The organism is Actinomycetospora atypica (genome assembly GCF_042653685.1).
GTDB classification, from domain to species: domain Bacteria; phylum Actinomycetota; class Actinomycetes; order Mycobacteriales; family Pseudonocardiaceae; genus Actinomycetospora; species Actinomycetospora atypica.
The window spans coordinates 56,118-113,459 of the sequence record NZ_JBHSIV010000009.1; the positions used below are offsets into that span (position 1 = coordinate 56,118).

The window sequence follows — 57,342 nt, forward strand, 5'->3', positions numbered from 1 at the left end:
ACGGTGGTGGGGTCGGCCGGGCGGGGCAGGATGATCCGCTGGAGCAGCGAGGAGTCCACCTCGCGGGCCGGCCCGTCCACCGGAGCCTCCTGCGTGCTCGTCATACGCCCGACGGTAGCCGGACCCCCCGACACTCCCGTACGCGAGGGCCGGGAGGTCGCGTGTCCGCCGAGTCCGTTTCGTCCGGGGTGCCCGGTGGGAAGAACCGACTCTCGGCCTTCTCCACCGATCCGTGAGGTCCCCGATGACCCGCTCCCCCGCTCCCGTCCAGACGCCGTCGTCCTGGCGCCGGCTCACCGACCCCGCGATCGGCCTGGTCGGCGACCTCGTCGGGCCGGCCCTGCGCGTGCTGAACCCGACGCCGGGCCGCCGCACGAGCGGCCGGCCGGGGCGCACGCACGTCGAGATGCGCGGGATGGGGGCGCCGGAGCAGGCGGACGCCCGCCGGGCCGTCGTCGACGAGCTGCACCGGGTGGACGGGGTCCACGGGGCCGTGGTGAACGCCGTGCTCGGGCGGGTCGTGGTCGATCACGAGCCGCACGTCGGGGTCGCGCAGCTCGTCGACGTGGTCACGCGGATCGAGGCGGCGTACGACCTGCAGCGGGCGCAGCCCGACACCGACGGCTCCCACCCCGCCGAGGTGACGCCGTGGGTCCGCCAGGTGGTCGCCCTCAGCCTCGACCTGGCCGGGCTGGGCGTCGTCGGGGTCGAGCGCTTCCTGACGACCGTCCCCGTCACCAGTGCCGTCCCCACCCTGCTCACCGCCGGGCTCTCGCTCGCCGACGCGGTGCCGGCCTCCCGCACCGCGTTCGAGGAGGCGACCGGCAGCGCCACCACCGAGTCGTGGTTCTCCGTCGGCAGCGCCACCGTGCAGGCCATCGGCCGCGGCCCGCTCGGCCTCGTCGTCGACGCCTGCTACCGGGCGATCCGGGCCGACGAGGCCGCGGCGCGCAACGAGTCCTGGGCCGCGTGGGACGGCGACGCAGCGCTCGAGGCGCACGAGACCGAGCCGGTGGAGACCGGCGAGCGCCCGCAGCCGCTGCGCCGCGGGCCGGTCGAGCAGGTCGGGGACCTCTCGGGCGCCGCCGCCCTCGCCGCCTTCGGGGTCGCGAGAGCGCTGGTCCCCGAGAGGGCGGCCGCGGTCCTGCTCGCGGGGGTGCCGAAGGCGTCGCGCTGGGGCCGGGAGGCCTACGTGTCCTCGGCCCACCGCGCGCTCGCCGACGGCGGGGTCGTGATCGTCGACCCGACCGCCCTGCGCCGGGCCGACCGCGTCGACGTCGTCGTCCTCTCCGAGGACCTCGCGCAGGACCGGGTGCTGGCCGACGCGGCCTCGTCGGTGGGCCGGCTGGTGATCGTCGACGGCGGCACCGCCCAGGCCGTGACTCGCCTGCAGGAGGCGGGCCACGGCGTCGCCCTCGTGTCGGCCGGCGACGCCGAGGGGCTGGCGGCGGCCGACGTCGGCATCGGCGTGGGCGGGAAGATCCCGTGGACGGCCGCCCTGCGCTGCGTCGACCGCGACCAGGCGCGCGCGGCCCTGACGGTCGTCGCCGGGGCGCGGGCGGCGTCGTGGCGCGCGGCGGCGCTCGCCCTGGCCGGGTCGGCCGCGGGGGCGCCCATCGCGCTGACGAGCTCCCTGGTGGGCCTCGGCGGCCGGACGAACACCCCGGTCACGCTCGCGGCCCTGGTGTCGATCGGGGTGAACGCCTGGGCCGGGCGCGTCCTCGGCCGTGGCGCCTGACGGACACCGGACGTCAGCGAAGTGCCATCGCTGACACGCCCGGGCCGGTGACCCGCCACTGCACCGGCTCACGGTGCGCGACGAACGTGGCGGCCCGGCTCTCCTCGAACTCCTCGGGCAGCGCGTGCACCCCGCCCTCGGCCCCGATGTTGTCGCTGCGGCTCGCGAGGGGGGCGAGGAAGCGCTTCCCGGCGGCCGCGGCGATGCGCTCGACCCCGAAGTCCCAGCCCGCCTTCGCCCCGTCGTAGGGCGCCCGGGCGGCCTCGAACCAGCTCGGGTCGAGCAGGTCGTGCCAGCGGTCGGCCCACGTGCCCCACACCCAGGCGCAGAAGTCGCCGTCGGCCAGGACGTCCTCGGGCTGCGGGGCCGGCCTCGAGGAGAAGGCGCAGACCGCGAGGAGCGCGGGGTCGTCGGGCGCGGCGGCGAAGAGCTCGAGGACGTCGTCGGCCACGACGATGTCCTCCTCGCACAGCACGACGAACCCGGCGCCGCTGCCGAAGGCGGAGGACAGCGCGTGGTGCGGGTTGGCCCGCACGCCGCGGCGCTCGTCGTTCACCTCGATCTCGACCGACCGCGCGACCCCCCGCCGGACGAACTCCTCGATCACGTCCCGGCAGCGGGCGAGCTCGTCCCCGGGCTCCACGACGAGGTGGAACGGCCAGTCGGACAGGCCGCGGACCGCCGCCCAGGAGTCGAGGGTCTCGGCGAGGTAGCCCGGCCGGTCGCCGGACACGGTCATGGTGATCACCCCGGCTGGTACCCACCCGGGCCGCGGCTCACTGCTGCGGGCAGGACGCCCCGGGCGTTCCGATGCCGAGGCGGCCCGCCATCCAGGGCAGCGAGTCGGCGAACGCGGCGGAGAACACGTCGAAGGTGTGGCCGCCGCCGGGGACGACCACCGAGCAGACGGCGACCCCGGCCCGCCGGGCGACGGGGACGAGCGCCGCCTGCGCCGCGGCCGGTTCCGGGTCGGCGTCGCCCACCTCGAACCAGCCGCCGAGCTGGGGGAAGCGCTTCTCCGCGAGGATGGTCGCCGGCTCGTGCGCCGCGAACGCGCTCTGCGAGCCGCCGAAGAGCTGGGCGACGGCGGAGGCGGTGTCGGCGTTGGTGTCCCCGGCCCGGGGGCCGGCGAGCCCGGAGTAGTCGCCGAAGGTGTGGAACAGGGTCGGGTGGCGCAGGGCCAGCATGATCGCGCAGGAGCCGCCCTCCGACAGGCCCGCGACCGCCCAGGCCCCGCCGGTCGGGCGGGTGCGGAAGGTCGTCGTGACGTAGGCCGGGACGTCGGCGGTCAGGTAGGTCTCGACGCGCCCCGCCGGCCCGTCGACGCACTCGGAGTCGGCGGTCTCCGAGCCGTTGACGTCGGGCATGACGAGGATCGGCGCCCGGCCCCCGTGCTGCGCGGCGAACGCGTCGGCCGTCGCGGCGGCCTGACCCGCGACCGTCCAGTCCTGCGGGGTCCCGGGCGTGCCGTGCAGGAGCACGACGACGGGCAGCGACGGGTGCTCGCGGGCGAACCACGCCGGGGGCACGTAGACCATCCCCGGCCGGGCGACGAACCCCGACTGGGTCGCCGGCACGTCGATCGGGGCCACCACGCCGGGTCCGGGGTCGGAGTCCTGGCGCAGCAGTTCCGCGACGGTCTCCTCGTCGGACGGCGCGAGGCCGGCCGCGTCGGAGATCGTCCGGTAGTAGTCGAACCAGGTGTTGGTCGCGGCGGCCGCGTTCGCCAGCAGCAGCACGACGACCACCACCACCCCGAGCGCCCGGGTGGCCCCCCGTCCGGCCGAGGCGGTCCCGACGACCGCCAGGAGCAGCAGCGCGACGAGCAGCGCGTGGAACGGCCACTCGGTGATGGGCACCGCCGTCGGGTCGCCCCCGGCGGTCACCAGCACCGCGATCACCAGCACGACGACCGCCGCGCCCAGCACCCCGAGCACGGGCCGCAGGGGCGACCGGCCCGTCGTCGGGCCGGGCGGACGCGTCCGGGTGCTCACGCCGGTGCCGGAACGGCGCGACGGGCCCGGCGGCGGTCGAGCGCGGCCACGACGAACGGCGGGCACGACAGCACGGCCACCGCGAGGGCGAGCAGCAGCACGTAGACGAGCGTGTCGCCGGTCTCGAGCTGCGAGGGCGGCACGAACCCGAGGACGAACGAGAACACGCAGCCGGCGAGCCCGAGCCCGCCCGCGAGCCACACCCCGGGCAGCCCGCCCGGGATCCGGTACGGCCGGGCGACGTCGGGCCGGGTGTAGCGCAGACGGATCACGGCCGCGAACATCAGCCCGTACATCACGACGACGATCTGCGCGGTGACCGCGGAGAGCATCCAGTACGAGGTGCTCACGCTCGGGACCAGCAGGAACAGCAGCGCGAAGACGCTGCCCGCCACGCCCTGCCCGACGACGAGGGCCACCGGCACGTCGCGGGAGTTGGTGCGGGCGAGCCGGCGGGGCGCGGAGCCCTCGCGCGCCACCGCGGCGACGCCGTCGGCCGGCCCGAGGATCCACGGCGTGAGGTGGGCGACGCCCCCGAAGGCGATCAGCAGGGCGAGCGGGACGACGAGCCACCCGGCCCCGAGCAGGTCGAGCACCCGGGAGAACAGCTCCATCGTCCCGCTGACGAGGCTGATCTCGGAGGCCGGCACGACGAAGGCGAGGAAGAGCGACCCCACCACCGAGAACACCACGACGACGGCCACGCACAGCGCGATCGCCCGCGGCACCACGCGCCCGGGGTCCTCGGTGTGCCGGGCGTGGAAGCCCGCCATCTCCATCCCGGTGAACAGCAGGACGATGCCGCCGAGGAACGCGAGGTTGTCGATCTGCAGGTCGGGGACCAGCGCGCCGGCGGAGAACGGGATCGCCGAGGGCCGCCCGCCCGCGAGGAACGCGACGCCGAGCACGACGACGAGCACCGCGGGGACGATCGAGCCGGCGATCGTCCCGATGGCCCCCAGCCGCGCCGACGCGCCGACCCCGCGCAGGCTCAGCGCCGTGGTGGCCCAGAAGACGGTGAGCATGACGACGACGAGGAAGACGGTGTCCGTCGCGAGCGCCGGGTCGATCGCGTAGGCGAGGCTCGCGGCGATGAACGAGAGCACGGTGGGGAACCAGGCGACGTTCTCGGAGTAGTCGCACCACACCGCGAGGAACCCGGTGCGCTCGCCGAAGGCCTCCTTCACCCACGCGTAGACCCCGCCGTCGCGCGGCCAGGCGGTGCCGAGCTCGGCCGCGGCCATCGCGATCGGCACCAGGAACACGAGGATCGACAGGGCGAACAGCGCGAGCATCGACCAGCCGTACTCGGCCATCACCGGCAGGTTCCGGGCGCTGACGATCGCGGCCACGTTGATCATCGCGAGGGCGAGGATCCCCAGCCGCGGGCCCCGGGCGCTCACCGGCCGCCCGCCGCGCGCACGGCGTCGCCGACGCGGTCGGTCAGGTCGTCGTCGGCGAGGCCCGGGACGGTGACGAGCAGGTCGCCCCAGGTGTGCACCACGGCGCTCCCGCGGGGCCGGAGGCGGACCTCCTCGGCGCGCGCGGCGGCGTCGCGGGCCTCCGGGGTGGCGAAGCGGTCGACCCCCACCCGGGCGACCTCACCGGTCGCGCACCCGGCCGGGGCGGCCGCGACCAGGAAGGTGGCGGCCGCGGTGGCGGCGGGCGCCGACGCGTCGGGGCGGTCGACCCGGGAGCACACGGTGAGCCCGCCGGCGGCGAGGGCCGGCGGGACCGCGTCGAGGCCCCGCGGGGTGAACGCAGCCCGCTCGCCGCCGGCCCAGGCCGCGAGGAGCGCGAGCACCCCGACGAGGACGAGGGCCGCCACGCCACCGGCGATCACCAGCGGTCTCGTGGTGCTCACGAGGGCGCGGACGGGGAGGGCGCCCCGCCGACGGCGGCCGGGACGAACAGCGGCCCGAGCCCCGGCACGGCGAGGAAGCCCTCCGCGCCGGCGTAGAGCAGCCCGACCCGGGGCAGGTCGGCGGGGCTGCGGTAGGCGAGGACCCGGGGCAGCCACTGCGGGTCGAACTTGGCGTTGAAGTCGTGCAGCGAGCGCACCTGGAAGAACGGGTTGAGCACCCCGACGGCCCTGCGGGCCACGCGCTGCATCGGCGTGAAGGGCACGTCCTCGTCGAACAGCCGGCCCCAGAGCGCGAAGTTCATCGACAGCCGCGTGACGCCGCGGGCGCCGAGCGCCTCGGCGCTGCGGGAGATCAGGAACTCCGTCATGCCGTTCGGGGCGTCGGGGCGGTGGCGCATGAGGTCGAGCGTGTAGCCGAACGTCGTCCCGGTCCACGGCCCGCCGTAGGCCGGGACCAGGCGGAGGAACCCGCCCGGCACGCCCTGCTCGTCGAGGGCGACGCAGAGCAGGAAGTCGGGGTTCCGCCCCGCGCCGGCGACGTCCTGGGAGAGCGCCATGGTGAAGCCGCGCTCGGGCGCCTTGCCCCGCCACTGGTCGGAGATCGCGTTCAGCCCCGCCACCAGCGCCGGCGAGGCGTTGGCCTCGGTGACCAGCTGGAACCGGTACGTGCGCTCCACGCGGCGCACCGCGGCGCGCACGCTCTTGCGGGCACGGCCCTCGAGCGTGAACGTCGTGCAGTCGAGGATCGCCTCGTCGCCGAGGTAGAAGCTGCGGAAGCCCCGGGAGCCGAGCACCCCGTCGCGCCCGACGGTGTCCTCCCGGGCGGCCAGGAAGGCGGGCGTCCAGGCGCGCTCGGCGCACATGGCGAGGAACTCGTCGACCACGCGGGGCACCGACCCCGGGTCGCCCACCGGGTCGCCGGAGGCGAGCGCGTACCCGCCGAGATAGGTGTAGGCGATCATCGCGCGGCCGTCGGTGGAGAAGAAGAAGCTCTTGTCGTCGCGCAGCGAGAAGGCGGCCAGCGTGTCCCACCCGTAGGTGCGCACCAGCGCGTCGGCGCGGGCCCAGTCGTCGGGGGTGTGGGGCGAGCGCGCCACCAGCGGCCGGAAGACCAGGACGAGCAGGACGACGAGCCCCGCGATCCCGAGGGCGAGCAGCGACGGCCCGAAGAACGCCGCGAACAGGGGGCGGGAGAACGTGTAGGGCCCGTCGACGCCGACGAGGCCCCCGAAGATCGTCTCGAGCCCGCCGAGGAGGGTGAGCGACGGCGTCATGCGTCCCGACTGCAGCGCCAGCCCGGCGAAGCCGAAGGCGAGGACCGCGCCGAGGTAGATCGGCACCACGCGCAGCAGCCGGAACAACGAGGGCGGGTCGGCCGGGGCGCGGAAGCGGTCGCGGTAGGCGGTGAGCAGCCCGAGCATCACCAGGCAGATCAGCATGCCGATCTCGTGCGGCCCCTTGACGAGGTGGGCGACGAGCCCCAGCCCGAACATCCCCACCGCGACCCGCCACGCGGTGCGCTTGCGCTTGGCGAGCTGGTCGGCGAGCAGGAGCAGGACGAGGCCGATCACCGCCGAGAGCACGTGCCCGGACACCACGAACCAGGGCGGGACGACGTCGAGCTCGAGCCGCGCCGCGAGGCGGGTGTGCACGAACGGGAGGTGCACGAGCAGGTGCAGCATCCCGGCGAGCGCGGTGATCCCCGCGATCACCCGGGGCGCGAGGGCTCCCTGCGTGGCGGGCACCGGCACGGGCGCCGCCGTCGGCACGACGGGCGGGATGGCGGGTGGGAGCGCGACCGGCGGCATCCCGGTGGGCGGGAGGACCGGCCGGTGGGCGCCTCCCGGACCCGACCCGGGCGGCGGGGTGAACTCCGGGCGCAGCGTGGGGAAGAGCAGGACCTCGCGGATCGAGTCGACGCTGGCGAGCAGCATGACGAGGCGGTCGATCCCGATGCCGAGCCCGCCGGTGGGCGGCATCCCGTACTCGAGGGCCCGGACGTAGTCCTCGTCGATGTCGCCTGCTTCGGGGTCGCCGTTGCGCTTGGCCTCGGCCTCCTCGACGAAGGCGGCCATCTGCTCGGCCGGGTCGTTCTGCTCGGAGTAGGCGTTGCAGAGCTCGAAGCCCGCGACGATGAGCTCGAACCGCTCGCTGTAGGCCGGGTCGTCGCGGTGCGCGCGCGCCAGGGGCGACACCTCGCGGGGGTAGTCGAGGCAGAAGACCGGTCCGTCGACGTCGTGCTGCACCCGCTCGTCGTAGACCTCGGTCATCAGCCGGCCCGGGCCCCAGCCGAGCTCGTAGTCGATGCCGAGGCGGTCGAGCGCCGCGCGGGCCTCCTCCACGGGCATCGCCGGGTGCATCACCGCGCCGGTCTTCTCGGCGATCATGTCGGCGAACCGCTTCCGCGGCCACGGCGGCGTGAGGTCGACGGTGCGCCCCGCGTAGCGGACCTTCAGGTCCGAGTCTTCCCCGAGCGCGGCGCGGGCCGCCGCGACCACCAGCGACTCGGTCAGGTCCATCATGTCGTGGTAGTCGGCGAAGGCCTGGTAGGCCTCGAGCATCGTGAACTCGGGGTTGTGCCGGGTGTCGACGCCCTCGTTGCGGAACACGCGGCCGATCTCGAAGACCCGCTCCATCCCGCCCACGATCAGCCGCTTGAGGTGCAGCTCGAGGGCGATCCGCAGGTACATGTCGAGGTCGAGCGCGTTGTGGTGGGTGACGAACGGCCGGGCCGAGGCGCCGCCCTGGATGCTCTGCAGCACCGGGCCCTCGACCTCGGTGAACCCCACCGACGCGAGGTGCTCGCGGATCGCCCGGATCGTCCGGTGGCGGATGCGGAAGATCTCGCGGGTACGGGCGTTCACGGCGAGGTCGACGTAGCGGCGCCGGTAGCGGGTCTGCACGTCGGTGAGCCCGCCGCGCCCGAGCGGCAGCGACAGCAGGGCCTTCGACAACAGGGTGCACTCCTCCACCCGCACCGACAGCTCGCCGCGGCGGGTGGTCATCACCGTGCCGGAGACCCCGACCCAGTCGCCGAGGTCGAGGGCGTCGACGGCCCGGTGGGCGGCCTCGCCGAGCACCGAGGTGTCGAGGAAGAGCTGGATCGCACCCGTGCCGTCGCGCAGCTCGGCGAAGCCGAGGTACCCGTGGCGCCGGCGGCCCACGAGGCGGCCGGCCAGGCGCACCCGGCGCTCGGTGACGGTGTCGGGCGGCAGGTCGCCGTACTCGCCGCGGACCGCGGCGACGCCCGTGTCGACCTCGAAGCGGTAGGGGTACGGATCGACCCCGGCCTCCCGCGCCGCGTCGAGCTTCGCCGCACGGACCGACCGCGGCGCGTCCGCCGGAGGGGTGATCGCCTGCACAACTGGAACTTTGACACACCGTGACGACGTGGGGGAAGCAAACAGGACTCAGGTCCCCGTTCGTCCCAGCCGTTCGACGGTCCGTGACTAGACCGTCACCGTCTCGTCGGCGGGTGGGGCACCGGCCCGAGCCAGCACGACGGTCGCGAGCACCGCGATGGCGACCAGCAGACCGATGAGGACCCACTCGATGCCGTCGGCCTGCACCCGCTCCCCCAGCACCGTCAGCCCCACGAGCGCGGCCACGAGGGGCTCGCCGACGGTGATCGCGGGCAGGGTGGTCGCGAGGTCCCCGGCCTGGAACGCGGCCTGCTGCAGGTAGGTGCCCCCGACGGCGGCCACGACGAGGGCCCAGGTCTCCCAGCCGAGCAGCAGCGGCACGATGCCGTCGCCGAGCAGGTCGACCACCGACTTCGTCAGCGCCGCGAGCACCCCGTAGGCGATCCCGGTGGCCACCGCGAGGGCGGCGGCGCGGACCCCGCCGCGGCGGCGGGCGGCGAGGGCCAGGCAGCCGAACAGCACCACGACGAGCACCGCGCCGGTGGGCGCCCACGCCGCGAACGGCGCCCGGTCCTCTCCCGCCGTCGGCTCGCCGACCACCAGGAACAGGGCGAGGGCGGCGGCGAGCACGAGGGCCCACGCGGCGTCCCGGCCGGTGACCCGCCGTCCTCCGGTCCACGCCTCCAGAGGCAACGCGAACAGCAGGGTCGTCACCAGCAGCGGCTGCACCAGCAGCAGCGAGCCGACCCCCAGCGCCGCGGCCTGCACGACGAAGCCGCCCGCGTCGCCCACCGAGCCGGCCCACCACGTCGGGCTGCGCACGAGGCGACGCAGCAGCCCCAGGCCGCCCGCCTCGTCGTCGGGAACGAGGGAGGCCGCCCGGCGCTGCGCCACCGAGCCGACGGCGAGCAGCAGGGCGGCGAGCAGCGCGAGCGCGACCGCGAGACCGGTCACCGTCAGCCCTCGAGGGGATCCGCGCCGTCGAAGGAGACCCCGTCGGTGAACCAGGGGGCGATGCGGTTGTCGAACATCGTCAGCGCCGAGCCGATCGCCATGTGCATGTCGAGGTACTTGTAGGTGCCGAGCCGCCCGCCGAACAGGATGTTGCGGCTCGCCTCCTTGCGCGCGAGCTCGCGGTAGCGCTCCAGCTTGGTGCGGTCCTCAGGGGTGTTGATCGGGTAGTACGGCTCGTCGCCCGACTCGGCGAAGCGCGAGTACTCCCGCACGATCACCGTCCGGTCGGTCGGGTAGTTCTTCCGCTCCGGGTGGAAGTGCCGGAACTCGTGGATGCGCGTGTAGGGCACGTCGCGGTCGGCGTAGTTCATGACCGGGGTGCCCTGGAAGTCGCCGGTGGTGGTGACGACCTCGGGGACGAAGTCGAGCGTCCGCCAGCCGAGCTCGCCCTCGCAGAAGTCGAAGTAGCGGTCGAGCGCGCCGGTGTAGACCGTGGGGACGTCGTCGCGCAGCTGGTCGCGCAGGTCGAACCAGTCGGTGTCGAGGCGCACCTCGATGTTCGGGTGGTCGGCCATCCGCTCGAGCCAGGCCGTGTAGCCGTTCACCGGCAGGCCCTCGTACGTGTCGTTGAAGTACCGGTTGTCGAAGGTGTAGCGCACCGGCAGGCGGCTCACGATCGAGGCCGGCAGGTTCTTCGGGTCGGTCTGCCACTGCTTGGCGGTGTAGCCCTCGAAGAACGCCTCGTAGAGGGGGCGGCCGACGAGCGCGACGCCCTTCTCCTCGAAGTTCTGCGCGTCGTTCACGTCGATCTCGGCGGCGTGCTCCGCGACCCAGGCGCGGGCCTCGTCGGGCGTCATCGCCTTCCCGGCGAACTCGCAGATCGTCGCCAGGTTCACGGGCATCGGGTAGACGCGTCCGCGGAAGATCGTGAACACGCGGTGCTGGTAGCCGGTGAACTCGGTGAACCGGTTGACGTAGGACCACACCCGCTCGTTCGAGGTGTGGAACAGGTGCGCGCCGTAGCGGTGCACCTCGATCCCGGTCTCGGGGTCGGGCTCGGAGTACGCGTTGCCGCCCAGGTGCGAGCGGCGCTCGACGACGAGCACACGCTTGTCCAGTTCGGTGGCGGCTCGTTCGGCGATCGTGAGGCCGAAGAAACCGGAGCCGACGACGACCAGGTCAGGCTCGTTCATGCACCTCACGGTAGTCGTCGATCCCGTGGGGTAACCGTGCGGCATGCCGACCGTGACCCGGACCGTCTCCACCCCCGCCCCCTTGGACGTCGTCCGGGCGTACCTGCGCGACTTCGGCAACGCCCCGGAGTGGGACGCCGGCACCGTCGCCTGCGAGCCGGTCGACGCCACGACGCCGGTGGCCATCGGCAAGCAGTGGACGAACGTCTCGGAGTTCCGCGGGAAGCAGACCACGCTGACCTACACGCTCGAGGCCGACGAGCCCACCCGCATCCGCATCGTCGGGCGGAACAAGACGGTGACCAGCGAGGACGAGATGACGTTCACCGGGGCCGACGGCGGCGGTACCACGGTGAGCTACACCGCGACCTTCACCTTCCACGGCGCCGCGAAGCTCGCCACCCCGCTCCTCGTGCCCTCGCTCAACGGGCTGGCCGACGACGCGGAGCGCTCGCTCGGCGAGGCGCTGCAGAAGCTGCCGGCCTCCTGAGCGGCCCCTGCCGGGGCTACTGCACCTGCGTCCGGGTGTTCCCGACCTTCGCGCCCTCGATCGTGTAGGTCGCGGGCAGCGTGATCGCCGAGTCGCGGTAGATGCCCATCTTCCAGTACGACGAGACCGAGGCCGTCGCCTTCTTGTCGGTGGGGTAGAGCGTCCCGCCGGCCGGCTTGTAGCCCGCGAGCACCTGGCTGCCGTTGCGCCAGATGTCCACCACGCCCTTGTTCGGGTCGCGTGAGAACAGCACGTGGACGATCAGGTCGATCCGCTGGCCCGTGGTCGCCGGGCCGAGCGCCTGACCGAAGAGCTTCGACCCGGCCGGGTGGCCGTAGCCGCCCGAGAGGTTGAGGTTGCCGTCGCGGACGGTGATCTCCAGGGGCGGCGAGCCGGTGCCGTCGTTCTTCCACTGGGTGATCACCTGCCAGGTGTTCACCTGCGTCGGGAAGCCGGCCGGCAGGTAGAAGGAGAACCGGAACCAGCGGTCCTGCCCCTCGGTGAACGACGCGGTGGTCGGCACGATCTCGGACCTGGTGCCGCCACCGGGCATCGTGAACCTCGCGGCCTTCGCCCCCGAGGTCACCGGGGAATCGACGATCACCGGGGCGCTCGCGCCCACGTTGTTCCAGGGGGTGTCGTCGAAGCGGCCAAAGCCCGAGGACGTGAAGTTCGCGTCCCAGGACTGCGTGGTCTGCGGCGGCGTGGGCACCGGGACCGTCGTGGTGGTCGGCGGCGCGGTGGTCGTGGTGACCGGCGGGACCGTCGTCGTCACGGGCGGGACGGTCGTCGTCGTGACGGGCGGGTCGGTGGTGGTCACCGGAGGCACGGTCGTGGTCTCGGGCGGCACCGTGGTGGTCACCGGAGGCACCGTCGTCGTGACCGGCGGGACCGTCGTCGTCGTGACCGGGGGAACGGTGGTCGTGGCCGGCGGGACGGTCGTCGTCACGGGCGGGACGGTCGTCGTCGTGACCGGCGGCGTGGTCGTGTCCGGCGTGGAGAGCGCTGGCAGCGTCCACTTCTGCGCGTTGACGTTGGCACACACGGCGATGGTGATGACGACCTTGGCGGCGATCTTGTTGTTCTGCGGCGCCAGGCAGGTCTTCGACTTCTGGTTCTGCACGAAGCCGGTGGTGTAGGCCGACCACTTCTGCGACACCGAGGTGGTGGAGCAGACCACCAGGACGACGCGCGTGCCGGCGGTCGTCGCGCCGCCCAGGGTGTCGAGACAACGGCCCTGCACCCGGAGCGTCCCGTCGGCCCAGCGCGAGAACTGCTGCCCGACGTTGGTGCCGCAGGCGTTGAGCCACTGCGGGTTGTTCACCGTGGTCGCGTTGTTCGAGTTCTCGAGGCAGCCGCCGCCGAGGTTGGAGATCCGGCCCGTGACGGTCGCCGCGGACGCCTCCCCCGCCCCCGCCCCCGCCCCGAACACGCCGGCGAGCACCGCCAGGGCGGCGAGCACCGCCCCTATCCTCCGCACGACCGACCGATCCACAGCTCCCCCTCGAACGATGACCACGAGTGAGGGGTCGTGTGGATCACGACGGTCGTTACCGATTCGTACTGCCCCGAACGGTGGCAGCAGTGACGGAGGATGCGAGGCGGCCGGTCGGGACGGTCACCCGACCGGCCGCAGCACCTCAGTTCGCGACCTGCGCGTAGGTGTTGCCGATCTTTGCGCTCTCGATCGTGTACTGGGCGGCCTGGGTGATCGCCGAGTCGCGGTAGAGCCCCATCTTCCAGTAGGAGCTCGTCGTCGCGGTGCCCGACGCGGACGTCGGGTAGAGCGTCCCGCCGGCCGGCTTGTAGCCCGCGAGCACCTGGGTGCCGTTGCGCCAGATGTCCACGACGCCCTTATTCGGGTCACGCGAGAAGAGCACGTGGATGACCAGGTCGACGCGCTGCCCGGTGGTCGCCGGGGCGAAGGCCTTGGAGAAGGTCCGCGGGCCCGCCGGGTGGCCGTAGCCGCCCGAGAGGTTGAGGTTGCCGTTGCCGACGGTGAGCTCCAGCGGCGGCGACCCGGTGCCGTCGTTCTTCCACTGGGTGAGCAGCTGCCAGCTCGTCACCTGGGTGGGGAAGTTCGTCGGCAGGTAGAAGGAGAAGCGGAAGTAGCGGTCCTGGCCCTCGGTGAACGACGCGGTCGTCGGGACGATCTCGGTGCGCGTGCCGCCGCCGGGCATGGTGAACCGCGCGGCCTTCGCGCCGGCGGTGACGGGCGAGCTGACGAGCACCGGGGCGCTCGCGCCCACGTTGTTCCAGGGCGTGTCGTCGAAGCGGCCGAAGCCCGAGGACGTGAAGTTCGAGTCCCACACCTGGGTGGTCTGGCCCGGCAGGCTCGGCGTGGTGGTGGTCGGCGGCTTCGTCGTGGTGGTCGGCGGGACCGTGGTGGTGGTCGGCGGCTTCGTCGTGGTCGTCGGCGGCGTGGTGGTCGTGGTGGGCACCGGCGGCGTGGTGGTGGTCGGCGGGGTGGAGAGCGCCGGGACGCCCCACTTGTGGGCGGCGACGTTCGCGCAGGCGACGATCGTCATGACGCCCTTCGCGACGATGCGGTTGTTCAGCGGCGCGAGGCAGAGGCTCGACTTCTGGTTCTGCACGTAGCCGGCGACGTAGAAGTTCCACTTCTGCGAGGTCGACGTCGTGCACGCGGCGAGCACCACGCGGGTGCCGGAGGCGGTCGCCCCGCCCGCGGTGTCGGCGCACAGGCCCTGCACCCGCAGGGTGCCGTCGGCGTAGCGCGACCACTGCTGCCCGGCGGCGGTCCCGCAGTTGTTCAGCCACAGCGGGTTGTTGGCGGCCGCGACGTTGTTGGCGTTCTCCAGGCAGCCGCCGGCGGTGTTGGTGACGCGGCCCGTGACGACCGCCGCCTCCGCCGAGCCGGCCGAGAGGCCCGCGCCGAGCACGCCGAACAGCAGCGCGAGCGCACCCACCGCGGCTACGAACGCCGCTCTGGGACGATGGCCCGCCCGACCGATCTTCCTGTCACTGCCCGTCATTACGTCCCCTCACTGCGTGACCGTCACTCCCCCCTTCGCTCGCAGCGGCCCCGGTATTAGTCCATATGGAGTACACGACCGGGTGATCACGGCGCGGTCACGGCGAGAAAGGTTCCAAGACGATGCCTCGTCCGGCCGCCCTGGCCGCCGCCGCGCTGCCCCCGCTGCTGCTCGCGGCGGTCGGGCTCACGCACCCGCTGGTGCTCACTCCCGAGTCGGCGCCCTGGTGGCGCGACCTGCACGTGATCGGGCTGGTCGCCTTCCCGCTGCTCGCGCTCGGCCCGTGGGTGGTGGTGCGCGGGCGGGGGCTGCTGCTCGAGGGGCTGGTGATCGTCCTCGGCCTCGTCTACGCGTGCTTCTACACCGCGCTCGACGTCCTGGCCGGCATCGGCGGCGGGCACCAGACGATGACCATGGGCCCCGGTCCGTGGGTGGCCTCGCTGTTCGGCATCGCGGACCAGCTGGTGGTGCCGGGGGTCTACGCCTACCTCGCGACCGCCGTCATCGGCGGCGTCACCGCGATCCTGGTGACGCCCGGGCCGGGGCGGGCCGCGGCCGTCGTCGGGACGGTGCTCGTGGTGGGCGGGGCGTACTCGTTCCTGACGAGCCACATCTACTACCCCGTCGGGGTCCTGACGATGGTGGTGCTCGCGGTGGGGTGGACCGCGATGGCGGCGGTGGTGCCGCGCCCGGTCAGGTCGCCGCGGCGGCGGCGGCAGCCTGTTCCCACATGAGCAGGACGACGGCGAGGGTGAACACGGCGACCGGGGTCGGCATCCCGGGGAGGTCGGCCTCGGCGTCGCCGCGCCAGGTCCCGGTGCGGCGGATGGTGCCCCGCGGCTCGCTGCTCCCGGGCTCGGCGATCCACTCCTGGTCGGCCTTGAAGATCGAGCGGCGGCGGAAGTGCAGCTCCTCGTCGCCGGTCGTGATGCTCCAGTGCTTGCGGCCGATCCGCTCGGCCCGCGCGATCTCGGAGCCGTCGCCGCCGAGCAGCGTGTACGTGGTGCCCGTCCACGTGGACTGCACCTCGTAGGCCACGCCGTCGAGCGTGTAGCGCACCGACGAGCGCCAGCCCTTCGCCTCGAGGACGAGCAGGGGCGCGCCGTCCTCGCGGACCTCCCAGCGGGACCTCAACGACGAGACCCGGTGCGCCTCCAGCATGGGCCGCATCCCATCAGGGGAGATCGTCGGGTTCAAGTGAACGGCAGGTCGACCGGGGGTGGCGCGGCCGGCACCGCGCGTGACGGTCATGATGCTCGGGAGACAGGACCGGCGACGGCGGCGTTTCTCCGACACTCTGCGTCGCGTCCACCGACCGGCGGGAGGCGGTGTCCGTGATCGCTCCCGCCACGGCTCCGCTGACGCGGACCGCCGCGCCCGCGACCACGAGCCGGCAGGACCCGACGCGCTTCCGGCCCGAGCTCCAGGGTCTCCGGGCCCTGGCCTGCGGGCTCGTCGTGATCTACCACGTGTGGTCGGACCGGGTGTCCGGCGGCGTGGACGTCTTCTTCGTGATCACCGGCTTCCTGTTCGCGGGCCAGCTCGTCCGCGCGGCCGAGCGCGGCGCGGTCGACGTGCTGGGGACCTGGGGCCGGATGCTGCGGCGCCTCGTCCCGACGACGGCCGTGGTGCTGCTGGGCTGCATCGTCGGCGGCTGGCTGATCGTGCCCGAGAGCCGCTGGCCCCAGACGATCCGCGAGGTCACGGCCTCCGCGTTCTTCGTCGAGAACTGGCGGCTGGCCGCCGACTCGGTCGACTACTACGCCGCCCACAACACGGCGAGCATCGTGCAGCACCTGTGGTCGCTGTCGATCCAGGGCCAGTTCTACCTCGTCTTCCCGCTGTTCGTCGGGGGTCTCGCACTCCTCGCGCGCCGGCTGCGGGTCGGCCCCCGGCGCGTCGTCCTGGTGGCCCTGGCCGTCGTCTCCGCCGCCTCCCTCGCCTACTCGGTCCACCTCACCGCGGTCGACCAGACGCTGGCCTACTTCCACTCCCTGACGAGGGTCTGGGAGTTCGCCCTGGGCGGCCTGCTCGGACTGCTCATGACGCGGGTCGCCCTGCCGACCGGAGTCCGGGTCGCCGCCGGCTGGACGGGGGTGGTGGCGCTCGCGGTCTGCGGGATCGTCCTCGACGTCGAGGGCGGCTTCCCCGGCTACTACGCCCTCTGGCCCGTGCTCGCCGCCTGCCTCGTCCTCGCCGCCGAGCGCACGGGGACGGTCCTCGGGGCGGACCACTGGCTCTCCTCGCGCCCGATGCAGTACCTCGGCCGCATCAGCTTCCCGCTCTACCTGTGGCACTGGCCGGTGCTGCTGCTCGCACTGTTGGCCACGCACCGCGAGACGGCCGGGATGCTCGGCGGCCTGCTGGTGGTCGCCGTGTCCCTCGTCCTGGCGGCCCTCACCGACCGGCTCGTCGACCAGCCGATGGCCCGCGCCCGGCGCTGGCGCGGGGCCGGCTACCGGTCGGGCGCGATCGCGGTCTGCGGGGTCCTGCTGGTCACGCTGGGCTGGCACGCCGTGACGACCGTCCGCGCCGAGCCCTCCGGCGTACCCGGCGACCTCGACCACCCGGGTGCGGCCGCCCTCACCCCCGGGTTCGTCTACCACGGCGCCCCGTCGCCCGCGCCCATCCCACCCGCCGTCTCCGCCTACGAGGACTGGGTGCACTACGAGGACGACTGCGCCCGGCCGGCGGCGGCGCCGCGGCTCGAGCGGTGCACCTGGGTGGCGCCGACCCGGCCCGACGCCCCCACCGTGGTGGTCGTCGGCGACTCGCACATGCAGCAGTTCCTCCCCGCCCTCGCACCGGTCGCGCGGCAGCGGGGGTGGCGGGTCGACACGCTGATCCGTCCGGGCTGCCCGTTCTCCACGACCTCGGAGTCGAACGTCGGCGAGGTCGAGTGCATCGAGTGGAACCGCGCCGCCATCGACGAGATCATGCGTACGAGGCCGTCCGCCGTGGTTGTCCAGGCGAGTCACGGCGTGCGCCCCGGTCCCACCGAGGCCACCGGGCCGGGCATGGTCGAGGCCTGGCAGATCCTGGCCGGCGCCGACATCCCGATCCTCGCCGTGCGCGACAACCCGCGCTACGGCTATGCCCCGTCGAGCTGTGTGGACAACTACCGCCGCGGCGCCCCGGAGTGCGACGTGCCCCGGGCCGAGCTCTACGGGCCCGCTCCGCCGATCTCGCGGGTGGCCCTGCCGCCGACGGTGTCCTACCTCGATCTCGCCGACCGGATCTGCGGTCCTCGGACGTGCGACCCGGAGGTCGGGAACGTGACGGTGTACCTCGACGACAACCACCTCACGGCCACGTTCAGCTCGTCGCTCGCCCCCGTCGTCGGGCCTCGTCTGGCGGCCCTCGTCGATCGGTGAGCGCTCCGGCGCACGGTCCCGACCGGCCGTCGCAGCCCGCCTCGACGGGAACGGCCACGCGGGGTGTGATCCCGGGATGGAGCGTCTCTCGGGGTCCCGCCGGCTGCGCCACGCCCTCCGGGTGCGCCTCGCCGACCTGGTGCGGGACGCCGTGGAACCGGTGGTGGCCCGCCACACCGACGACCTGCGCCGCGAGTTCTCCGACCGGCTCGACGGGCTGGGCGGGCAGGTCGAGGGGCTCCGCGCGACGCTGCACGACCGCGAGGTCCGCGACCGTCGCGACATGCTCGCCGCCGGGGAGCGCGAGGCGGTAGCCACGAGCGCGAAGTTCGTCCGCGAGTCGATGCCCGGTGCCCGCACGTTCCCGACGCCCCCCGAGACGCTCGCGCACGCGCTGGCCCTCGCGCCGACCGGTGGCATGGCCCTCGAGTTCGGGGTCTACAGCGGGACCACCCTGCGCCAGATCGCGGCGGCCCGCGGCGGGACGGGCGTCTTCGGCTTCGACTCCTTCGAGGGCCTGCCGGAGGACTGGCGCGCAGGCTTCCGGGCCGGGACGTTCGCGGTGGAGGAGCTCCCGGAGGTCGTCGGGGCCGACCTCGTCGTCGGGTGGTTCTCCGACACGCTGCCGGGCTTCCTCGACGCGCACCCGAGCCCGGTCGACCTGCTCCACCTCGACGCCGACCTCTACTCCTCGACGGCGACCGTGCTCGAGCTCGTCGGACCGCGGCTGCGGCCGGGATCGGTGATCGTGTTCGACGAGTACCTCAACCACCCCGGCTGGCAGGACGGCGAGCACCGCGCGTGGCGCGAGCACGTGGCGGCGCACGACCTCGAGTTCGTCTACGAGGCCTTCACGCACGACAACGAGCAGGTGGTGGTGGTCGTGACCGGCACGGGTCCGACCGAGGTCCCGGCGGCCCGGGTCGGTCTCGAGGCAGCACGACACTCCTGACGCGCCGGTCCGCCTCGGGGCTCCGTCTCCTACCCTCGGAGCACCATCGGGGAAGGATCGTGCTTGTGACGGACGTGCAGTCAGCGGCGGGTGCGCCGGCGGGGACCTCCGCCGCGCCCGGTCGCTTCCTCGTGCAGCGGGGCCTCTTCACCGGGCCGAGCGCCGACATCCCCGACGAGATGTACGTCGAGGTGGTGGCCGGGCACGCCGAGCGCCGCCGTCGCCACGTCCGCGTGGGCGCCCACGGCCGGGTCAGCACGAACACGTACTTCGGCCGGTTCCCGGCGTCGTACTGGCAGCGCTGGACCACCGCGACCTCGGTCCGGTTCGAGGGCCGCATCAGCGGGACCGGACGGGTCATGCTGCGCGCGTCGGACACCAACGGGGTCCCGCGCACCGTCGCGGTGCACGACGCCCGGACCGAGGACGTGCGCCTCGAGGCCCGGCTCGACCGCTTCCTCGACGGCGGGGGCCTGTGGATCGAGATCGTCACCGACGACGCCGAGCTCCTGCTGCACGACGCTCGCTGGACCGTCGAGGCACCGACCACCCGGCGACGGACGAACATCGTCATGTGCACCCACAACCGCGCCGACGACTGCGCCGCGACGCTGGGCGCCCTCGCCGACGACCGGGAGGCGCTCCGCGTCGTCGACGAGGTGATCGTCGTCGACCAGGGCACCGACGCAGTCGAGACCCGCCCCGCGTTCGCCGACGTCTCAAAGGCGATGGGCGCGCAGCTGCGCTACCTGCGCCAACCGAACCTCGGCGGGTCGGGCGGGTTCACCCGCGGCCTGCACGAGGTCGTCACGAAGGCCGGCGGCGAGCCCACCGACGCGCTGTTCATGGACGACGACGTGCGCTGCGAGCCCGAAGTCGTCGTCCGGATGGCGGCCTTCGCGCAGTACACCGCCCACCCGACGATCGTCGGCGCGCAGATGCTCAACCTGCTCCACCCCACGCAGGTGCTCGCCGGCGCCGAGTACGCCGTGCTCGAGGACCTGACCAACGGCCATGTCGCCGCGGGTGCGGTCGGGGAGTCGGACGTGACGTCCTACCTCCCCGACGGCACGAAGAACGTCCAGGACCGCCGGGTCGACGCCGGCTACACGGGCTGGTGGTCGTGCCTCATCCCGATCGAGGTCACCCGGGTGATGGGCTACCCGCTGCCGCTGTTCTTCCAGTGGGACGACGTCGAGTACTCCTACCGCGGGCGGGCCCACGGGTTCCCGACCGTGACCCTGCCGGGGGCCGGGCTGTGGCACGCCGACTTCCCGTGGAAGGACTGGGACGACTGGCACCGCTACTTCAACCTGCGCAACGCCATGATCACCTCGGCGCTGCACAGCGGCTTCCCCGTCCGCCATATCGCCGGGACGCTCGGGAACCTGCTCGCCCGCTACCTGCTGTCGATGAACTACGGCCTCGCCGCGACCCTGATTCGGGCCGTGGAGGACTTCCTCACCGGTCCCGAGGTCCTCGACGACGGCGGGGTGGGCGCCACCGCGCGCATCCGGGCCGAGCGGTCGTCGTACCCCGAGACCGTCATGCACCCGGTCTCGGCGGCCCCCGAGCTCGGGACCGCGCAGATGCCCGTGGTCCGCGCCGGCGGGAAGCCGACCCGGATGAAGGCCGTCTGGGCGAAGCGCGTCGTGCAGCAGGTGACCGGGCGGGTGCCGTTCCACGAGGGGCTCGTCGGCGCCGGCGAGGCGCACTGGTGGCACGTGGCGCTCTTCGACCGCGTGGCCGTCACCGACGCCGGTCAGGCCGGTGTGCGGGTCCGGCAGCGCAACCCCGAGCGGCTGAAGTGCCTGGGCCGCGACGGCGCGAAGGTGCTGCTCCGTCTGGTCCGCGAGGGGGAGGACGCCGCCGGTCGGTGGCGCGCGGCGGCCCCGGGCCTGACGAGCGCCGAGAACTGGCGTCGCCTCTTCGGGGTCGACCGCTGACGGGACGTGGCCCCTAGCGGCGGACCGCCACCAGGTACGGCCCGACGTCGCGGACCGCGAAGGCCGGGGAGGCGAAGAGCCTCGCCGGGAAGGTCGCGTCGCTGAACGCGACGTTCGGGGTCACGGGGAAGGCGTCCTCGACGATCCGCGTGGTCCCCGACCCGTTCGGCTGCCGCAGGAGCACGAACACCTCCGGCGCGGGCCACGGCGACGAGTCGAGCCGTCGCACGAGGTCGCCCGCGTCGCGCGCAGCGGCCCAGGACCGGATCGCGTCGTTGCGGGCCTCGTACTGCGCGAGCGGGTTCGAGTAGTGCGGCGTCGACTGCTGGAACCCGTGGAACGGCTCGTTGACGAAGAACTGCGTCGGCCCCCCGAGGACGACCAGCCGGTCCGGCGGCTGCGGGGTCAGGTCGCGGACCGTCCCCACGAGCTCCGGGGTCCAGGCGTCGATGCGGCTGCGGTCGAGACCTGCCGCGGCCGGTCCGGTCGGGTACGGGTCGCTGTACGCCTCGGCGACGGGCCCGGAGTCGGGTGAGATCGCCCCCTGGGTGTTCGCCAGGAACACGAGGGCCGCGAGCACCCCGCCCAGGGCCCGGACCGCCGGCCATCGCGGCCGCACAGCCTGCACGACCTCCACCGCCGTGAGCACCCCGGCGCACACCAGCACGAGCTCGATCACCGGGGCGAGCCGGAACGCGAGGCTCGTCTGGCCGACCAGGAGCAGCGGGACGGTGAGCGCGTACCAGCCGAGGACGAGCAGGGTGAGCATCCCGAGGGGCCGGGCGAGGCGGGCGTGGGTGGTCCAGCCGAGGACGATCCCGATCAGCCCGACGAGGCAGAGGGCCCCGAGCGACGTCGGCTGCAGCATCGGCAGGGACCAGAAGGCCCCGTCGGAGGGCAGGTAGCGCTGGGCGTAGCTCCGCGTCGGCGCGCCGCCGAGCACCGCGAGCACGTAGGGCGTCCAGACGACGAGGGCCAGGACCAGTCCGATCCCGACGACGACGCCCGCCCGCCCGGAGCGGGGCAGCAGGACGCCGAGCCGGTGGCCGCGCGTGGGTACGAGCGCCGCCAGCACGACGAACACGCCGAAGAAGCCCGCGTGCAGCGAGTACGTCATCGCGGCGACCCCGAGGAACACCCCGGTCCCCACGAGGGCCGCGAGCCGTCGTCGGGACTCCTCGGCGCGGACCGCACGCCAGACGATCACCGCCACCGCGGGCATCGGGGCGGCCAGCAACCAGGCGTAGGGCTCTGCCGAGGACACCCCGAGACCGACCACCACGGTGGCCGTCGCGACGAGGACCGCCCGGGCCGGGGAGACCACGAGACGCCAGGCGACGAGCGCGACCCAGCCGGCGACGGCCAGTGTCAGGATCGACCAGGGCTTGTAGAACGCCCAGGCCGGGATGCCCGCCAGGTCGGCCCCTCGTCCGCCGAGCCAGAACCAGGCGGCCGGGTAGTACGAGGGCAGATCGAGGTAGTTCATGTCCACCAGCGCAGGAGTGGACGCGAAGCGGGCGAGGGCCTGGACGCGGAAGCTCTGGTCGATCGAGATGCCGCCGAGGTAGTACCGCGTGCCCTGCAGGAGCAGCCCGAGCCAGAGGGTGGGGAGGGCGGCGAGCAGGCCGGGGACGGCCAGGGTCCCGAGCGTGCCCGCGGCCCTCCCGGAGGCCGCCAACCACACGAGCGCGGCCACGACCACCGCACCGAGGGTCGCCGCGACGGCGGACGCGGCGTACGTGGGGAACGGGATGCGCAGACGGCCGACGGCCGCGAGGAGCACGACGCAGGTGGCGACGGCGACGACCAGGCCACCCAGGGCCGACCCCGGGGCGGTCGACCGCCGGCTCACCGCTGCTCCGCTGATGGCGCACGCTCCCTTCGCGACGACGCGCACCCTACGAACCCGCGCACCGTCGGACGACGTCACCCACACGAGCGGGCGCGCCGTGTGACGACGACCTCCTCCCAGCCGATCGCCCCCGCATTGCTACCTTCGCCCGGCGCCCTACCCAGGACCGATGGAGCTCGCCGGGTGACCTCGACCTCGCAGGACACAGCCGGAGGGACGGCCCGGTCCGACCTGACGCACGCGGGGGGCGAGCACTCCCCGGGACGCTCGGGGCCGGTCGTCCTCACCGCGCTGTCGGGTCTGGTCGCGATCGTGTGCGCGGTCCTGCTCCCGCTCCTCCCGGTGTCGGTCGACCGCCCGGTGGTGTCCTGGCCGCAGGTCCCCGGGGCACCCGAGTCGACGACGCTGGCGCTGACGGCGCAGCGGCCCCTCGAGCTCGACGTGCGCTTCGGCTGCGCCGACGTCCGGGCCGCCGCCGCCACTCCGGACGGCGTCGTCGTCGCGACGGTGCGCCCGGACTTCCCCGACGCGCAGCGCGCCGGACTCGTCGCGGCGGTCCGGGGGGACCGGCTGCAGGTGACCACGCGCGGAGAGACCCTCTCCGACGGTCCCGTCTCTCGCTGCGACATCGCGATCCGCGGTGACCTGTCCGGCATCGCGATGACCGCCGACGGCGCCGAGGTCGGGCGGCTGCCCGGGCCCTCGCTGCCCGACGTCGACGCCCTGGTGAGCTCCCTGACCTCGGCGCCGGGCCTGCAGGTGCGGGTCGTCCCCGACGACGAGTTCGCGACCTCGCCGACCCCGCTCAAGGTGGTCGTCCTCGTCGTCCTGGTGCTGGCCGTGATCGGCGCGCTCGTCGGGCTGGGGCTCCTGGACCGGGGAGCGGCCGGGCCGCGGGCCGGCCCGCGGGGCCCGTGGCCCCGCCCGGCCGTGGTGGACGCGGTCGTGCCGCTGGTGATGATCGTGTGGCTGTTCATCGCGCCGACCACCGACGACGACGGCTACTACTCGGCCATGGCGGCCAACGTGCCGTACTCGGGCTTCGTCGGGAACTACTACCAGCTCTACGACCAGTCCTTCACGCCGTACACCTGGATCTACTACGCCCTCTCCTGGTGGCAGGGGGTCGCCGGGACGAGCCCCGTGGTCCTGCGGCTGCCGGCGCTCGCCCTCGGGCTCCTGACCTGGGTGCTGGTCCGGGCGTTCACGCGGCCGCTGACGACCGGCCCGGGCGTGTCGCGGGCGCTGCTCGTCGGTCTCGCCGTGGCGTTCCTCGGCTGGTGGCTCCCCTACGACATGGGGGTCCGCCCGGAGGCCGTGGTCGCCGCCGGCGTGATGGCGAGCGCCCTCGCCCTCACCGTCGCCGTGGAACGCGACCGGGTGCTCCCGATGGGCCTGGCCGTCCTCGCCGCCGGCGTCGGCTTCACCGCCGGGACCACGGGCTTCGTGGCGCTCGCCCCGCTGCTCGCCTCGGCGCCCGCCTGCTGGCGCGTGCTGCGCGGCCGGGGGCGGCGCGTCGCCCTGGTCGCCCTCGTGGGCGTCGTCGCCGCCGGCGGCGTGGTCGCCCTGCTGGCCTTCGCCGACGGCTCGCTGCGCGACTTCGCGCGGGCCCAGCAGATCTTCCGGGGCCTGCAGTACCCGGAGACCTGGTCGACCGAGATCGTGCGGTGGAACTACCTGCTCAGCGACACCGCCCCCATGGGCAACTACGCCAAGCGGCTGCCGGTCCTGCTCACCCTCCTCGCGCTGGTCGGCTTCCTGCTGTTCCTGACGAGGGGTCGCGACGGATGGCCGTCCCGCCTGCGCCTCGCCGGCACGACGACCACGCTCGGGTTCCTCCTGCTCTGGATGACGCCGAGCAAGTGGACCCACCACTTCGGGGCGCTCGCCGGGATCAGCGCGGTGGTCCTGGCCGGCGTGCTCGTCCTCGGGCCCGGCCTGGTCCGGTCCGGCGCCGGTCGGCCGCCCCGCTGGCCGGTCGGGGTGGGCGCGCTCGTCGCCGTCGCGGTCGTCGTGGCCCTGGCGATGAACGGGGCCAACACCTGGGCCTACTCCTGGATGCTCGGCATGCCCCACCCCAGCGAGCCGCCCCAGGTCTCGCTGATCCGCTTCGGCCAGCCGCTGTGGTGGCTGCTCGGCGGCGCCGTGGTGACCGCCGTCGTCGTGGTTCTCGCCCGTCGGCGGCGGACTGAGCTCGGGGGCGCGGCGCCCCTGGTCGCCGTCCCCGTCGTCGCCGGCGTCGCGGTACTCGTCATGCTCACCTACCTGCTCGGGAGCTTCGGGCTCGCGGCGGTGCGCACCTCGGGGACCTACTCGCCCGGCGCCGATGCCCTCCGCGACCCCCTCGCCCGGGACTGCGGTGCCGCCCGGGCCGTCCAGGTGCTCGACCCCCGGACCGCCCGCACCCTGCCGCAGCTCGCCGGGACCACCGCGGCGACCGGGGACGCCTTCGGCGGCGGCGGCACCTGGTCGCCCTCGAGCCCCCCGCCCGTCGCAGGGGTCCCGGTCTGGGGCAGCCACCGGCCCGGCCCGGACGGCGCCGACCCGGCCGACGGAGCCGGCTCCGGAACCCTCACCACGCCCTCGTTCGCGCTGCCGCCCTCGGCCGCCGGGGAGACGGTCGCGCTCTACCTCGCCGGGCGCACCGGCGACGGCAACGACGTCCGGGCGGAGTACGCCGTCCCCTCGGGCACCGTCGAGGTCGCCGGCCTCGGTGCGGGCCGCGACGGCGACGTCGTGGACGCGCGGGAGTGGCGCTCGGTCACGCTGTCCCCGCCGTCCGACGCCTCCGCGGTGCGCATCGTCGTCGAGGACACCGCGGACGGGGTCGGGGCGTGGACGGCGGTCACCGCGCCGGTGGCGCAGCAGTGGGTGCCCCTGCGCGACGTCGTCCCCGCCGGCTCGGCCACGGCGGTCGGCTGGCCGATCGCCTTCCTGTTCCCGTGCCTGCGGGGCCCCGTCGCGGCCGACGGTCTGAACGAGCCAGTCTCCACCGTGGTCACCTGGGGCGGGGAGCCGCTGTCCGGGGTGCGCGACAGCGCCTTCCTCCCCGAGCGCGGCGGCCTGTTCGTCCAGAGCTACCGGAACTCCGCGGTCACCCAGCTCTCGGCCCGCTTCGCGGACTCGCCCGGCACCACCGGAATCCAGGTCTACATGCTGCGGAACCCGCTGCCGACCGGTCGGTTCACCGTCGAGCGCGGGTCGGCGATCGTGCCCGGGTGGCAGGTCCCACCCAACACGACCTTCTCCGAGCCGGTGGGGCCGGACGCGGTCGTCCGGCCCTGACCCGGTCGGGCCGGCCGGCGTCGGGTCAGGCCGAGGTCGTCACGTAGAGACGGCTGTCCCAGCGGGGGCCGGCACTGGTGTCGGGGTCGGCGGCCACGACGCGGGCACCCAGCGACTCGACGAGGCGGTGCACCTCGGCCTCGGGCGTCCCGTGCATCTCCATGCCGCGCCGGAGCATCCGGGCCACCGACACCGGCAGCGCCGCCAGGACGCGGCCGGCGAGGGACGCGGACGGCTGGGTCGGCATCTGGAAGACGACCACCGCGCCGGGCCGTGCGATGCGCCAGAACTCCCTGATGTAGCCGTGGGCGAGGGCCGGCGGCATGTGCTGCAGGACGCGGCAGGTGTAGACGAGGTCGACCGAGTCGGTCTCGACCGCGGCCAGGTCGGTGCCCGCGACCTGCAGAAAGCGGCACGCCGGGTCGGGCACGATCTCCCGGGCCTTCGCGAGCATCGTCGGGGAGATGTCGCAGCCGAGGACCTCGGCGAAGCCGGCCTGGGCGAGTCCGTGGCTCAGCCGGCCGGCGCCGCAGCCGAAGTCGACCGCACGCCCACGGCCGACGTCCAGGCCGAGCTCGCCGAGGCGCTTCGTCAGCGCGTCGATCTCGGTGACTCCCGTGGCGAGGAACTCCTCGGGGGTCCAGCGGTTCTTGTCCTTGCCCTTGTCCGTGAGCACCGCCCACATCGGGTCCTCGCTGCCCAGCTTGGTCCAGGTGCGGGAGACGTCGTCGATGTCGCGCTCGGTGGTCACGAGGGGTTCTCCATCAGGGTGTCGGTCAGCCGGCGGCCTTGGTGAAGACCGCCTCGTAGGCGTCGAGCACGGACTCGACGCTGAAGCTGGCGGCGGCCGCCGCACGGCCGGCGGCCGGGTCGGGCGGGGTGTCGCGGAGGGCGGCCAGCCCGTCGCGCAGGGCGGGGACGTCGCCGGGGGGCACGATCCGCCCGAAACCCGTGCGCTCGACCGGGAGCCGCACGCCGGGGAGGTCGCTCACCAGCGCGGGGACGCCGGCGAGCATCCCGACCACCTGGACGATGCCGAACGCCTCGAAGGCGTTGATCGACGGCAGGGCGAAGGCGTCGATCGAGGCGTAGAACTCGCCGAGGCGGTCGTCGGGCACGAAGCCGAGGAGCTCGATGCGCGGGTCGTCGCCGGCGTGGGCCCGCACGCGGTCGACCACGCTGCCCCCGGCGATGCGGCTGTGGTCACCGCCGATGAGCAGGCGCGCGTCCGGGTCGTCGAGGGCGAGGAAGGCGTCGACGAGGTGCTCCACGCCCTTCTCCTCGACCAGACGGCCGAGGAAGCCGACGTGGAAGCCGTCGCCGCGGCGGTAGGTCGGGGACGCCTCGGGCACGGGGAGGCAGGGCGGCGGGATCGCGACCATGTGCGGGGCGATCTGCAGCCACAACCGGCTCTCCCGGGCGTAGTCCTCGCTCGTCACCACGGTCGACGCCGAGCGGCGGAGACCGCCCTTGCTCGCGCGGTCGACCATCTCGCGCTGCGCGGCGTTGACCAGACCGGGCGGGAGGCTGACGTCGCAGTGGTAGGTCGAGACGACCGGGATCGGGGCGAACCGGGTGAGCAGACTGGCCTCGATCAGCGGGAGGTGCAGGTTGGCGACCCGCGAGCGGCGCATCTCGCGCAGGGCCAGGCGGGTCAGGTTGATCCCGATCGTGCCCTTGCCGACCTTCGCGAGCACCGGGGCCCGGACCACCCGCACGCCGTTGATGACCTCGTCGTTCGGCAGGGACGGCTCGTGCTTGCTCGCGACGACGCACACGCGCCAGCCGCGGGCCGCCAGCCCCTCGGCGACGTCCCGCGCGACGTTGGTCAGGCCCGAGACGTACGGCGCGTAGTAGGTCAGGACGATGACCAGGTCGTTCTCGGCAGGCGTCTCCGTGCGAACGATGGTCGCGCCTCCCCTGCTCGTGCGGCGGGCGGTTTCCGGAACCCGCCAGCTCGACGTGAGTCCGATTCAGCCCGTTTCTCGATGCAGAACCACGGTAGCGCCCGCCGGAACCGCGCCGGTCACGGGCTGCAGCGATCGACCGTCGTCGCCCCGAGGACGGGCGATCGGCTCGAGACCCTCGCCGGCGTGGGCAGGCATCAGGTGGGCGGACGACGACGGACCTGGAGGCTGGCCGCTCTGCAGCTCACGCCAAGCCATCACCGCGGCCACGGCGAGGACCGGGGCGAACGGCATGAAGATGCGCGACTCCTCCACTCGGCCCACCACGAAGGTGGCGGCGAACTGCAGGCTGAACCACGCGAGCGCGAAGGACATCGGAGGCAGGCCACGACGTCGGGCAGCGAGCAGGACCGGTGTCACCAGCAGTGCACCATAGAAGAGCAGCACCATCGCCCATGACCCGCTCGTGAGGTTGAAGGGCAACTGCACGACCGCTGTCCGGTAGGCGGCTTGCGGGTAGAACACCTGAGCGAGAAGCACCGTGCTGACGACCGCCGACCCACCGACTCCAAGCCCTACGAGCATCAACGGGCGGCGACGTCGGTGAACCCCGACGGCGATGAGGACCAGTCCCAGCCCCGCCGCATAATCAGTTCGAGCACCGCAAGCCAACACACCGAGCGCGAACAACGCCGCTGCGTTCGGCCTCTCGTTGAGTAGACACGTTGTTGCCGCGGCCACGATCACGGTGAGGAGCATGACCTCCGGATGCCAGTGGTCCAGCTTCGCGACCCAGTACGCCCAAGACCCCGCAGCGGCGAGAAGTAGGGCCGGGGCACCTAATTGACAGGACAGTCGGTACAACAGGACGACTGTCACCACGAGCAGGGCGAAATCGGCCCCCAGAATCGCCGTGGGTAGGGGCAGGCCGGTCCCCATGGACACGAGGTGATCGACCCACGGCATCAACGGCCGGTACTGGTTCGGCGCGATGGCCGTGCCGTCGATGGTCGACTGAACGACCCAGGTGTCGTAGCCGAAACCACTCATTCCCTGGATGAACCACCGCTGCCTGATCCGGACGAAACATCCCAGGAAGACGAGGACAGCGAGAAAGGTCGGTAGATGTCGGACCAGACGAGGGTCGTCGACCCAGCGCTGTCCCTTGGACGGCTGCTGAGCGTGGGTCACCGAACTGCGGACGACCGTCCCCCCGGTGGTCATACCGCAGCTTGACATGGCCCCCGAATCCGTCCGCACCCGACCCGCCGATCACTGAACCATCACGAGAGAAGTGCGTGCAGGGCATCGACGGACGCGACACGTCGATCCTCCGTCCAGGACGCGTGATCGTGGCACGAGGGAGTCACGGGAGGCGGTGGGCATGCGGTCGAGGCGGCGTTCAGCACGGCTTCACCTCGGCCCGTCCTGGTCGGTTGTTAGCGTCTCCCCCCGCATCAGGTGATCGAGGACGGGAGCTCGGACGTGGCCGAAGGCACCGATCAGGGTGTCGACGCGCCCACCGTGTCGGAACGCCCCGGACCGACCGCGAACCCGGTCGCCCTGCTGCGCCGACTCGCTCCCCTCCGACTCACGGCCCGGCCGTCCACCTCGAGGACGGTGGAGCTCAAGGAGCGGCCGGACGCCTTCACCCCCGACGACGACCGTCCGGACCGCTGGGGACCGGATGACTGGGGGCTCGACGGTCTCCTCGTCGCTCGTGTGGTCGCTGTGGCGTCCGCCCTCGTCGCGATCGTGTGTGGGGTGATGCTGCCGTTCGCACCGGTCGTCCAGAACGCACCGGAGATCCGTTGGCCCCTCGACGTCCAGCGGCCGGAATCGACGATGCTGATGCTCACGGCCTATCAGCCGGAGTCGCTCGACGTCCGCTTCAGCTGTCGTGCGGCTCGTGCCGCCGCCGCCACACCGGAAGGCCTCGTCCTCGGGACGATGTCGCCCGGCGCGAGTGACTTCGACGAGAAGGCCCTCTCGGTACGGGTACGAGGGAACGTCGTGACCATCCGCAGCGGCGGACGGGACATCACGGCCGACCCTCTGCCGGCCGGCGAGTGCTCCTACGGGATCAGCGGCAACGCGAACGAGGTCCGGGCGTTCCGCGATGGACGAGAACTCGGGACCCTCGTCCCCCGTCTCGGCACCCCCGATCCCGACGAGGTCCGGAACGTGCCTCCCGACTCGGAACCGGCGCCGAAGCCGATCAGCGCCCTGCCCGAGGTCGACGTGCTCATGACCTCGCTGGACGCCCTGCCGGGAGCGGTCGCAAGTGACCTGGAGGTCCGGCTCACCGCCGACGACCGCTACGCGAGCACACCGACGCCGCTCAAGCACGGACTCATCACCGCCGCGGTCCTGGCGGTGGTCGTCGGGGGGCTGGCGGCGACGTCGTCGATCTATCTCGCCCGCCGTCGGGGACGCCAGGCGAGCAGCACGGACGCCGAGCGGGGGCCACCCCGGTGGCGCCGGGTGGACTCCTCGCTGCTGCTGCGGCTCGGAACCTGGCGCCCGAGGGTCACCGATGTCGTCGTGGTGGTCGTCCTGCTCGCCTGGCTCTACCTCACCCCGCTCTCGGACGATGACGGCTACTACAGCCAGATGGCGGCGAACGTGCCGTTCTCGGGCTACGTCCCGAACTACTTCCAGCTGTACAACCAGGGCTTCACGCCGTTCTCCTGGCCCTACTACCTGCTCTCCTGGTGGCAACAGCAGGTCGGGGTGGCACCTGTCGCGATGCGGGTTCCCTCCGTGGTCCTCGGACTCGTGACCTGGTCCGCGATCCGCGTGTTCGTCGCCCGCTGTCCGGGCCTGACCCACCCGTGGATCGAGCACCGCCTGGCCGCGTTCGCGACACGAGGGGTCCTCGCCGCGGCCTTCCTCTCCTGGTGGCTCCCCTACGACGTGACCACCCGCCCGGAGCCGTTCACCGCCGCCTTCGCGGCAGTCGCGCTGGCGCTCGTCGCCGAAGGCGTCGAGCGGGAGCGCCTCGACGTGCTGGCCGCCGCCGTCGGGGTCGGGGGAATCGGCCTCATGACCGCTCCGACCGGCTTCATCTGCCTGGCTCCGCTCCTGGCGGCCAGCCCCACGGCGTGGCGGGCGATCCGTCGTCGGTCGGCCCACTGGTGGGAGATCCCACCCCGTTGGCTCGTCGTCCTCGCCCCCGGCGCGCTCGGCGCGGTCGCGGGATTCGCAGACGGGACGTACGGCGACTTCGCCCGGTCCCAACAGATCTTCGCGCCTGTCCAGCGGGCTCAGACCTGGTACGTCGAGTGGCAGCGCTACGCCTTCCTCCTCGACGAGACGACCCGCTTCGGCGCCTACGCCAAGCGCACGGCCGTCCTCCTGTGCCTCCTGGCGATCGTGTGGTTCCTCGTGACGGCGGTCGTCGCACGGGTGCGGGACCTGCCGGTCCCGCAGCGTCTGATGCTCTCGGGCTGGACGACGATCCTGGCCTTCGCGCTGCTCCTGCCGACGCCCAGCAAGCCGTCCCACCACTTCGGGGCGATCGCCGGGGTCGGCGCCGCCTTCCTCGCGCTCATCCTCGTGGCGGGGCCCGGCCTGGTGCGCGACGCCGTCCGCACGCGCGAAGGCCGGGTCCCCGTCCCCGCGATCCTGGCCGCATCCGTGGCTGCCATCGGCGTCATCGCCCTGGCCGGCCACGGCCGGAACCGCTGGGCGTTCATGTGGGGGCTGGGCCAGCCGTCCTGGCTCGACTACCCCTCGGTCAAGGGCTTCTACCTCGACGAGCCCCAGTACTGGGCGGCGATCCTCGCCCTCCTCGCCGTTCTCGTGGCACTGGTGACCTCCTGGCGTTGGCGCGGTTGGCGGCCCTGGTCGTTGCTGGTGGCCATCCCGTTGCTCTGCGTCGCCGCCATGCTCACGACGACCACCCGGTTCGTCGCGGACTTCGCCCTGGCCGCCGATCGCACGGCGGACTCGTACTCGGCCGCCGCCGACTCCTGGCGCGATCCGTCGGCCTCCCGGTGCGGGGCCGAACAGGCCATCGACGTGCTCACTCCGCAGCGACTGCCCCTCCCACCACTCGCCCCCGGGTTCGCTCCCGACGCACAGGACCAGGCCTTCGTCCCCGACGGCTTCCTGAGCACGAGCCCTCCACCGGCCGATCTACCGCGAGACCTGCCCGTCTGGGGCAGCTTTCTCGCCCCGTCGGAGGGCCGGTCCCCCGACGCCAGGACCGGCACCTTCGCGACGAAGTGGTTCCGGCTGCCCGCCGGGTCGTCCCGGGACATCGCCCTGACGACCCTCATCTCGGGCCGGATCGGGGAGGGCAACTCGCTCCGCCTGGAGTTCGGCCGTCAGCCGCCGGGCCCGAACTCCCCGGTGGAGGGCCTCGGTGGCCTCGGTGTCGACGAGAAGAGCGACGACACCGCCTGGCGTGCGGTCAACATGACCCGGTCGGGCAACCCACCGGTCGACGCGACCCTCGCACGGGTCGTCGCCACCGACACGACGTCGGACGTCGGCGGGTGGCTCGCCTTCACGGCACCGCTGGCCCAGCGGTGGGCTCCCATGACCACCGCCCTCGCGCGGGACGGGGTCTACAGCGTCAACTGGGAGAACTCGTTCCTGTTCCCCTGCATCCGTCAGCCGGTCCAGCAGAACGGGATCACGGAGCCCATGGACGGCTTCCTCGGGTACGGCGAGACTCGACGCTCGGCCCTCGCCGACTTCCAGGCGCGCACCAACAGCGGTGGGATCGTCGGGAATGCGCTCCGCGAGGCCCGTACGACAGAGCTGCCGACGCGGTTCCGCGACTTCCCCGACACCGACGACGACGTCTTCCTGATGCTGTTCGACAACCCGTATCCGAGCGATCGGTACGACATGGAGCGCAAGAACAGGGTGGTGTCGGGCGGGACCCCCTGAACCGCTCAGCGACAGGTGGGCGGGCCGTCGAGAAGACGGCAGTCGCCCGTGGTGCGGTAGTACGCGAGTAGTTCGTCGGACGTCAGGGGCGGGATGCGGCCCGTGCGGTCGGACAGCGTGATCAGCGCGGCGAGCGTGCGGGTCCCGCCCCATCCGTCACCGACCTGCTCCGGGGTCAACGTCCCTGCCCGCAGCCCCGCGTCGAGGCGGTCGAGCGTCGTCGTCTGGGTTCCGCCGCGATCGACCGGGAAGGGCCAGTCGGTCGGGATCCGGCGTTGTCCGCTCGCGAGCTCTGCCCGGGTCTGCATGCCGCCCTGCGTCACCGGCACGATGATCGTCACCGCGGCGGCGACGACGAGTATCGACGCCACCGCGACCGGGACCCAGCGGGGCAACCGACGGGACCGCGAGAACGCCCGGACCAGTTCGTCGAGCGCCGGCGCCAGGAGCAGCCCACCCACGACCGCGACCGCGACGATCCGCCGCGACCCGGGCACACCGCTCGACACCACGTAGAGCCCGACCGCGGCGAGTGCGACCGCGAACCATGGCCAGGCGGCACAGAACCGTCGGAGCAGGGCGACGACCGCCGCGACGGCCAGCACGCCCGCGACGATCTGCGAGGTCAGCATCGCCTGGGAGGAGAACCAGTAGTAGCTGCCGCCGTCGTCGACGAGCAGGTGGCCGACCTCGACCAGCCGGACCTGCCAGTCCCCGAGGTCCGCACCGGCGCGGCCGCCGCCGGTCACGACGATCCCGCCGTTGTCCCACCACAGGAGCGGACTCAGCACGAGGGCGGCGCCCACCGCGCCCCCGAGCAGTACCAGGGACGCGTCCCACACCGAGCGGATCCGCCACAGGCACACCAGCACCACGACCGCGGCCCAGGCGAGACCCGCCGTGTAGTTCGACACCGCGATCGCCGCGAGGACCAGTCCTGCCGGCCAGAGCCGTCGGGGAGACGTCGCCACGAACAGGGCGGCCACCCCCCACAGCGCCTCGAGACCGTTCTCGGTGCCGACCCAGGCCACCGTGGTCGTTCCCGGGAGCACGGACGCCACCACTGCTCCGACCAACGCGGTGGCGGGCGAGCACAGGAGGCGGCGTCGAGCCACCAGATAGAGAAGGACGGGCAGGAGTGCCATCGCGATCGCCTTGACCGGGCGCGCGTAGAAGAGGTCGTAGTGCGGGGTGATGTGCCCCGCCACCAGGTAGAACAACTGCGACCCGGCGTTCGTCGACCAGATCGAGGGCTGCCAGTGCAGGGAGAGCGCCAGCGTGTCGCGCTGGGTTATCGACATCTCCTCACCCGCGAGCACGCCCTGGGCGGTGGCGCCGGCGGCGAACCACAGGTTCCACGTCGCAGCGGCCACGAAGAGCACGATCAGTGCGGCGACATCGACCGCCACCACGCCCCGGCCCTGCCCGCGAGCCGATGGGACACGGAACGCCTTCGTGGGGGCCTCGCTCGCGCCCCGACCCGTCAGGAGCACCGCAGGACGAACATCGACGACTCCCCGGCTCCCGGGCGCAGCACCATGCGCCCGGACAGGAACTGGGCGAGGGCGGGCACCGCGTAGCGCGCCGCGTCCACGAGCTTCGGCAGACGCGAGTAGGGGACGTTCCAGAGCCCGTCGGTGCCCTCGCGCTCGACCGTGAACCCGTGGTCGAGCAGGACCGCGCGCCACTCGGCATGGGTCTTGAGGTTGATGTGGGTGGGGTCGGCGAAGCCCATCCAGTCGGCGCCGGCCAGGGCGCGGCCGCGGCCGGCCGGGTCGGGCATGACGACGAACGCCTGCCCGCCCGGGCGCAGGATGCGGCGCCAGGTGCGCAGGACGGACGAGGCGGTCTCGTCGTCGAGGTGCTCGAGGACGTGGATCGCGGTCAGGGCCCCGAAGCCGTCGTCGGGAAGGTCCTCGACGCGGGTGGTGATGGTGCAGCCGGGCGCGTTGCGGCGGGCCGCCTCGGCGCTCCAGTCGGAGAGCTCGAAGCCCGAGGCCGGGCCGAGCGCCGAGAGCCGGCGCACGAGGTGGCCGGTGCCGCAGCCGAAGTCGAGATAGGGCCCGGCGTCGGTGTAGCGGCCGACGAGACGGGTGTAGTAGCGCAGGGCGGGCCGGTCGCCGGCCTGCCCGTTGGCGTCGTAGTAGGCCTCGTCGTAGTGCTCGGCCTCGCCCTGACGGGGCTCGAAACTCATGGGGTCCTCCCGGATCGGCGTGTCAGCAGGGCCGTGCTCACCAGCGCGCCCACGAGCGACCCGACCCCGAAGGCCACCTCGCCCGCCACCACCACGCCTGGCACCAGCCAGAACGTCAGGCCCGCCACCACGAGGCCGGCCATCCAGCTCAGGGCCACGTCGACGTGCCGGTTGCGGGCGACGTGGACCTGCGTGACCACCACGAGCGCCACGTGCGCCAGCACCCCCGCGACGATCACGGCGAGCTGGACCCCGTCGATGCGGTACTCGGCCCCGAAGATCAGCGTGATGATCGGGGGCCCGATCCACCAGGCGAGGGGGACGCCGACCACGGCGAGGGCCACGAGCCCCCCGGCGCCGCGGACCAGCAACCGGACGACCTCCCGACGACGGCCCGCTCCGAGCAGGCGCGTCAGGGTCGGCACCACGGCCGACTGCAGCGGCACCACCATCGACAAGGGGGCCTTCGCGATGGTGAACGCGGCGACGAACACCCCGGCCGCGGCCTGGGCGCCCCCGTTCGCGAGGGCGACCACCACCACCGGCAATCCGTTGAGCAGCAGCTGCGCGCACACCGACCCGACGAGCAGCGGCATCGCCGAGGAGGTCAGGGTGCGGGTGGAGTGGACGGTCTCGCCGGGGACGGGGAACTGGCGCTCGGCCGCGCGCCACGCCGCCGGGATCAGCGGCAGGTGGGCGACGGCGATCGCGGCGACGAGCGCCCAGCAGTACCAGGCGGCCATGCCGGCGCCGACGACGAGCAGGACCACGGCCGAGCCGAGGCGCAGCAGGGCGTCGAGGACCATGACGGCGCCGTGGCGCACGAGCCGGTCGGTGCCGATCAGCACGCCGCGGAGCAGGAACTGCCCGGCCGAGACGACGCACAGCGCGACGAGCGCCGCGAAGGCGCCGAGGTGCCCGTCGAGGGAGCTCCAGACCAGGGGTGAGGCCGCGGCCAGCACCACCAGGGCGAGCCCGCCGAGGATGCCCGCGGTGCCGGCCCCCGCGACCAGCACGCGTCGCCGGGACTCCCGCATCGCCAGACGGCGGGCCAGCTCCTGCTCCAGCGGCAGGAACGGCCCGAAGCCGAGGACGAGCGCCAGGGCCCAGAACGCGCCGAAGGTGGCGTACTCGGACGGCGTCAGGCCGCGGGCGACGACGGCGAGGTAGACGTTGACCAGCAGGCCCGACACCACGACCCCGAGGCCGGCGGAGCTGATCAGGCGTCTCGCGCCCGGGCCCTCGCGGGGGTCCGAGCGGGCCGGATCGGTCGTGGTGCTGATGGGACGACGATAGCCGGGCACTCACCGTCGCCCGGCTTGCACCATCCGCGTGATGCTGGGGCCGCACCGGTGTGTGACCTACCGAGTGTGAAGGTACGGTGACCCTGTGAACGTGCAGAAGGTCGTCGGCGTGCTCGTGGCGGTACTCGTCGTCTTCTGGATCATCGACTCCCCGACGACGGCGGCCGGCACGGTCAACGCCATCCTCGGCAACCTCGCCTCCGCCGGGCAGTCGATCATCCTGTTCCTCCGCAACCTGGTCTAGCCGGCGGTCGGGACCTCCGGGTCGGCCGCCCCGGGCAGGACCACGTCGGTGATGACGATGTTCAGCTCGGTGATCCGCACGCCCGCGATCTGCTCGACGGCGTCGGGGACGTGCCGCCGCAGCGCCCGCGTGATCTCCCGCGCGCCGGACCCGTACTCGATCGCGACGTCGAGCCCGACGACGGCGGTGTCGCCGGTCAGGTCGACCCGCACGCCCGCCACGTTCTCCCCGCCGGTCAGGGTCTGACGGACCGAGCCGAGGGCGCGGGAGGCTGCGCCGCCGAGGTCGGTGACGCCGGGGATCTCGCGCGTCGCGAAGGCCACGACCTTCTGGACGACGGCGGGGAGCACCTCGGTGGTGCCGGTGACCTCGAGGGGGTCGGGGATGGGGGGCGGCGTCGCTGCACTGGTCATGTCCCCCTGTACCCCGTCCGGTCGGTCACGACGACGAGGGACGCGCCCGTTCGGGCGACCTGGCGCCGAGTCGCAGCACGAGGGTCGCGAGAGCGGCCGCGAGCAGGGAGGCGACGACGATGCCCACCTTCACGTGGTCGTCCGCGACGGTGCCGCCCCCGAACGCGAGCTCGCCCACCAGCAGCGACACCGTGAACCCGATCCCGGCGAGCAGGGCGAGGCCGAGGACGTCGAGCCAGCGCAGGGACTCGTCGAGCCGGGCCCGGGTGAAGCGCTGGACGAGCCACGTCGCACCCGTGACCCCCACCGCTTTCCCGACGACGAGGCCGACGACCACGCCGATCGTCACCGGGTTGGCGAACGTCCCGGCGAGGTCGGTCCCCCCGATCACCGTCACCCCGGCGGCGAAGAACGCGAAGACCGGGACGGCCACCCCCGACGAGATCGGGCGCCAGCGGTGCTCGAGGTGCTCGGCGAGGCCGGGACCCTCCCCGGGCGATCGTCGGGCCACCGGCACCGCGAAGCCGAGCAGCACCCCGGCGACGGTGGCGTGGATGCCCGACTCGTGGACCAGGGCCCACGTGACGAGCGCGAGCGGCAGCAGCAGCCACGGCGAGCGCACGCGGCGCTGGACCAGCAGCGTGAAGAGCCCGAGCGGCACGAGCGCGAGCAGGAGCGGCCCCACGGCGAGGTCGTCGGTGTAGAAGACCGCGATGATCGTGATCGCGAGGAGGTCGTCGACGACGGCGAGGGTCAGCAGGAAGGTCCGCAGGGCCGTCGGGAGTCCGCGCCCGATCACCGCGAGGACCGCGAGCGCGAAGGCGATGTCGGTGGCCGTGGGGACCGCCCAGCCCGCGAGCCCCTCGGGGTTGCCCAGGTTGACCAGCGTGTAGAGCACGGCCGGGACCGCCATCCCCCCGACGGCGGCGGCGACCGGCAGCACGGCGCGCGCCGGGTCGCGCAGGTCGCCCGCGACGAACTCCCGCTTGAGCTCCAGCCCGGCGACGAAGAAGAAGATCGCGAGCAGCCCGTCCGCGGCCCACGTCGCGAGGCTCAGGTCGAGGTGCAGGGCCGCCGGCCCGACGGTCAGCGCGCCGAGGGCGGAGTAGGTCCCCCGCCACGGCGAGTTCGCCCAGACCAGGGCGATCACGGCGCCGCCGATCAGGAGGGCGCCCCCGATGGTCTCCTGGCGCAGCAGCGCGGCGATCCGCGTCGACTCGCCGGGCGACGGGGCGACGAACAGCCGCCCGGCACGGGTCCGGCGGAGGCGGTCACGGCGGGGAGTCTCGGTCACGACGACCTCTCGGGCAGGCGGATGGGACCGCCGACCAGACTTCCCGGCACACCGGGCACGACCCTACGTCAGCAGACGGCGTTCGGGGCCGGGAGCGCGAGACTGATCAGGTAGGCGTTCACCTGGGTGTCGATGCAGGCCTTGCCCTGGCCGTAGATCGTGTGGCCGTCGCCGCGGTTGGTCAGCAGCGCCGAGCCCGGCAGGCGCCCGACGAGGCTCACGCTGTTCTGGTACGGCGTGGCCGGGTCGTTGGTGGTGCCCAGGACGAGGGTCGGGGGCAGGCCCGCGCCGCTCGGCGGGGTCAGCGGGTCCTGAGGCACCGGCCACTCCGCGCAGGTCAGGCCGGAGACGAGGACGTTGCCGCTGAAGTGCGGCGCCCGGAGCTCGGCGGCCCGGGCCTGGACGAAGACGTCCTGCGGGTTGCGCGGCCACGAGTTGTCCAGGCAGGTCACCGCGTTGTAGGTGTCGGCGTTCGAGCCCTCGAAGTACCTCGCGGCCAGGCGCCGGAAGGGGCCGCCGTCGCCGCCGTCCGCGGCCTTCAGCGCCTTCGCGAGCACGGGCCAGTTGTCCTTCGAGTACAGCGGCAGCACCACGCCGAGCTCGAGGAGCCCGGGCGAGAGCGGCGTCATCCCCGCGACGGGCAGCGGGGCGGCCTCCACCCTCGCGCGCACCCGGTCGAGCATCGCGATCGCGTCCGGGCCGGCCTCGCAGTCGGGCCGGGTGGCGCAGTCGGCGGCGAACTGGCGCAGCGAGTTCTCGAAGCTCTCGGCCTGGCTCGGGTCGAGCCCGGGGAGGGTCACGTCGACGACGCCGTCGAGCACCATCGCCCGCACCCGCTGCGGGAAGAGCTCGCCGTAGACCTGCCCGATCGAGGTCCCGTAGGAGAAGCCCAGGTAGGAGATCTGCGGCTGGCCGAGGGCGTTGCGGATCGCGTCCATGTCGCGGGCCACGTCGCGGGTGCCGAGGTGGGGCAGCAGCTGGCGGTAGGCGTCGCCGCAGGCCTGGTCGTAGCGCTCGACCGACTGCGCGGTGGCGGCCTCGTCGGCGGGGTCGCCGGGGTCGGGGTCGCCGTAGTAGGGCGTGTCGGGGCCGACCGGGCAGGCGAGGGCGCTCGAGCGGCCGACGCCGCGGGGGTCGAAGCCGATGACGTCGAACCGGTCGGCCGCGGCCGCCGGGACCTGGCCGCTCTCGACCGTCTCGATCCCCGACCCGCCGGGCCCGCCCGGGTTCACCAGCAGCGCGCCGACCTTGCCCGCCTGGTCCTTCGCGGGCTGACGCACGATGCCGATCGTGATCGTGGGGCCGGTCGGGGCCTGGTAGTCGACCGGGACCGTGATCTGGGCGCACTCGAACGAGCCGTCGCACGGGACGAACACCGCCGGCGCGCCGAGCGGGGTCGCGGGCGCCGCGGGGGCGGCCGAGCCGGTGGGCGCGGCCGACGAGGACTGCAGGGGCGGGGCCGCGGTCGACCCGCCACCGGTGCACCCGGCGAGGGCGAGTCCTCCCGCCAGCAGGGCGACCGCGAGCCGCCCGACCGTCCGTCGCTGCCCCATCGCGCCGCCCCCGCTCCGCCGATCACCACGCCACGCCCGGGCGTCCCGGTGCTGCGGGCATCCAACCGCACCGGGAGATCCCCGGCCGGGCGGCTCCCGGTCGCCGCGGGCGGCCCCCTTCTCCCCGGGCGGCCACCTGGCTACCGTCGGCGCATGGACGAACCCGAGCTGGTGCTGGTCCCGGCGCTGGTCGGGCTCCCGGCCGCCCAGGCGCACGAACTGGCGATCACGGCGCGCGTGGTCGCCGTCGACCCCGATCCCGACACCCCGCCGACGGTCAGCGGCACCGTGACCGACCAGGAGCCGAAGGCCGGGTTCCGGGTCCCGGCGGGTGACCCGGTGACGATCTGGGTGGAGCCCGACGACGACGGCGGGGGCGGCAACATGCCCCTCGTGCAGCCCGACGAGCCGCTCGACGGCGCCGGGGCGAATGCCTGACGTGCCCTTCGGGCATCCGCGCCGGTGAAGATCGGGTACAAACTCATCGCCGAGGCCTACGGGCCCGCCGAGATGGTCCGCCAGTGCGTCCAGGCCGAGCAGGCCGGTTTCGACTTCGTCGAGATCTCCGACCACTTCCACCCGTGGGTGTCCGAGCAGCAGCACTCGGGGTTCGCGTGGTCGATGCTCGCCGCGATGGCGGCGAAGACCGAGCGGATCGAGCTCGCCACCGGCGTGACGTGCCCGATGATCCGGTACCACCCCGCGGTCATCGCCCAGGCCGCGGCGACCACCCAGATCCTCGCCGAGGGCCGGTTCACCCTCGGGGTCGGCTCCGGGGAGCAGCTGAACGAGCACGTCGTCGGGCAGGGCTGGCCCGCCGTGCACGTGCGGCACCGCATGTTCCGGGAGTCGCTCGAGATCATCCGGCTGCTCTGGCAGGGCGGCTACCAGACCTACGAGGGGCAGCACCTCACGCTCGAGGACGCCCGCGTGTTCGACCTGCCCGAGCAGCTCCCGCGCATCGTCGTGGCGGCCGGCGGGACGCGGGCCGCGAAGCTCGCGGCGGAGCTCGGCGACGGGCTGTTCACCACCGAACCGAGCCCCGACCTGATCGGTGCCTACCAGGACGCGGGCGGCTCCGGCCCGGCCTACGCCGAGGTCCCGCTGGCCTACGCGAGCACCGCGGAGGAGGCGGCCGAGTCGGCGCGCGCCCTGTTCCGCTTCGGGCAGGTCGGCTGGAAGGTGCAGGCCGAGCTGCCGAACCCGGTCAACTTCGACGCCGCGACCGCGTTCGTCACGGCCGACCACATGGCCGAGGCGTTCGGGTGCGGGCCCGACATCGAACGGCACCTCGCCGTGACGAAGCCGTTCGCCGACGCGGGGTACGACCACCTCGCTCTGATCAACGCGGGGCCCGACGTCGACGGGTTCTTCGAGCACGCCGCGAACGGGCTGATCGAGCAGGCCCGGGCCCTCGGATGACGCGGTGGGCGTCCGGTCCTCTCCCCCCGGGAGGACCGGACGCCCCGGCACACCGCATCAAACCGGGCGGTCTGCCCGCAACGGGAGTCTGCCTGGTGAACCTGTCGTGAAACAGCCGTCTCCCCTGTGATCCGTTCGACGGTCCGTGACACGCGACGAGCGTCCACCCACCCGGAGCATCGCTGCCCCAGACGCCGGTCACACGGCTGCTGGCCGTAACCTGATCGCCGATGGGCACGGACATCCACCCCGACGGCACGAGCGTCCCGTCCGCGCACGCCCGACCCGACGGTCGACCCGATGTCGAGGCCCGCCGCCGCCGCACCTTCGCGGTGATCTCGCACCCCGACGCCGGCAAGTCGACCCTCACCGAGGCCCTCGCGCTGCACGCCGAGGTGATCTCCGCGGCCGGCGCGGTCCACGGCAAGGGCGGACGCAAGGGCGTGACGTCCGACTGGATGGACATGGAGCGCGAGCGCGGCATCTCCGTGACCTCCGCGGTGCTCCAGTTCTCCTACCGCGACCACGTGATCAACCTGCTCGACACCCCCGGCCACGGCGACTTCTCCGAGGACACCTACCGGGTGCTCGCCGCGGTCGACGCCGCGGTGATGCTGCTCGACGCCGCCCGCGGCCTCGAGCCCCAGACCCTCAAGCTCTTCGACGTCTGCCGCGCCCGCGGCGTGCCGGTGCTGACGTTCGTCAACAAGTGGGACCGCCCCGGCCGCGACCCGCTGGAGCTGGTCGACGAGGTCGAGCAGCGGATCGGGCTGCGGCCCATGCCGATCACCTGGCCGGTGGGCATCGCCGGCGACTTCCACGGCCTCGTCGAACGGGCCGACGGCAGCATGCGCCGGTTCACCCGCGCCGCCCACGGCGCCTCGAAGGCGGCCGAGGAGATCCTCGACCCCGACCGCGCGGCCGCCGAGGAGGGCGTCGACTGGGAGCGGGCCACCGAGGAGCTCGAGCTGCTCGGCGAGATCGGCGCCGACTTCGACCCGGAGCCCTTCCACGCCGGCACCGCGACCCCGGTCATGTTCGGCGCCGCCCTGTCGAACATCGGCGTGGCCCGGCTGCTCGACGCGCTGGTCGACCTCGCGCCGCCCCCCACGCCGCGGCCGTCGGCGACCGGGGACCGGCGCCCGATCGACTCGCCGTTCTCCGGTCTCGTCTTCAAGGTCCAGGCCTCGATGGACAAGTCGCACCGCGACCGGGTCGCGTTCGTCCGGATCTGCTCGGGACGCTTCGAGCGCGGCATGGTGCTCACCCACGACGCCACCGGCCGCCCCTTCGCGACGAAGTACGCCCAGGCCATGTTCGGGCGCGACCGGTCGACGATCGAGGAGGCGTACCCCGGCGACATCGTCGGGCTCGTCAACGCGACCGCCCTGCGCCCGGGCGACACGCTCTGGGCGGAGAAGCCGGTCACGTTCCCGACCATCCCGAGCTTCGCGCCCGAACACTTCTCCGTGGCACGAGTAGCGGACGCGTCGAAGACCAAACAGTTCCGCAAGGGCATCGAGCAGCTGGACTCCGAGGGCGTGATCCAGGTCCTGTCCTCGGACCTGCGGGGCGACCAGGCGCCGGTGCTCGCCGCCGTCGGGCCCCTGCAGTTCGAGGTGGTGTCGGCCCGGCTGTCCGACGAGTTCTCGGCGCCGATCAAGCTCGAGCGCCTCGACTACACGCTCGCGCGGCGCACCGACGCCGCCGGCGCCGAGAAGCTCAGGGGCTCGGTCGGGATCGAGGTGCTCACCCGCCGTACCGACGGGGAGCTGCTCGCGTTGTTCCCGCACAAGTGGCGGTTGCAGGCCGTCGTGCAGAACCAACCGGGGCTCACGCTCGAGCCCCTGATCGCCGAGGGGAACGTCACGTGAGGACCCACGGTCTGCTCGGCGCGGCGGTCTCGCTGCTGCTCGTGGCCGGGGTGGTCGTGGGGTGCTCCACCGGCGAGCCCGCGACGTCGTCCTCCGGCTCGGGATCCGGCAGCACGGTCGCCGGCGCGCCCCCGCCGCTGACCGGCGCCCCCGACCCCTCGACGGTGCCACCGCCGATCTGGCAGGCGGGCCTCTCGGGGGCCGACCCGCTGCGCAACTTCCGCGACACCCCGTACAACAACGACGGGGCCCCCGCGCCCGAGGTGGTCGACGCCCCCGACGTGCCCGGGGCGAAGGCCCTGCAGTTCACGGTGCCCGGCGGCGGCCGGCGCAGCGAGCTCGAGCCGCAGACCCAGTTCTACCGCGAGGGCGACGAGGCCTGGTTCGGTTTCGCGTGGAACCTCCCGGCCGACTTCCCGGTGAACGCCGAGGGCTGGCAGGTCCTCGCGCAGTGGAAGAACCTCGGCGACGGCAGCCCGCCGATCGAGGTCAAGGTCGAGGGCGGGATGTTCAAGCTCGACGGCGGGGCCGGCGGCAGCGACCCGGGCTCCGACTACTTCTCGATGCCGATCGGCCCCGCGATCACCGGCCGTCAGACCGACGTCGTCGTGCACATCCGGTTCTCCACCGACCCGGCCAAGGCCGTCGTCGACGTGTGGCAGAACGGCCAGAAGCGCATCGACGGGTTCCGGCCCCCGGGCGGCACCCGCTACGAGGGCGACGACTCGTACCTCAAGACCGGCATCTACCGCGACTCCGCGATCTCCCAGACCGCCGAGCTCCTCCTCGTCGACGCCCGGATCGCGGCGAGCTACGAGTCGGCGTCGGCGCTGGTGGGTCCCAAGAGCTAGCCCCGACGGGTCCGGGGGCGGGAGCTGCTCAGGGACGCCGCGAGCCGGGCGGCAGACCCCGGGGCGGCAGCGCGTCGTTGATGATCCGGGACAGCCCGGCCGGGTCGTCGACCTCGACGACCACGCGGTGGAACGGCACCCCGCGCAGGTAGATCGCGAGCAGCGTCGTCGCCGTCCGCACCATCCACAGCTGCCGGCGCTCCCCGACCCCGTAGGCACCGGCCCGCAGGAGTCCCGGGACGCTGATACCGGGCAGGTGGACGCGCGGGCTCGCGAGCACCGCGTCGCGGCGCTCGAGGGTGCGGGCACCGAGCACCCGGTCGATCGGCAGGAACACGCCGCCGCGGCACGCGAAGAACCGGTCGCTGCCGGTGAAGCGGAACAGGACGCCCTGCTCGGTCACCCTGGTCTGGACGCCCATCGCCGCGGCCCCCCTGCCCGGACTCCGACTGGTTACGGACGGTCGGTGCGCGCGGCGGACTTCTCGTAGGCCTGGTCGGTGGCCCGGCGGGCCTCCTCGTAGCCCTTGACGACGGCGGAGTGCCCGTCGTCGTGGGCCGCCGCGACGGCCTGCTCGGCCGCCTTCGCCGCCTCGGCGAGCGCCCGCTCGGCCTCCTCGGCCTGCTTCGACAGGTCGGCGCCCGCACCGCCGGACGCGGCGTCCGACAGGTCGGCACCGGTGCTCCCGGAGCCGACGGTCCCGGTGGTCGCGGCGCCGGTGCCGGTGGTCCCCATGCCCGGGGTCCCCGTCCCGCCGGTCTCCGCGCCGTCGGAGCGGTGCCGGGCACCCTCGTCCGTCGCGTCGGTGTCGTGCGCCCCCGGCGCTGGGGTCGATGACGTCACTGCGGGTCTCCGTCGTTCGGCGGCGGTCCGGGAAGGAAGGGTACGCAAACGATTGCGCACGCTGTCGACCTGGACGGGTTGCTTCGTTCGCCAGCATCGCACCCGGGTGACCCGCGACGCGCACGACCCCCGCTCAGCGCGGGTAGGCCGCCGCGTAGCTGGTCCCGATGCGCCAGTCGTCGAAGAACAGCGTGCCGGGCTGGGAGATCGCCGTGCTCCGGTAGATGCCGGTCTTCAGGTAGCTCGTGGTGCCGGGGTAGAGGGTGCCGGCGGGCGGCCGGAAGCCGCGGATCGCCTGCTTGCCGTCCACCCAGGTGTCGACCGACCCGCCGCCGCCCGCGAACCGCACGTGCACCACGACCTGGTGGGCCACGCCGGGTGTCGCGGGGCCCATCGGGATCTCGAAGGGCGCACCGCGGTCGAACCCGCCGTCGAGCTGGAACTGGCCGTCGCCGACCTTGACCGAGAGCGGCGGCGACCCCGTGCCCTCGTTCTTCCATTGGGTGATGACCTGCCAGTCGCCGGTGGTCGTCGGGAAGCCCGGCGCGAGGGTCACCGAGAACCCGAAGAAGAGGTCGTCGCCGTCGCGCAGCGAGCGGAAGTTCGGCTCCAGCTCGGCGCGCTGGCCGCCCCCGGGCATCGACACCTGCAGCGCGGGCTTGCGCAGCAGCCCGCCGAGGACCGACCCGACGACGTCGGGGGCGGCGGCCCCGACCATGTTCCACGGGGTCGAGCGGTAGTTGGCGAGCCCGTCGGCGTAGTCGGCCTGCCAGAGCAGCTTCCCGCCGTCGGGCGCCGGGGCGCCGGGCACCGCGGCCGGGCCGGTCGGGGCCGTGCCCGGGGTCCCGGCGAGGTAGCCGACCACGTCGAGGACGACGTCCATCGCCGACCCCGCGTCGGCCACCTGCACGGTGCCCTGGGGGCTGACCGGGACCACGGCGAACCCGGGCCGCACGGTCCCCGCCGGCACGACGACCGCGGAGGTGGTCGGCGGCGGACCCGCCCCCCAGACCCCGATCGCGCCGTTGCCCGTCGGGCCCAGGCCCGTGACGTTGAGCAGCACCGACGACACCCCGGTGGCGGGCAGCCCGGCCCGGCCGAGCACCGGCACGGTGCGGATCTGTCCGGGCGCCAGCGGGCCCGTCCCGACGGCCGCGGTGGCCGGGTCGGGCGTGCGGCTGTCGTAGAGCCGCGCGGGCGTGACGGCCCGCCCGACGGCCGCGGGCAGCACGGCGACGAGGTCGGCCAGCAGCTGCACGGTCCCGGCCTGGTTCGCGACGGTGATCGAGCCGTCCTCGCCGACCGGGACGATCGTCATGGTGGGCAGCGTGTCGCCCGGCACCAGCGTGAGCGTCGGGGCGAACGGCCGGGGGCCGCCGGTGCCCCAGGCGCTGACCGTCGTCGGGGCCGTGGCGTCGGTGGCGGTGAGGCTCAGCAGCACCGACGAGCCGGGCGGCGCGGGCGCGAAGCCCCGCCCGTCGACCTGCACGCGGCGCGACTCGCCGGGCTGCAGCGCGCCCTCGGCCCGGGTGTCGAGCATCCGCTGCGGCACGCCGGAGGCCAGCGGCGAGCTCTCCGGGAACCACCCGACGACGTCCACGGTGGCGTCGGTGACCCCGGTGACGTTGAACAGGCTCACCGCCCCGCCGCCGCCGAGCTTCGTGACGATCGTCTTGGTCACCGGGGCGCCCGGGGTGAGCGACAGCGTGGAGGTGGGCGGCCGCGGCGCGTCCTGCGGCCACAGCGTCAGGTAGCTCGAGCCGAACAGCGTGGTGCCGGTGACGTTGAGGACCACCGTGCCCGCGCCCGTGTCGGGCACCCCGCCGCGCCCGGCCACCGGGACCGACACGGTCTGGCCCGGTCCGAGCGGCCCGGCCTGGGTGAAGCCCTTGTCGACGACCTTGGTGGGCACCCGGGAGTCGAAGAGCCGGGCGGCCTGCAGGGGGACGAAGGAGCCGGCCGCGGGGGGCGGGGCCGGCGGGGCGGGCTGGGCGGACGCCGTGCCGGCTCCCGCGAGCAGCGCGAGGACCAGCAGCAGGGGGAGCACCCGGGCCGGCGAGCGGAGCGACGGGGAGAGGCCACGCGTTCTCATGGGCTCCTCGGGTGACGGCCGTCCGTGGGTACCGCCGGTCCCCCGATCGGGCGGTGCCGGACGAAGATGCCACACGCCCCGTGGCGCCCCGGCGCCAGGTGCCGCCGGCGGGAGGAGGACGCGATCCGACCGCCTCGCACGCCACGATGGCGCCCATGAGTCTCGAGGTGCAGGTCACGTTCGACGCCGCCGACCCGGCCGCCCTGGCCGCCTTCTGGGCCGAGGCGCTCGGCTATCGGCTGCAGGACCCGCCGGGCGGATTCGCGACGTGGGACGAGGCGCTCGACGCCTGGGGCGTCCCGGCGGAGCGGCGCAACGACGCCTCGGCCGTCGTCGACCCCGGCGGCAACGGGCCGCGGCTGTTCTTCCAGCGCGTCCCCGAGGGCAAGCAGGTCAAGAACCGGGTGCACCTCGACCTGCGGGCGGCCCCGGGCCTGTCCGGCGACGAGCGGATGGCGACGCTGGAGACCGTGGCCGACCGGCTCGTCGGCCGGGGCGCCACCCGGCTCCTGCGGGTGGAGCCCGAGCCGCCGTTCGTCGGCGGGAACATCGTGATGGCCGACCCCGAGGGCAACGAGTTCTGCCTCGACTGACCGCCGCGCCGGCAGGGGTATCGTTCACCGATCGCCCGGCGGGCGGAGTCGGGGCGAGCGGAGTACGAGGGTGGACCGTCTGACGCGGGCGACGCGGGAGCGCGTCCCCTCCTCGACGTTCCCCACCGATCCGGCGGCGCTGCTCCCGGAGGCCCGCCGCACCTGCCCGGAGTGCGACGCCCCGGTCGGCCGCGGGCGCGACGGGCGGCCGGGCCGACTCACCGGCACGTGCTCCTTCTGCCGGCGCCCGTTCGACCTGCGGCCCCGCCTCGCCCCCGGCACGCTCCTCGCCGCCCGGTACCGCGTCGTCGACCTCCTCGCCCGCGGCGGCGACTGGGTCTACCTCGCGTCCGACGAGGCGACGGGCGACGGGGTCGTCGTGACCCGGCGCCGCGACGACGACGCCGCGACCCCCGCGCTTCTCCTCGGGGTCGACCACCCCGCGCTGGTGCGCCTCGTCGACGTGGTGACGGACCCGGCCGTGCACCTCGTCGTCGAACGGCTCCACGGCGCCCCGGCGAGGGGCCCGATGTCCCCGGCCGCGGCAGCGGCCCTCGTCGGGACGCTGGCCCCGGCCGTCGGGCGGCTGCACGCGCGGGGCCTGCTGCACGCCGACCTCAAGCCGGCCAACGTCCTCGTCACCGACCGGGGACCGGTGCTGGCCGACCTCGGGTCGGTGCGGCGCGCAGACGACCGGACGAGCCCGGTGTGGGGCACGGAGGGGTTCCTGGCCCCGGAGATCGCCCCGGGCGGCGACGGCCCCTCGGTGGCCTCCGAGGTCTACGCGCTGGGCCGCACCCTCGACGTGCTGCTGGGGGCCCCGGTCCTCGCCCACCTCGGGCCGCCGCGGCCCGCCACGGAGCTCGACGCGGTGGTCCGGCGCGCCACGGCCGTCGACCCCGGCCTGCGCCATCCCGACGTGGCCGCCCTCGCCGGGGATGTGACCCTCGCGCTGCGCCGTGCGGGCGTTCACGCCACCCTGCCGGGGCAACCCGACGATCACGGCGTGGGGCGGACGGACGGCGGCGGCGCCGTGCACCACAATGCCCCCACGCCGCACCACCCCCGAGGAGCCTTCCCGCTGTGACCGAGTCCTCCGCGCCGCCGTCCGCGACGAACGGTTCCGACGACCAGGGTCCGTCCGATCCGCCGCGCGCCCCGGCCGTCGACCCGGACCCCACCGGGGGCGTTCCCGTGCAGTCCGTGGGCCCGGCCGGCACCGCCGGCGAGCACACCGACCTGCGGGCGGTGCTCGAGGCGACGCGCGCGCAGATCGAGGAGGCCGACTGCGCCGAGTGCGGCGCGAGCGTCGACGAGGCCGAGGACCTGGTGTGCGGGCGCTGCGGGACGCGGCGGCCCGCGGTGCGCGACCACGTGGAGTTCCGGCTCGGTCCGGCCGCCGCCGTGACCGACCGCGGCCTGCGGCGCCGGCGCAACGAGGACGCGTGCGCGATCGGACGGATCGCGACCCCCAGCGGCGAGGTGCTCATCGCGTCGGTGTGCGACGGCGTGGCGTCGGCGCGCCGCGGGGACGAGGCGTCGCTCGCGGCGGCGGAGGCCTGCGTGGCTGCGGTGCTCACCCGGATCGTCGCCCACGGCGTCAGCGGGCTCGACGGGCTCGCCTCGGTGGGCGCGAGCGCCGCCGCCGAGGCGGCGGCCGACCTCGTCCGGCTCGGCGACCCCTCCGACCCCCCGGCCACCACCTACACCGGGGCGGTCACCCGCGGCGGCTCCGCCGTGGTCTCGTGGGTGGGCGACAGCCGGGTCTACTGGCTCGCCCAGGACGGGACCTCGCAGCTGCTCTCGGTCGACGACTCGTGGGCCGAGGAGATCGCCGCGGCCGGGGTGATGACCCGCGAGCAGGCCCACGCCGACCGCCGCGCGCACGTGCTCACGCGGTGGCTCGGCCACGACTCCCCCGAGGGCCCCGCGCGGGCCCGCCGCTTCCGTCCGGCCGCCCCGGGCTTCCTGCTGCTGTGCAGCGACGGGCTCTGGAACCACATCCCCGACGCCGACCGGCTCGCGGCACTCATCGACGGCGTCGACGTGGCGGCCGACGCCCGCGCGCTGGTCGACGCGGCCCTCGCCGACGGCGGGTACGACAACGCGACCGTCGCCCTCGTCCCGCTCGACCCGGCCGACGGCGGCGGCGAGTGGGACCCGCGACCCGACGGCAGCGAGGACACCGGCCCGATCCTCATCCCGCTCGACGCCGAGGACCTCCCGCGCCGCGACACCGCGTCGGAGGACACGTACGACCCGGAGGGAAGCGCCGCCCGGCCCCCGCGCGGGAAGGCGCCCGACGGGCCCGCATGACGGTCTGGACCGCCCGGGTCTGGGCGGACCGCGACCACTACGAGCTGGTGCGCGCCCGGTCGACCCCCGGCGGTGTCCCGGTGCCGGACTTCCCCGCGGCGCCGCGGGAGTTCACCGTGGAGCTGCGGGGCGAGGAGGTGTCGATCGGCCGGCGCCCCGTCCCCGACGAGGCCCCCGCCGCACCGTCCGACCCGGCCCCGGGCATCGACCTCACCGGTCCGCCCCGTGACCCCGGCGTCTCCCGCCTGCACGCGATGCTGCTGGCCGTCGGCGACGACCGCTGGGTGGTGCTCGACGCGAGCTCGACCAACGGCACCACGCTGAACTACGGCGCCGAGCCCCTGGTCCCGGGCACCGCGGTGCCCCTCGACCCCGGCGACGCCATCCACGTCGGGGCCTGGACGACGATCACCGTCGGACGACGGTGAGGCGCAGGGTCGCCGGGTCGGGGTCGAAGACCGGGACCGGTGCCGGCACCCGCACCTCGCGCTGGTGGGACAGCACGAACCGCGCGGCCAGGAAGCTCGCCGGGACGGCGAGGACGGCCGCCGCGAGCGGTGCGATGCGCTCGTCGACGCCGAGGGTCACCAGCGCGACCACGCCGATCGTCGTCGCCGCGATGTTGACCGCCTGCGAGGCCGGGTAGAGCAGGAACCGCCGCCACGAGGGACGCACCCGGAAGGTGACGCGGCAGTTCAGGAAGAACGAGACCACCATCGCCGCACCGAGCCCGACGATGTGCGCCGTCAGGTAACCGACCTCGCCGAGCACCGCCAGGTAGACCAGGTAGTACGTCGCGGCGTTCACCACTCCGACGAGCGCGTAGCGCACGAGAGCGGTGATGGTTGCGGTCATGTCCCTACGTCCGTCCGCCGGGGGCCAGCGGTTCTAGTGGGTCGACGAGGTGTACACGGCGACGAGGAGCAGGGCCGCCCACGCCACGCCGAGCACCTGGAGCACCCGGTCGTTGATGACGATCTCCTCGGGCTCGCCGCCGTTGCCGCCGTCGACGTCGACGGCGTAGCGGAGGATCGCCACCACGAACGGCACCACCGAGATGATCGCCCACATGCTCGGCGGGGTCGGCAGGGCGTTGCGGACCGGCTGCACGCCGATCTGGAAGGCCCACAGCGAGTACGCCAGGATCACGATCGTGGCCGAGAGCGACCACACGAACCGCAGGTAGGACGCCGAGTAGCGCTCCAGCGACTTGCGGATCTTCGCGCCGGTGCGCTCGGCCAGCCGCATCTCGGCGTAGCGCTTGCCGGAGGCCATGAACAGCGAGCCGAACGCCATCGTCAGCAGGAACCACGGCGAGAGGTAGAGCGCGGCGGCCGCGCCACCGGCGATGGCCCGCATGAGGAAGCCGGAGGAGACGATGCAGACGTCGATCACCGGCTCGTGCTTGAGCCAGACGCAGTACGCGAGCTGCACCACGATGTAGATCGCGACGACGATCGCGAGGTTGCGGTTGGCGAGCAGGCTCAGGGCGATGCCGCCCGCGAACAGGACCACGGCCGTCACGTAGGCGACCGACGGCGGGACGATGCCCGCCGCGATCGGGCGGAACCGCTTCTTCGGGTGCGCCCGGTCGGCCTCGACGTCGCGGGCGTCGTTGACCAGGTAGACCCCGGACGCCACGAGGGAGAAGGCCGCGAAGGCGAGGAGCACCGACGGGAGGACCGCCAGGTCGCCCAGCCGTCCCGCCGCGAAGGGCGCGGCGAAGACGAGGACGTTCTTGACCCACTGCTTGGGTCGCATCGTCTTGAGCAGACCCAGGGGCAGCGCCAGCGGACCGGTGCGGCGCACCGGCACCGCAGTGTCCTCCGGCGCGTCCTCGGGCTCGCGGTTCTCGAAGTCGGGCACCGCCGGCGCCTCGACGGCGACCACGGGCTCCTTCTCGGGCCCGGCACTCTCGCGCTGCGTGCTCTCTGACGTCGTCATGCGGTCCTCCAGCGGCCGACGGACCCGCGGGCGATGAGGCGGCGCGTGGTGATCGCGCACGCCGCACCGAGAGCGGACCCGGCCAGCACGTCGGTCGGGTAGTGGACGCCCAGCACCAGGCGCGAGAACGCCATGACGGGCACCGTGGGGAGGGTCGCGGCGGACCGGCCGAGCAGGCCGCCGTAGAGCACGGCCGCCGCGGTGGTGGACGTCGCGTGCGAGGACGGGAAGCTCAGCCGGCTCGGGGTGCCGACGTGGATCTCGACCCGCGGGTCGTGCGGGCGGGGCCGCCGGACCACCCGCTTGAGGACGATCGACGCGGCGTGCGCCCCGGCCACCCCGGCGGCGGCGGTGGTCCACTGCCGGCGACGGGGACGGTCGAGCAGGGCGCCCGCGGCCCCGATCGCGAGCCAGCCGGCCGCGTGCTCGCCGAACAGGGACATCGCCCGGGCGGCCCCGACCACCGGAGGGCGGGCCGCGCGCCGCTGGATCGCGGTGAGCGCGACGGCCTCACGGGAACCGACGGACTCGCTCGTGTCGGATGACCGATCGAGCACACGTCCTCCTCGGCGCCTCCTGCGGTACCGAACCGATGTTACTCGGGTCTTGACAGACGGCCGTCACCGAGGCAGCGACGCGCGGGCGCCCCGGGCCGGACCACGGCTCAGAACCAGCGCTCGAGGACGACGGCGACACCGTCCTCGTCGTGGTGGCCGGTCACCTCGTCGGCCACGGCCACCAGGTCCGGGTGCGCGTTGCCCATGGCCACCCCGTGCCCCGCCCACCGCAGCATCTCGAGGTCGTTGGGCATGTCGCCGAACGCGACCACCTCCTCGGCCGCCACGCCGAGGTGCCCCGCCGCCCAGGCCAGCCCGTGGGCCTTCGTCACGCCCCGCGCGGAGCACTCGACGAGCCCGCCGGAGGAGGAGAACGTGACGTCCACGAGCTCCCCCAGACCGTCGCGGACGGCGGCGGCCATGGCGTCGCTCGACAGGCCCCGGCGCCGCGCGAGCACCTTGATCGCCGGCTGCGCGACCAGCTCGTCCTCGCTCACCTCGACGTGGTCGGAGCTCGGCCAGGCGTGCTCGAAGGTGGACTCGCAGCAGAACTCGGCCACGCCGGGCCGCGCGACCCGCTCCACGGCGAGGCCCGCGCCCGGGAGCGCGGTGCGCAGCCGGTCGAGGACCTCGACGAGGACGTCCGTGCCGATCTCGGTCGCGTCCAGCACCCGGTCCCCGCCCGCGTCCCACACCACCGCGCCGTTGGCCGCGACGCACAGCCCGTGGGTGCCGATCGCCTCGCACACCGGCGCGATCCAGCGCGGCGGGCGCCCGGTCGCCAGCACGAGCGGCACGCCCGCCTCGGCCATGCGCCCCAGGACGGCGACGAGCCGGGGCCCGGGGCGGTCGTCCGCGCCGAGCAGCGTGCCGTCGACGTCGCTGGCCACCAGCCGCGGTGCTTCCATGCCGACGATTCTGCGCTGCGGACCCGCGACCGGCCCTTCCCCCGTCGCTTCGCTCGCCCCGGCCCGGGTACGCCGGTCCCATGAGCCACGCCGAGACCGCCGCGACGCTCCTGGAGACCGCGGGCGAGACCTTCGCCGCCGAGGCCGGGATCACGCTGCGGGACGAGCCCGCCCCGCTCTACCGGCTGCTCGTCCTCACGGTGCTGCTCTCCGGCCGGGTGCAGGCGAAGCTGGGCACCCGGGCCTGCCGCGAGCTGGTCGACTCCGGGTTCGGCAGCCCGCAGCGGATGCGCGACGCGGCCCGTGACGACGTGCACGGCGCGCTCGACCGGGCGAGGTTCATCAACAAGGACCGGACCACCGACGCCCTGCAGGACGGCGCGGCCCTCGTCGCCGACCGGTGGCACGGCGACCTGCGGCGGATGCGCGCTGAGGCCGACGGCGACGCCGGGACCCTGACCGACCTGCTCACGACGATGCCGCAGGTCGGCCCGGTGGGGGCGGCCATCTTCCTGCGCGAGGTGCAGCTGGTCTGGCCCGAGTTCCGCCCGCACCTCGACGGCAAGGCGGTCGACGGCGCGGCGGCCGTCGGTCTGCCCACCGACCCGCAGGAGCTCGCCGCGCTGGTGGACGGCGACGACCTCGCCCGGTTCTCGGCGGCCCTGGTGCGCGCGACCCTCGACGACCACGTGGCCGAGCAGGTGGACGGCCGGTGAACACCCCGGGTGCATGCCCGTTGCTCCGTTCGAGTGGGGGATGCTCTTCCGTGTGGAGCTCGACCGGTCCGTGCCCGCCCTGCTGCTGAAGCTGGGCGACTACCCCCTGCACCACGGGGGCCTCGGCGTGGTGCGCAGCCTCGGGCGCTGCGGGGTCGACGTGTACGCCGTGACCGAGGGCGCCTTCACCCCGGTCGCCGTCTCCCGCCACCTGCGTGGCCGCGTCACCTGGCCCACCACCGGCGCCGAGGACCCGGCCGACCTCGCGGAGGGCCTGCACGGCATCGCCCGGGCGATCGGGCGGCGGGCCGTGCTGGTCCCCACCGACGACGAGAGCGCCGTCGCGGTCTCCGAGCTCGCCGACGAGCTCGCCGACGACTTCCTCCTCGCCCGCTGCGCCGACCCGGGGCTGCCGCGCCGGGTCGCCAGCAAGGAGGGCCTGTTCGCGACGTGCCGGGAGCACGGCGTCCCCACCCCGGACACGGCGTTCCCGGAGACCCTCGCCGACGTGGAGGAGTACGCCGCGTCGGGCGCCTTCCCGGTGGTGGTGAAGACCCGGGCGCCCTTCGAGCGGCACCGGCGGCCCTCGGTGCGCTCCTCGACTGTCGTCGGGACCCCCGACGAGCTGCGGGCGCTGGCGCTCGGGTGGTCCGACGAGCCGTCGGTGATCCTGCAGGAGTACCTGCCGCGCGAGGAGTCCGAGGACTGGGTGGTGCACGCGTGGTCGCCGGGCGAGGGCGACCCGACGCTGTTCACCGGCGTCAAGCTCCGCTCGTGGCCGCCGCACGCCGGGATCACCACGGCGGGACGGGCCCGCTGGAACCCCGCGCTCGCCGACCTCGCCCGCCGACTGCTCGACGCCACCGGCTTCCGCGGCATCGCCGACCTCGACTGGCGCCTCGACCGGCGCGACGGGCGGTACAAGCTCGTCGACTTCAACCCGCGGGTGGGCGCCCAGTTCCGGCTCTTCGAGGACGCGGCCGGGATCGACGTGGTGCGCGCCCAGCACCTCGGCCTCACCGGCCGCCCCGTGCCGACGTCGCCGTATCCCGAGGGCCGGGCGTTCGTGGTCGAGGACTTCGACTACGCGGCCCGCGTGGCCTACCGGGGGCAGCGCACGGACGGGCCGGCCCCCGCCGGGCGGGCCCCGGCCACCGAGCACGCGTGGTTCGCGCTGGACGACCCGCTGCCGGTGGTGCCGATGGTCCTCGGCCGCGCGCGGCCGGTGCTCGCGCGGGCCGCGCGGTGGCTGCCGGTCGGGGCTAGATGATCGCGACGGCCACGACGAGGCCGAGCGCGACGTGCATCCCGGCGATCATCGCCGAGACCGGGGTGTAGCCCTCGTCGTGCAGGCAGGCCCCCACGTCGAGCCGGGACACCGCCTCGAGACCCCGGACGGCCGCCACCTGGGCGAGGATGCCGACGAGGCCGTAGACGAGGGTGTTGACGATCCCGGTGAGGAAGCCGCCGCCGGAGATGTAGATCGCCACCACGACGATCAGGGCCATCGACACCAGGCCGGAGGCCGCGACGACGACCGCGTTCGGGCGGCCCTCGCGCACGAGTGCGCGCAGGTCGCCGGGCGTGGTGAGGTCGATCGCGAAGTAGCCGACGTACATCAGCACCGCGCCGATCACCGCGTAGATCGCGATGAGGCCGATGTTGGAGAACAGCGTCGGGAAGAAGTCGGGCGTGAACACGCGGGCCCCCAGCAGGTGGTCCAACCGGACGAACGGGGCGCCAGACTAGCGGGGTGATCGGCGCGGGCTCACCGCGGCAGACCGATCGGGTTGACCGGTGGCACCACGGACCAGCAGGCCTCGGTGACCGGCGCCAGCAGCGTCGCGAGCCGGTCGGTGGCCTCCGGGCCGAGCGCCTCCCACGGTCCGGCCGCCGCCCGGTCGGTCGCGTCCTCGACCGCGGCGTGCAGGGCCGGGGCGTCGACGTCCGCCAGCCGGGCGCGGGCCGCCTCCCAGACCTCGTCGGGAACGCGCCGGCCGAGGCGCAGGTCGCGCTCTCCCGCCTCCCCGGCCAGCACCTTGAGCACGTGCGACTCCGCGGGCGACACCCCGTGCACCGCGAGGGCGGCGAGGTGCCCGTCGCCCCGGTGCTCGCGCAGGGTGGTCGCGGCCTGCCACAGGGCCAGGTGCGGGGCGCCCGGGCGGGGCAGGGCCCGGTTCGCCGCGCCCAGCACCCGCCCGGCGTCCTCGCAGGCCCGGGCCGCGGTCCAGGCGAGGTCGGCGGCCTCCGCCATCGCGGCATCGTCGGGAAGGTCGGTCCGCTCGGCCAGGTCGCCGAAGGCGGCGTCGATCCCGCGCAGCCGCACGGTCAGCGCCTCGGTGGGCGTGGCGGTGACGGCCTCGAGGGCGTCGGCGATGCGGTCGGGGGCGAACCCGCCGAACGCGGCCGTGACGACGGCGCTCGGCGCGGGCCCGAGCGGCGCCGCCCGCTGCGCGACGTAGCGCGACCAGAAGCCGGGGCCGAGCGGCTCGGCGGCCCGCAGCGCACCCGGCGCGAAGTAGGTCAGCGCGTGGAGCGGCTCGTACAGCTGCCACATCCGCCGGGCGGCGTGCTCGGACATCGTCAGTCGGGGATCCGGTGCGGCACGAACGACGCCCCGTTGTCGGTGACGAGGCCGGGGGTCTCGCGGATGCCGAGCCCGGCCGCCTCGTCGCCCACGATCCACGCCCCGAGCGCGGGCCGGTAGCCGTCGAACTCGGGCAGCGGGTCGAAGAGCTGGTAGACGTAGCCCTCCTCGCCGTAGACCCCGCCGGTCTCGACGACGGGCTCACCGGCCCCGGAGACGATCTGCACGTTGGCGCCCTCGCGCCCCAGCAGCGGCTTGCGGACGTACTCGGTGAGGAAGCCGGGGTCGCCGAGCGAGGCCGGGAGCAGGTTCGGGTGCCCGGGGTACATCTCCCAGAGCACCGCGAGGATCGCCTTGTTCGACAGCAGCGACTTCCACAGCGGCTCGACCCACAGGGTCTCGGGCAGGCTGCGTGTGACGTGCTTGCCGAAGTCGTCGGAGAGGATCCACTCCCACGGGTAGAGCTTGGAGACGCAGCTCATCGGCGCCTCCTCGAGGTCGACGAACCGGTCGAGGGCGGAGTCCCAGCCGATCTGCTCGATCGCGAGGCCGACCGTGTCGAGGCCCGCCTCGGCGGCGGTCTCCTGCAGGTAGGCGGTGGTGACGTGGTCCTCGCCGGTGGTCTCGGCCTGCGACCAGCAGAAGTGGACCTCCTTGCGCGGCAGGTCCGCGGCGATCGCCCCCCACTGCGCGACGAGCTTCTCGTGCAGCGAGTTCCACTGGTCCTGGTCGGGGAAGACGTCCTTGAGCCAGTACCACTGGCAGATCGACGCCTCGAGCAGCGAGGTGGGGGTGTCGGCGTTGTACTCGAGCAGCTTCGCCGGGCCCGAC

50 protein-coding genes (2 of these 50 running past the window's edge) are annotated in these 57,342 nt (G+C 74.0%); 19 read left to right on the plus strand and 31 right to left on the minus strand.

All coding sequences use genetic code 11. From position 1 onward, the window contains the following. Positions 1–104: the 5' end (the start) of a glycosyltransferase gene (locus ACFPBZ_RS10785; protein ID WP_378036044.1), read on the minus strand. Its footprint begins 1,897 nt before the window's first position; the window shows 104 of its 2,001 coding nt (coding positions 1–104); the start codon lies at positions 102–104; the stop codon falls past the left edge of the window. 140 nt (positions 105–244) lie between these two features. Here ACFPBZ_RS10785 and ACFPBZ_RS10790 point away from each other — a divergent pair, with 140 nt between their 5' ends. Next, positions 245–1,738: a hypothetical protein gene (locus tag ACFPBZ_RS10790; RefSeq protein ID WP_378036045.1), complete on the plus strand. Its 1,494-nt coding sequence runs from the start codon at positions 245–247 to the stop codon at positions 1,736–1,738. A 13-nt stretch (positions 1,739–1,751) separates the two neighbouring features. Here the strand turns inward: ACFPBZ_RS10790 and ACFPBZ_RS10795 are convergent, their stop codons facing one another. The 7 genes from ACFPBZ_RS10795 to glf form a co-directional block, all read right to left on the minus strand. Next, a complete protein-coding gene (locus tag ACFPBZ_RS10795) occupies positions 1,752–2,477 on the minus strand; it encodes a hypothetical protein (protein ID WP_378036046.1) in 726 nt (241 codons plus the stop codon). 37 nt (positions 2,478–2,514) lie between these two features. Beyond that, complete coding sequence (locus ACFPBZ_RS10800) at positions 2,515–3,732, minus strand: alpha/beta hydrolase (protein ID WP_378036047.1); 1,218 nt, start codon at positions 3,730–3,732, stop codon at positions 2,515–2,517. Continuing rightward, positions 3,729–5,135 (minus strand): amino acid permease, encoded by a 1,407-nt coding sequence (locus ACFPBZ_RS10805; protein ID WP_378036048.1) that lies wholly within the window; start codon positions 5,133–5,135, stop codon positions 3,729–3,731. Before ACFPBZ_RS10805 ends, ACFPBZ_RS10800 begins: the two co-directional genes overlap by 4 nt. Then, a complete protein-coding gene (locus ACFPBZ_RS10810) occupies positions 5,132–5,596 on the minus strand; it encodes a hypothetical protein (protein ID WP_378036049.1) in 465 nt (154 codons plus the stop codon). The genes ACFPBZ_RS10805 and ACFPBZ_RS10810 overlap by 4 nt, the downstream gene beginning before the upstream one ends. Then, positions 5,593–8,958, minus strand: a complete 3,366-nt coding sequence (gene lysS / locus ACFPBZ_RS10815; protein ID WP_378036050.1) for a lysine--tRNA ligase — start codon at positions 8,956–8,958, stop codon at positions 5,593–5,595. The genes ACFPBZ_RS10810 and lysS overlap by 4 nt, the downstream gene beginning before the upstream one ends. 87 nt (positions 8,959–9,045) lie before the next feature. Next, positions 9,046–9,912: a DMT family transporter gene (locus ACFPBZ_RS10820; RefSeq protein ID WP_378036051.1), complete on the minus strand. Its 867-nt coding sequence runs from the start codon at positions 9,910–9,912 to the stop codon at positions 9,046–9,048. A gap of 2 nt (positions 9,913–9,914) precedes the next feature. Then, positions 9,915–11,105 carry a UDP-galactopyranose mutase gene (gene glf / locus ACFPBZ_RS10825; RefSeq protein WP_378036052.1) on the minus strand — a complete coding sequence of 397 codons (1,191 nt, stop codon included), beginning with the start codon at positions 11,103–11,105 and terminating at the stop codon, positions 9,915–9,917. A gap of 43 nt (positions 11,106–11,148) precedes the next feature. Between glf and ACFPBZ_RS10830 the strand changes: the two genes are divergently transcribed. After that, positions 11,149–11,595, plus strand: a complete 447-nt coding sequence (locus ACFPBZ_RS10830) for an SRPBCC family protein (RefSeq protein WP_378036053.1) — start codon at positions 11,149–11,151, stop codon at positions 11,593–11,595. A 16-nt stretch (positions 11,596–11,611) separates the two neighbouring features. Here ACFPBZ_RS10830 and ACFPBZ_RS10835 read toward each other — a convergent pair whose 3' ends face one another. Then, complete coding sequence (locus tag ACFPBZ_RS10835; protein WP_378036054.1) at positions 11,612–13,057, minus strand: heparin lyase I family protein; 1,446 nt, start codon at positions 13,055–13,057, stop codon at positions 11,612–11,614. A 178-nt stretch (positions 13,058–13,235) separates the two neighbouring features. Continuing rightward, positions 13,236–14,522: a heparin lyase I family protein gene (locus tag ACFPBZ_RS10840; RefSeq protein ID WP_378036055.1), complete on the minus strand. Its 1,287-nt coding sequence runs from the start codon at positions 14,520–14,522 to the stop codon at positions 13,236–13,238. A 188-nt stretch (positions 14,523–14,710) separates the two neighbouring features. Between ACFPBZ_RS10840 and ACFPBZ_RS10845 the strand changes: the two genes are divergently transcribed. After that, entirely contained in the window at positions 14,711–15,322 is a 612-nt protein-coding gene (locus ACFPBZ_RS10845; protein WP_378036056.1) for a hypothetical protein, read from the plus strand. Here the strand turns inward: ACFPBZ_RS10845 and ACFPBZ_RS10850 are convergent. Then, a complete protein-coding gene (locus ACFPBZ_RS10850; protein ID WP_378036057.1) occupies positions 15,282–15,758 on the minus strand; it encodes a hypothetical protein in 477 nt (158 codons plus the stop codon). The genes ACFPBZ_RS10845 and ACFPBZ_RS10850 overlap by 41 nt on opposite strands. A 164-nt stretch (positions 15,759–15,922) precedes the next feature. Between ACFPBZ_RS10850 and ACFPBZ_RS10855 the strand changes: the two genes are divergently transcribed. The 3 genes from ACFPBZ_RS10855 to ACFPBZ_RS10865 all read left to right on the plus strand — a co-directional run bounded on the left by ACFPBZ_RS10855 (position 15,923) and on the right by ACFPBZ_RS10865 (position 20,860). Then, positions 15,923–17,962 carry an acyltransferase family protein gene (locus ACFPBZ_RS10855; RefSeq protein ID WP_378036058.1) on the plus strand — a complete coding sequence of 680 codons (2,040 nt, stop codon included), beginning with the start codon at positions 15,923–15,925 and terminating at the stop codon, positions 17,960–17,962. 76 nt (positions 17,963–18,038) lie between these two features. Beyond that, a complete protein-coding gene (locus ACFPBZ_RS10860; RefSeq protein WP_378036059.1) occupies positions 18,039–18,914 on the plus strand; it encodes a class I SAM-dependent methyltransferase in 876 nt (291 codons plus the stop codon). Positions 18,915–18,979: 65 nt separating this feature from the next. Continuing rightward, positions 18,980–20,860: a glycosyltransferase gene (locus ACFPBZ_RS10865; protein ID WP_378036060.1), complete on the plus strand. Its 1,881-nt coding sequence runs from the start codon at positions 18,980–18,982 to the stop codon at positions 20,858–20,860. Positions 20,861–20,873: 13 nt separating this feature from the next. On the opposite strand, the gene ACFPBZ_RS10870 is transcribed toward ACFPBZ_RS10865, so the two are convergent. Beyond that, positions 20,874–22,712 carry an arabinofuranosyltransferase gene (locus tag ACFPBZ_RS10870; protein WP_378036061.1) on the minus strand — a complete coding sequence of 613 codons (1,839 nt, stop codon included), beginning with the start codon at positions 22,710–22,712 and terminating at the stop codon, positions 20,874–20,876. 183 nt (positions 22,713–22,895) lie between these two features. Between ACFPBZ_RS10870 and ACFPBZ_RS10875 the strand changes: the two genes are divergently transcribed. After that, entirely contained in the window at positions 22,896–25,997 is a 3,102-nt protein-coding gene (locus ACFPBZ_RS10875) for an arabinosyltransferase domain-containing protein (RefSeq protein ID WP_378036062.1), read from the plus strand. Positions 25,998–26,022: 25 nt separating this feature from the next. On the opposite strand, the gene ACFPBZ_RS10880 is transcribed toward ACFPBZ_RS10875, so the two are convergent. Genes ACFPBZ_RS10880 through ACFPBZ_RS10890 form a run of 3 tightly spaced genes read right to left on the minus strand, consistent with a single transcriptional unit; the run spans position 26,023 to position 29,128 of the window. Then, positions 26,023–26,748 carry a class I SAM-dependent methyltransferase gene (locus tag ACFPBZ_RS10880; RefSeq protein WP_378036063.1) on the minus strand — a complete coding sequence of 242 codons (726 nt, stop codon included), beginning with the start codon at positions 26,746–26,748 and terminating at the stop codon, positions 26,023–26,025. Positions 26,749–26,773: 25 nt separating this feature from the next. Continuing rightward, a complete protein-coding gene (locus tag ACFPBZ_RS10885; protein WP_378036165.1) occupies positions 26,774–27,970 on the minus strand; it encodes a glycosyltransferase family 4 protein in 1,197 nt (398 codons plus the stop codon). After that, positions 27,971–29,128 carry a glycosyltransferase family protein gene (locus ACFPBZ_RS10890; RefSeq protein ID WP_378036064.1) on the minus strand — a complete coding sequence of 386 codons (1,158 nt, stop codon included), beginning with the start codon at positions 29,126–29,128 and terminating at the stop codon, positions 27,971–27,973. Between the two features lie 543 nt (positions 29,129–29,671). Here ACFPBZ_RS10890 and ACFPBZ_RS10895 point away from each other — a divergent pair. Next, positions 29,672–32,806 (plus strand): arabinosyltransferase domain-containing protein, encoded by a 3,135-nt coding sequence (locus ACFPBZ_RS10895; protein ID WP_378036166.1) that lies wholly within the window; start codon positions 29,672–29,674, stop codon positions 32,804–32,806. Between the two features lie 5 nt (positions 32,807–32,811). On the opposite strand, the gene ACFPBZ_RS10900 is transcribed toward ACFPBZ_RS10895, so the two are convergent. The 3 genes from ACFPBZ_RS10900 to ACFPBZ_RS10910 form a co-directional block, all read right to left on the minus strand. Then, the gene (locus ACFPBZ_RS10900) at positions 32,812–34,179 is read right to left on the minus strand and encodes a glycosyltransferase family protein (RefSeq protein WP_378036065.1); all 1,368 of its coding nucleotides are present in this window, start codon (positions 34,177–34,179) and stop codon (positions 32,812–32,814) included. 110 nt (positions 34,180–34,289) lie between these two features. Continuing rightward, positions 34,290–35,000 (minus strand): class I SAM-dependent methyltransferase, encoded by a 711-nt coding sequence (locus ACFPBZ_RS10905; RefSeq protein WP_378036066.1) that lies wholly within the window; start codon positions 34,998–35,000, stop codon positions 34,290–34,292. Continuing rightward, on the minus strand, positions 34,997–36,304 hold the full coding sequence (locus ACFPBZ_RS10910) for a lipopolysaccharide biosynthesis protein (RefSeq protein WP_378036067.1): 1,308 nt from the start codon (positions 36,302–36,304) through the stop codon (positions 34,997–34,999). The genes ACFPBZ_RS10905 and ACFPBZ_RS10910 overlap by 4 nt, the downstream gene beginning before the upstream one ends. 85 nt (positions 36,305–36,389) lie before the next feature. On the opposite strand from ACFPBZ_RS10910, the gene ACFPBZ_RS10915 reads away from it, so the two are divergent. Further along, a complete protein-coding gene (locus tag ACFPBZ_RS10915) occupies positions 36,390–36,548 on the plus strand; it encodes a hypothetical protein (protein WP_378036068.1) in 159 nt (52 codons plus the stop codon). On the opposite strand, the gene ACFPBZ_RS10920 is transcribed toward ACFPBZ_RS10915, so the two are convergent. The 3 genes from ACFPBZ_RS10920 to ACFPBZ_RS10930 form a co-directional block, all read right to left on the minus strand. Continuing rightward, positions 36,545–36,961 (minus strand): Asp23/Gls24 family envelope stress response protein, encoded by a 417-nt coding sequence (locus tag ACFPBZ_RS10920; protein WP_378036069.1) that lies wholly within the window; start codon positions 36,959–36,961, stop codon positions 36,545–36,547. The two genes, ACFPBZ_RS10915 and ACFPBZ_RS10920, sit on opposite strands and share 4 nt — an antisense overlap. Positions 36,962–36,986: 25 nt before the next feature. Continuing rightward, positions 36,987–38,255 (minus strand): Na+/H+ antiporter NhaA, encoded by a 1,269-nt coding sequence (nhaA, locus tag ACFPBZ_RS10925; protein WP_378036070.1) that lies wholly within the window; start codon positions 38,253–38,255, stop codon positions 36,987–36,989. Positions 38,256–38,323: 68 nt separating this feature from the next. Next, positions 38,324–39,808: an alpha/beta hydrolase gene (locus tag ACFPBZ_RS10930; RefSeq protein ID WP_378036071.1), complete on the minus strand. Its 1,485-nt coding sequence runs from the start codon at positions 39,806–39,808 to the stop codon at positions 38,324–38,326. Between the two features lie 153 nt (positions 39,809–39,961). On the opposite strand from ACFPBZ_RS10930, the gene ACFPBZ_RS10935 reads away from it, so the two are divergent. The 4 genes from ACFPBZ_RS10935 (at position 39,962) to ACFPBZ_RS10950 (ending at position 43,955) form a co-directional block, all read left to right on the plus strand. Then, positions 39,962–40,246 carry a PASTA domain-containing protein gene (locus ACFPBZ_RS10935; RefSeq protein ID WP_378036072.1) on the plus strand — a complete coding sequence of 95 codons (285 nt, stop codon included), beginning with the start codon at positions 39,962–39,964 and terminating at the stop codon, positions 40,244–40,246. Positions 40,247–40,270: 24 nt separating this feature from the next. Beyond that, on the plus strand, positions 40,271–41,230 hold the full coding sequence (locus tag ACFPBZ_RS10940) for a TIGR03557 family F420-dependent LLM class oxidoreductase (protein WP_378036073.1): 960 nt from the start codon (positions 40,271–40,273) through the stop codon (positions 41,228–41,230). Between the two features lie 230 nt (positions 41,231–41,460). Continuing rightward, positions 41,461–43,104, plus strand: coding sequence for a peptide chain release factor 3 (locus ACFPBZ_RS10945; RefSeq protein WP_378036074.1), 1,644 nt, complete (start codon positions 41,461–41,463; stop codon positions 43,102–43,104). Then, positions 43,101–43,955, plus strand: a complete 855-nt coding sequence (locus tag ACFPBZ_RS10950; protein WP_378036075.1) for a polysaccharide lyase — start codon at positions 43,101–43,103, stop codon at positions 43,953–43,955. Before ACFPBZ_RS10945 ends, ACFPBZ_RS10950 begins: the two co-directional genes overlap by 4 nt. Before the next feature lie 28 nt (positions 43,956–43,983). On the opposite strand, the gene ACFPBZ_RS10955 is transcribed toward ACFPBZ_RS10950, so the two are convergent. The 3 genes from ACFPBZ_RS10955 to ACFPBZ_RS10965 form a co-directional block, all read right to left on the minus strand. After that, positions 43,984–44,376, minus strand: a complete 393-nt coding sequence (locus ACFPBZ_RS10955) for a hypothetical protein (protein ID WP_378036076.1) — start codon at positions 44,374–44,376, stop codon at positions 43,984–43,986. Positions 44,377–44,408: 32 nt separating this feature from the next. Next, complete coding sequence (locus tag ACFPBZ_RS10960) at positions 44,409–44,798, minus strand: hypothetical protein (RefSeq protein ID WP_378036077.1); 390 nt, start codon at positions 44,796–44,798, stop codon at positions 44,409–44,411. Between the two features lie 133 nt (positions 44,799–44,931). Beyond that, complete coding sequence (locus ACFPBZ_RS10965; RefSeq protein ID WP_378036078.1) at positions 44,932–46,890, minus strand: heparin lyase I family protein; 1,959 nt, start codon at positions 46,888–46,890, stop codon at positions 44,932–44,934. A gap of 155 nt (positions 46,891–47,045) precedes the next feature. Here ACFPBZ_RS10965 and ACFPBZ_RS10970 point away from each other — a divergent pair, with 155 nt between their 5' ends. The 4 genes from ACFPBZ_RS10970 to ACFPBZ_RS10985 all read left to right on the plus strand — a co-directional run bounded on the left by ACFPBZ_RS10970 (position 47,046) and on the right by ACFPBZ_RS10985 (position 50,227). Beyond that, positions 47,046–47,483, plus strand: coding sequence for a VOC family protein (locus tag ACFPBZ_RS10970; RefSeq protein ID WP_378036079.1), 438 nt, complete (start codon positions 47,046–47,048; stop codon positions 47,481–47,483). Positions 47,484–47,553: 70 nt separating this feature from the next. After that, on the plus strand, positions 47,554–48,570 hold the full coding sequence (locus ACFPBZ_RS10975) for a protein kinase domain-containing protein (protein ID WP_378036080.1): 1,017 nt from the start codon (positions 47,554–47,556) through the stop codon (positions 48,568–48,570). Next, positions 48,567–49,799, plus strand: coding sequence for a PP2C family protein-serine/threonine phosphatase (locus ACFPBZ_RS10980; RefSeq protein ID WP_378036081.1), 1,233 nt, complete (start codon positions 48,567–48,569; stop codon positions 49,797–49,799). Before ACFPBZ_RS10975 ends, ACFPBZ_RS10980 begins: the two co-directional genes overlap by 4 nt. Continuing rightward, positions 49,796–50,227, plus strand: a complete 432-nt coding sequence (locus tag ACFPBZ_RS10985) for an FHA domain-containing protein (protein ID WP_378036082.1) — start codon at positions 49,796–49,798, stop codon at positions 50,225–50,227. Before ACFPBZ_RS10980 ends, ACFPBZ_RS10985 begins: the two co-directional genes overlap by 4 nt. On the opposite strand, the gene ACFPBZ_RS10990 is transcribed toward ACFPBZ_RS10985, so the two are convergent. The 4 genes from ACFPBZ_RS10990 to ACFPBZ_RS11005 form a co-directional block, all read right to left on the minus strand. Further along, complete coding sequence (locus tag ACFPBZ_RS10990) at positions 50,208–50,654, minus strand: GtrA family protein (protein WP_378036083.1); 447 nt, start codon at positions 50,652–50,654, stop codon at positions 50,208–50,210. The genes ACFPBZ_RS10985 and ACFPBZ_RS10990 overlap by 20 nt on opposite strands. Positions 50,655–50,687: 33 nt before the next feature. Further along, the gene (locus tag ACFPBZ_RS10995) at positions 50,688–51,743 is read right to left on the minus strand and encodes a decaprenyl-phosphate phosphoribosyltransferase (protein WP_378036084.1); all 1,056 of its coding nucleotides are present in this window, start codon (positions 51,741–51,743) and stop codon (positions 50,688–50,690) included. Next, positions 51,740–52,300: a phosphatase PAP2 family protein gene (locus ACFPBZ_RS11000; protein ID WP_378036085.1), complete on the minus strand. Its 561-nt coding sequence runs from the start codon at positions 52,298–52,300 to the stop codon at positions 51,740–51,742. The genes ACFPBZ_RS10995 and ACFPBZ_RS11000 overlap by 4 nt, the downstream gene beginning before the upstream one ends. A gap of 107 nt (positions 52,301–52,407) precedes the next feature. After that, positions 52,408–53,208 carry an HAD family hydrolase gene (locus tag ACFPBZ_RS11005; RefSeq protein ID WP_378036086.1) on the minus strand — a complete coding sequence of 267 codons (801 nt, stop codon included), beginning with the start codon at positions 53,206–53,208 and terminating at the stop codon, positions 52,408–52,410. Positions 53,209–53,288: 80 nt separating this feature from the next. Between ACFPBZ_RS11005 and ACFPBZ_RS11010 the strand changes: the two genes are divergently transcribed. Then, positions 53,289–53,924 carry an endonuclease gene (locus ACFPBZ_RS11010; RefSeq protein ID WP_378036087.1) on the plus strand — a complete coding sequence of 212 codons (636 nt, stop codon included), beginning with the start codon at positions 53,289–53,291 and terminating at the stop codon, positions 53,922–53,924. Between the two features lie 13 nt (positions 53,925–53,937). Continuing rightward, positions 53,938–55,194 carry a carboxylate--amine ligase gene (locus ACFPBZ_RS11015; RefSeq protein ID WP_378036088.1) on the plus strand — a complete coding sequence of 419 codons (1,257 nt, stop codon included), beginning with the start codon at positions 53,938–53,940 and terminating at the stop codon, positions 55,192–55,194. On the opposite strand, the gene ACFPBZ_RS11020 is transcribed toward ACFPBZ_RS11015, so the two are convergent. The 3 genes in view from ACFPBZ_RS11020 to ACFPBZ_RS11030 are tightly spaced (at most 53 nt apart) and all read right to left on the minus strand, a layout consistent with a single transcriptional unit that may run on beyond the window. Beyond that, the gene (locus ACFPBZ_RS11020; protein ID WP_378036167.1) at positions 55,187–55,639 is read right to left on the minus strand and encodes a DUF350 domain-containing protein; all 453 of its coding nucleotides are present in this window, start codon (positions 55,637–55,639) and stop codon (positions 55,187–55,189) included. The two genes, ACFPBZ_RS11015 and ACFPBZ_RS11020, sit on opposite strands and share 8 nt — an antisense overlap. A gap of 53 nt (positions 55,640–55,692) precedes the next feature. After that, complete coding sequence (locus ACFPBZ_RS11025; protein WP_378036089.1) at positions 55,693–56,505, minus strand: SCO6745 family protein; 813 nt, start codon at positions 56,503–56,505, stop codon at positions 55,693–55,695. Positions 56,506–56,507: 2 nt separating this feature from the next. Continuing rightward, positions 56,508–57,342, minus strand: the 3' portion of a protein-coding gene (locus tag ACFPBZ_RS11030) for a glutathionylspermidine synthase family protein (protein WP_378036090.1). The gene runs 332 nt beyond the window's last position; only the last 835 of its 1,167 coding nucleotides appear in the window; the start codon falls outside the window, past its right edge — the gene reads right to left on this strand; its stop codon occupies positions 56,508–56,510.

Coding starts and splice junctions, on each gene's coding strand:
- ACFPBZ_RS10790 (WP_378036045.1), top strand. CDS start 245: ATGACCCGCTCCCCCGCTCCCGTCCAGACGCCGTCGTCCTGGCGCCGG.
- ACFPBZ_RS10795 (WP_378036046.1), bottom strand. CDS start 2,477: ATGACCGTGTCCGGCGACCGGCCGGGCTACCTCGCCGAGACCCTCGAC.
- glf (WP_378036052.1), bottom strand. CDS start 11,105: ATGAACGAGCCTGACCTGGTCGTCGTCGGCTCCGGTTTCTTCGGCCTC.
- ACFPBZ_RS10830 (WP_378036053.1), top strand. CDS start 11,149: ATGCCGACCGTGACCCGGACCGTCTCCACCCCCGCCCCCTTGGACGTC.
- ACFPBZ_RS10845 (WP_378036056.1), top strand. CDS start 14,711: ATGCCTCGTCCGGCCGCCCTGGCCGCCGCCGCGCTGCCCCCGCTGCTG.
- ACFPBZ_RS10850 (WP_378036057.1), bottom strand. CDS start 15,758: ATGCGGCCCATGCTGGAGGCGCACCGGGTCTCGTCGTTGAGGTCCCGC.
- ACFPBZ_RS10860 (WP_378036059.1), top strand. CDS start 18,039: ATGGAGCGTCTCTCGGGGTCCCGCCGGCTGCGCCACGCCCTCCGGGTG.
- ACFPBZ_RS10890 (WP_378036064.1), bottom strand. CDS start 29,128: ATGACCACCGGGGGGACGGTCGTCCGCAGTTCGGTGACCCACGCTCAG.
- ACFPBZ_RS10895 (WP_378036166.1), top strand. CDS start 29,672: ATGCTGCCGTTCGCACCGGTCGTCCAGAACGCACCGGAGATCCGTTGG.
- ACFPBZ_RS10905 (WP_378036066.1), bottom strand. CDS start 35,000: ATGAGTTTCGAGCCCCGTCAGGGCGAGGCCGAGCACTACGACGAGGCC.
- ACFPBZ_RS10920 (WP_378036069.1), bottom strand. CDS start 36,961: ATGACCAGTGCAGCGACGCCGCCCCCCATCCCCGACCCCCTCGAGGTC.
- ACFPBZ_RS10930 (WP_378036071.1), bottom strand. CDS start 39,808: ATGGGGCAGCGACGGACGGTCGGGCGGCTCGCGGTCGCCCTGCTGGCG.
- ACFPBZ_RS10935 (WP_378036072.1), top strand. CDS start 39,962: ATGGACGAACCCGAGCTGGTGCTGGTCCCGGCGCTGGTCGGGCTCCCG.
- ACFPBZ_RS10945 (WP_378036074.1), top strand. CDS start 41,461: ATGGGCACGGACATCCACCCCGACGGCACGAGCGTCCCGTCCGCGCAC.
- ACFPBZ_RS10955 (WP_378036076.1), bottom strand. CDS start 44,376: ATGGGCGTCCAGACCAGGGTGACCGAGCAGGGCGTCCTGTTCCGCTTC.
- ACFPBZ_RS10965 (WP_378036078.1), bottom strand. CDS start 46,890: ATGAGAACGCGTGGCCTCTCCCCGTCGCTCCGCTCGCCGGCCCGGGTG.
- ACFPBZ_RS10970 (WP_378036079.1), top strand. CDS start 47,046: ATGAGTCTCGAGGTGCAGGTCACGTTCGACGCCGCCGACCCGGCCGCC.
- ACFPBZ_RS10985 (WP_378036082.1), top strand. CDS start 49,796: ATGACGGTCTGGACCGCCCGGGTCTGGGCGGACCGCGACCACTACGAG.
- ACFPBZ_RS10990 (WP_378036083.1), bottom strand. CDS start 50,654: ATGACCGCAACCATCACCGCTCTCGTGCGCTACGCGCTCGTCGGAGTG.
- ACFPBZ_RS10995 (WP_378036084.1), bottom strand. CDS start 51,743: ATGACGACGTCAGAGAGCACGCAGCGCGAGAGTGCCGGGCCCGAGAAG.
- ACFPBZ_RS11005 (WP_378036086.1), bottom strand. CDS start 53,208: ATGGAAGCACCGCGGCTGGTGGCCAGCGACGTCGACGGCACGCTGCTC.
- ACFPBZ_RS11010 (WP_378036087.1), top strand. CDS start 53,289: ATGAGCCACGCCGAGACCGCCGCGACGCTCCTGGAGACCGCGGGCGAG.
- ACFPBZ_RS11015 (WP_378036088.1), top strand. CDS start 53,938: ATGCCCGTTGCTCCGTTCGAGTGGGGGATGCTCTTCCGTGTGGAGCTC.
- ACFPBZ_RS11025 (WP_378036089.1), bottom strand. CDS start 56,505: ATGTCCGAGCACGCCGCCCGGCGGATGTGGCAGCTGTACGAGCCGCTC.